Origin of the sequence: Mesosutterella porci (genome assembly GCF_022134585.1) — a bacterium.
Classification (GTDB): Bacteria; Pseudomonadota; Gammaproteobacteria; order Burkholderiales; family Burkholderiaceae_F; genus Mesosutterella; species Mesosutterella porci.
Map to the genome: position 1 here is coordinate 1 of NZ_JAKNCT010000002.1, position 57,671 is coordinate 57,671.

49 protein-coding genes and 1 tRNA gene (1 of these 50 running past the window's edge) are annotated in these 57,671 nt (G+C 57.3%); 35 read left to right on the plus strand and 15 right to left on the minus strand.

All coding sequences use genetic code 11. The features are described 5' to 3' along the window. Nucleotides 1-822: 822 nt before the first annotated feature. The 29 genes from mnmE to MAF45_RS01750 all read left to right on the plus strand — a co-directional run bounded on the left by mnmE (nt 823) and on the right by MAF45_RS01750 (nt 34,260). The gene (gene mnmE / locus MAF45_RS01610) at nt 823-2,181 is read left to right on the plus strand and encodes a tRNA uridine-5-carboxymethylaminomethyl(34) synthesis GTPase MnmE (RefSeq protein ID WP_237978025.1); all 1,359 of its coding nucleotides are present in this window, start codon (nt 823-825) and stop codon (nt 2,179-2,181) included. A gap of 90 nt (nt 2,182-2,271) precedes the next feature. Next, entirely contained in the window at nt 2,272-4,173 is a 1,902-nt protein-coding gene (gene mnmG / locus MAF45_RS01615; RefSeq protein WP_237977811.1) for a tRNA uridine-5-carboxymethylaminomethyl(34) synthesis enzyme MnmG, read from the plus strand. After that, entirely contained in the window at nt 4,170-4,823 is a 654-nt protein-coding gene (gene rsmG / locus MAF45_RS01620) for a 16S rRNA (guanine(527)-N(7))-methyltransferase RsmG (RefSeq protein ID WP_237977812.1), read from the plus strand. The genes mnmG and rsmG overlap by 4 nt, the downstream gene beginning before the upstream one ends. A 44-nt stretch (nt 4,824-4,867) precedes the next feature. Beyond that, on the plus strand, nt 4,868-5,518 hold the full coding sequence (locus tag MAF45_RS01625) for a MarC family protein (protein ID WP_237977813.1): 651 nt from the start codon (nt 4,868-4,870) through the stop codon (nt 5,516-5,518). Between the two features lie 14 nt (nt 5,519-5,532). After that, nucleotides 5,533-6,327 (plus strand): ParA family protein, encoded by a 795-nt coding sequence (locus tag MAF45_RS01630; protein ID WP_237977814.1) that lies wholly within the window; start codon nt 5,533-5,535, stop codon nt 6,325-6,327. 14 nt (nt 6,328-6,341) lie between these two features. Further along, nucleotides 6,342-7,253, plus strand: a complete 912-nt coding sequence (locus tag MAF45_RS01635; RefSeq protein WP_237977815.1) for a ParB/RepB/Spo0J family partition protein — start codon at nt 6,342-6,344, stop codon at nt 7,251-7,253. 500 nt (nt 7,254-7,753) lie between these two features. Beyond that, nucleotides 7,754-8,581, plus strand: a complete 828-nt coding sequence (atpB, locus tag MAF45_RS01640; protein WP_237977816.1) for a F0F1 ATP synthase subunit A — start codon at nt 7,754-7,756, stop codon at nt 8,579-8,581. Nucleotides 8,582-8,643: 62 nt separating this feature from the next. Next, the gene (atpE, locus tag MAF45_RS01645; protein WP_237977817.1) at nt 8,644-8,883 is read left to right on the plus strand and encodes a F0F1 ATP synthase subunit C; all 240 of its coding nucleotides are present in this window, start codon (nt 8,644-8,646) and stop codon (nt 8,881-8,883) included. Nucleotides 8,884-8,963: 80 nt separating this feature from the next. Continuing rightward, nucleotides 8,964-9,434, plus strand: a complete 471-nt coding sequence (locus tag MAF45_RS01650; RefSeq protein ID WP_237977818.1) for a F0F1 ATP synthase subunit B — start codon at nt 8,964-8,966, stop codon at nt 9,432-9,434. 3 nt (nt 9,435-9,437) lie between these two features. Next, on the plus strand, nt 9,438-9,992 hold the full coding sequence (locus MAF45_RS01655; RefSeq protein WP_237977819.1) for a F0F1 ATP synthase subunit delta: 555 nt from the start codon (nt 9,438-9,440) through the stop codon (nt 9,990-9,992). A 16-nt stretch (nt 9,993-10,008) separates the two neighbouring features. Then, nucleotides 10,009-11,550: a F0F1 ATP synthase subunit alpha gene (atpA, locus tag MAF45_RS01660; protein WP_237977820.1), complete on the plus strand. Its 1,542-nt coding sequence runs from the start codon at nt 10,009-10,011 to the stop codon at nt 11,548-11,550. A gap of 27 nt (nt 11,551-11,577) precedes the next feature. Then, complete coding sequence (gene atpG / locus MAF45_RS01665; protein ID WP_237977821.1) at nt 11,578-12,483, plus strand: F0F1 ATP synthase subunit gamma; 906 nt, start codon at nt 11,578-11,580, stop codon at nt 12,481-12,483. Nucleotides 12,484-12,516: 33 nt separating this feature from the next. Next, nucleotides 12,517-13,920 (plus strand): F0F1 ATP synthase subunit beta, encoded by a 1,404-nt coding sequence (gene atpD / locus MAF45_RS01670; protein ID WP_237977822.1) that lies wholly within the window; start codon nt 12,517-12,519, stop codon nt 13,918-13,920. Nucleotides 13,921-13,971: 51 nt separating this feature from the next. Then, complete coding sequence (locus MAF45_RS01675; protein ID WP_237977823.1) at nt 13,972-14,391, plus strand: F0F1 ATP synthase subunit epsilon; 420 nt, start codon at nt 13,972-13,974, stop codon at nt 14,389-14,391. 213 nt (nt 14,392-14,604) lie between these two features. Then, the gene (locus MAF45_RS01680) at nt 14,605-14,919 is read left to right on the plus strand and encodes a hypothetical protein (protein WP_237977824.1); all 315 of its coding nucleotides are present in this window, start codon (nt 14,605-14,607) and stop codon (nt 14,917-14,919) included. A 24-nt stretch (nt 14,920-14,943) separates the two neighbouring features. Beyond that, nucleotides 14,944-15,996, plus strand: a complete 1,053-nt coding sequence (gene hemE / locus MAF45_RS01685; protein WP_237977825.1) for a uroporphyrinogen decarboxylase — start codon at nt 14,944-14,946, stop codon at nt 15,994-15,996. A 15-nt stretch (nt 15,997-16,011) separates the two neighbouring features. Then, entirely contained in the window at nt 16,012-18,027 is a 2,016-nt protein-coding gene (gene priA / locus MAF45_RS01690; RefSeq protein WP_237977826.1) for a replication restart helicase PriA, read from the plus strand. A gap of 47 nt (nt 18,028-18,074) precedes the next feature. Next, nucleotides 18,075-18,149: transfer RNA gene (locus tag MAF45_RS01695), tRNA-Arg, on the plus strand. Between the two features lie 321 nt (nt 18,150-18,470). Continuing rightward, a complete protein-coding gene (ubiE, locus tag MAF45_RS01700) occupies nt 18,471-19,235 on the plus strand; it encodes a bifunctional demethylmenaquinone methyltransferase/2-methoxy-6-polyprenyl-1,4-benzoquinol methylase UbiE (protein ID WP_237977827.1) in 765 nt (254 codons plus the stop codon). Nucleotides 19,236-19,544: 309 nt separating this feature from the next. After that, nucleotides 19,545-20,252 (plus strand): Tim44 domain-containing protein, encoded by a 708-nt coding sequence (locus MAF45_RS01705; RefSeq protein WP_237978026.1) that lies wholly within the window; start codon nt 19,545-19,547, stop codon nt 20,250-20,252. A 624-nt stretch (nt 20,253-20,876) separates the two neighbouring features. Beyond that, nucleotides 20,877-21,755 (plus strand): reverse transcriptase domain-containing protein, encoded by an 879-nt coding sequence (locus MAF45_RS01710; protein ID WP_237977828.1) that lies wholly within the window; start codon nt 20,877-20,879, stop codon nt 21,753-21,755. Then, the gene (locus MAF45_RS11380) at nt 21,658-21,936 is read left to right on the plus strand and encodes a group II intron maturase-specific domain-containing protein (protein ID WP_237977829.1); all 279 of its coding nucleotides are present in this window, start codon (nt 21,658-21,660) and stop codon (nt 21,934-21,936) included. The genes MAF45_RS01710 and MAF45_RS11380 overlap by 98 nt, the downstream gene beginning before the upstream one ends. A 569-nt stretch (nt 21,937-22,505) precedes the next feature. After that, a complete protein-coding gene (locus MAF45_RS01720; RefSeq protein WP_237977830.1) occupies nt 22,506-23,972 on the plus strand; it encodes a high affinity choline transporter 1 in 1,467 nt (488 codons plus the stop codon). A 251-nt stretch (nt 23,973-24,223) separates the two neighbouring features. After that, nucleotides 24,224-25,579, plus strand: a complete 1,356-nt coding sequence (gene glmU, locus MAF45_RS01725; RefSeq protein ID WP_237977831.1) for a bifunctional UDP-N-acetylglucosamine diphosphorylase/glucosamine-1-phosphate N-acetyltransferase GlmU — start codon at nt 24,224-24,226, stop codon at nt 25,577-25,579. A gap of 17 nt (nt 25,580-25,596) precedes the next feature. Beyond that, nucleotides 25,597-27,429 carry a glutamine--fructose-6-phosphate transaminase (isomerizing) gene (gene glmS, locus MAF45_RS01730; protein ID WP_237977832.1) on the plus strand — a complete coding sequence of 611 codons (1,833 nt, stop codon included), beginning with the start codon at nt 25,597-25,599 and terminating at the stop codon, nt 27,427-27,429. Nucleotides 27,430-27,716: 287 nt separating this feature from the next. Further along, entirely contained in the window at nt 27,717-28,946 is a 1,230-nt protein-coding gene (locus tag MAF45_RS01735) for an efflux RND transporter periplasmic adaptor subunit (RefSeq protein ID WP_237977833.1), read from the plus strand. A gap of 18 nt (nt 28,947-28,964) precedes the next feature. Further along, on the plus strand, nt 28,965-32,108 hold the full coding sequence (locus MAF45_RS01740) for an efflux RND transporter permease subunit (protein WP_237977834.1): 3,144 nt from the start codon (nt 28,965-28,967) through the stop codon (nt 32,106-32,108). A gap of 14 nt (nt 32,109-32,122) precedes the next feature. Beyond that, nucleotides 32,123-33,592 carry an efflux transporter outer membrane subunit gene (locus tag MAF45_RS01745; protein WP_237977835.1) on the plus strand — a complete coding sequence of 490 codons (1,470 nt, stop codon included), beginning with the start codon at nt 32,123-32,125 and terminating at the stop codon, nt 33,590-33,592. Beyond that, nucleotides 33,589-34,260 carry a TetR/AcrR family transcriptional regulator gene (locus MAF45_RS01750; protein ID WP_283206966.1) on the plus strand — a complete coding sequence of 224 codons (672 nt, stop codon included), beginning with the start codon at nt 33,589-33,591 and terminating at the stop codon, nt 34,258-34,260. Before MAF45_RS01745 ends, MAF45_RS01750 begins: the two co-directional genes overlap by 4 nt. Before the next feature lie 52 nt (nt 34,261-34,312). Here MAF45_RS01750 and MAF45_RS01755 read toward each other — a convergent pair whose 3' ends face one another. The 4 genes from MAF45_RS01755 to MAF45_RS01770 form a co-directional block, all read right to left on the minus strand. Beyond that, nucleotides 34,313-35,788 (minus strand): Do family serine endopeptidase, encoded by a 1,476-nt coding sequence (locus MAF45_RS01755; RefSeq protein WP_237977837.1) that lies wholly within the window; start codon nt 35,786-35,788, stop codon nt 34,313-34,315. A 92-nt stretch (nt 35,789-35,880) separates the two neighbouring features. Continuing rightward, the gene (locus MAF45_RS01760) at nt 35,881-37,251 is read right to left on the minus strand and encodes an ATP-binding protein (protein ID WP_237977838.1); all 1,371 of its coding nucleotides are present in this window, start codon (nt 37,249-37,251) and stop codon (nt 35,881-35,883) included. Nucleotides 37,252-37,257: 6 nt separating this feature from the next. Continuing rightward, complete coding sequence (locus tag MAF45_RS01765; RefSeq protein WP_237977839.1) at nt 37,258-37,914, minus strand: response regulator; 657 nt, start codon at nt 37,912-37,914, stop codon at nt 37,258-37,260. A gap of 4 nt (nt 37,915-37,918) precedes the next feature. Next, nucleotides 37,919-38,497: a hypothetical protein gene (locus MAF45_RS01770; protein WP_237977840.1), complete on the minus strand. Its 579-nt coding sequence runs from the start codon at nt 38,495-38,497 to the stop codon at nt 37,919-37,921. Between the two features lie 222 nt (nt 38,498-38,719). Between MAF45_RS01770 and MAF45_RS01775 the strand changes: the two genes are divergently transcribed. Continuing rightward, nucleotides 38,720-39,274 (plus strand): YaeQ family protein, encoded by a 555-nt coding sequence (locus tag MAF45_RS01775; RefSeq protein ID WP_237977841.1) that lies wholly within the window; start codon nt 38,720-38,722, stop codon nt 39,272-39,274. Nucleotides 39,275-39,280: 6 nt separating this feature from the next. On the opposite strand, the gene MAF45_RS01780 is transcribed toward MAF45_RS01775, so the two are convergent. Genes MAF45_RS01780 through MAF45_RS01790 form a run of 3 tightly spaced genes read right to left on the minus strand, consistent with a single transcriptional unit; the run spans nt 39,281 to nt 44,380 of the window. Then, nucleotides 39,281-40,603 (minus strand): coproporphyrinogen III oxidase family protein, encoded by a 1,323-nt coding sequence (locus MAF45_RS01780; RefSeq protein WP_237977842.1) that lies wholly within the window; start codon nt 40,601-40,603, stop codon nt 39,281-39,283. 55 nt (nt 40,604-40,658) lie between these two features. Then, nucleotides 40,659-42,494, minus strand: a complete 1,836-nt coding sequence (locus MAF45_RS01785) for an AMP-dependent synthetase/ligase (protein WP_237977843.1) — start codon at nt 42,492-42,494, stop codon at nt 40,659-40,661. A 53-nt stretch (nt 42,495-42,547) separates the two neighbouring features. Continuing rightward, nucleotides 42,548-44,380, minus strand: coding sequence for an ATP-binding cassette domain-containing protein (locus MAF45_RS01790; RefSeq protein WP_237977844.1), 1,833 nt, complete (start codon nt 44,378-44,380; stop codon nt 42,548-42,550). A 113-nt stretch (nt 44,381-44,493) separates the two neighbouring features. On the opposite strand from MAF45_RS01790, the gene rsmI reads away from it, so the two are divergent. Next, on the plus strand, nt 44,494-45,402 hold the full coding sequence (gene rsmI / locus MAF45_RS01795) for a 16S rRNA (cytidine(1402)-2'-O)-methyltransferase (RefSeq protein WP_237977845.1): 909 nt from the start codon (nt 44,494-44,496) through the stop codon (nt 45,400-45,402). 54 nt (nt 45,403-45,456) lie between these two features. Here the strand turns inward: rsmI and MAF45_RS01800 are convergent, their stop codons facing one another. The 5 genes from MAF45_RS01800 to MAF45_RS01820 form a co-directional block, all read right to left on the minus strand. Further along, a complete protein-coding gene (locus tag MAF45_RS01800; protein ID WP_237977846.1) occupies nt 45,457-45,912 on the minus strand; it encodes a CBS domain-containing protein in 456 nt (151 codons plus the stop codon). Between the two features lie 87 nt (nt 45,913-45,999). After that, nucleotides 46,000-46,932, minus strand: coding sequence for a tRNA 2-thiocytidine(32) synthetase TtcA (gene ttcA, locus MAF45_RS01805; protein ID WP_237977847.1), 933 nt, complete (start codon nt 46,930-46,932; stop codon nt 46,000-46,002). 3 nt (nt 46,933-46,935) lie between these two features. Next, nucleotides 46,936-47,313, minus strand: a complete 378-nt coding sequence (locus MAF45_RS01810; RefSeq protein WP_237977848.1) for a dihydroneopterin aldolase — start codon at nt 47,311-47,313, stop codon at nt 46,936-46,938. After that, nucleotides 47,310-48,410, minus strand: coding sequence for a tRNA nucleotidyltransferase/poly(A) polymerase-related protein (locus tag MAF45_RS01815; RefSeq protein ID WP_237977849.1), 1,101 nt, complete (start codon nt 48,408-48,410; stop codon nt 47,310-47,312). The genes MAF45_RS01810 and MAF45_RS01815 overlap by 4 nt, the downstream gene beginning before the upstream one ends. Then, nucleotides 48,407-50,464, minus strand: coding sequence for a lytic transglycosylase domain-containing protein (locus MAF45_RS01820; protein WP_237977850.1), 2,058 nt, complete (start codon nt 50,462-50,464; stop codon nt 48,407-48,409). Before MAF45_RS01820 ends, MAF45_RS01815 begins: the two co-directional genes overlap by 4 nt. Nucleotides 50,465-50,553: 89 nt before the next feature. Between MAF45_RS01820 and MAF45_RS01825 the strand changes: the two genes are divergently transcribed. Continuing rightward, entirely contained in the window at nt 50,554-51,156 is a 603-nt protein-coding gene (locus MAF45_RS01825; protein ID WP_237977851.1) for a 5-formyltetrahydrofolate cyclo-ligase, read from the plus strand. Here the strand turns inward: MAF45_RS01825 and ahcY are convergent. The 3 genes from ahcY to metK all read right to left on the minus strand — a co-directional run bounded on the left by ahcY (nt 51,144) and on the right by metK (nt 55,190). Further along, a complete protein-coding gene (ahcY, locus tag MAF45_RS01830; protein WP_237977852.1) occupies nt 51,144-52,550 on the minus strand; it encodes an adenosylhomocysteinase in 1,407 nt (468 codons plus the stop codon). The two genes, MAF45_RS01825 and ahcY, sit on opposite strands and share 13 nt — an antisense overlap. A gap of 37 nt (nt 52,551-52,587) precedes the next feature. After that, nucleotides 52,588-53,898, minus strand: coding sequence for a tryptophan--tRNA ligase (locus tag MAF45_RS01835; protein ID WP_237977853.1), 1,311 nt, complete (start codon nt 53,896-53,898; stop codon nt 52,588-52,590). A gap of 110 nt (nt 53,899-54,008) precedes the next feature. Then, nucleotides 54,009-55,190, minus strand: coding sequence for a methionine adenosyltransferase (gene metK / locus MAF45_RS01840; protein WP_237977854.1), 1,182 nt, complete (start codon nt 55,188-55,190; stop codon nt 54,009-54,011). A 252-nt stretch (nt 55,191-55,442) separates the two neighbouring features. Here metK and MAF45_RS01845 point away from each other — a divergent pair, with 252 nt between their 5' ends. The 3 genes in view from MAF45_RS01845 to dapF are tightly spaced (at most 2 nt apart) and all read left to right on the plus strand, a layout consistent with a single transcriptional unit that may run on beyond the window. Beyond that, complete coding sequence (locus MAF45_RS01845; protein ID WP_237977855.1) at nt 55,443-56,327, plus strand: lysophospholipid acyltransferase family protein; 885 nt, start codon at nt 55,443-55,445, stop codon at nt 56,325-56,327. Then, nucleotides 56,320-57,204 (plus strand): lysophospholipid acyltransferase family protein, encoded by an 885-nt coding sequence (locus MAF45_RS01850; protein WP_237977856.1) that lies wholly within the window; start codon nt 56,320-56,322, stop codon nt 57,202-57,204. Before MAF45_RS01845 ends, MAF45_RS01850 begins: the two co-directional genes overlap by 8 nt. 2 nt (nt 57,205-57,206) lie before the next feature. After that, nucleotides 57,207-57,671, plus strand: the 5' portion of a protein-coding gene (gene dapF / locus MAF45_RS01855) for a diaminopimelate epimerase (RefSeq protein ID WP_237977857.1). The gene runs 435 nt beyond the window's last position; 465 of the gene's 900 nt are visible here — the first part of the coding sequence; the start codon lies at nt 57,207-57,209; its stop codon lies beyond the right edge, outside the window.

Consider the following 57,671-nt stretch of genomic DNA (forward strand, 5'->3'; position numbering starts at 1 on the left):
ATGCGGCAAGCGTTCGACAACAGCTTCTTCAAGCGGATGGGGCTTTTCAGCGTCATCAAGATGCAGTAAGCCCGCCTCTTACGTTTGAAAACCGCCGGATGCCGAACGGCATGTCCGCAGCCCTCACCGGGGCAATGCGGTGTAGGAGGGAGTAACCGTGAGGTCACTCTCTACCCGATCGTTTGGTTTGGGCCTGTCCTGCAGAGGAGAGTCTGGAATGTGAAGTGGATCCCGACGCCATCCAATATGCGTTTCCCCGCAAAGGAGGTAAAAGGAGCCTAATTAAAAGCACTGTGGCTGCTGAATGCAAATGCCACAATGCTGCAGGTGGGGAAGGATGCAGCAAGCATCGTTTATTGCTGCGGTTGGATTCGTTCAGAAGCCATTTGCGATTAAACTTCCCGCATTTCAGCGAGATGCCCGGAGCCTAGAACAATACAGGCGGGGCGGTTAGGCTGGTGGAGCTTTGCCTGGCAGAGTTCTCTTCGCTGGCTTCAAAAGCCGAATCTGAACTTCATGCGGGCAACCTGGCTGAAAGAACGCTTAAAAAACTCAGCCGGATGCGTGGAGCTCTGCCATGTGGTGGCAAGGCCTTATGAGCATCTTCACTTTCACAGGTGAAGCTGATGGCGCAGACAGAGGCTTTCTTGTGAAAAGCCACAGAAAAAAAACGTGAAGTCCTGCAGCCGGCATATTCGGTTTTATGGTGTTAAAACGGCAATAGCCTCCCATGCCGGAAGACTCTGTATGGGAGGCGGCGGGAGCAGGCTCGGGAAGTTACTGAGGCTCCTGCCTGATTCAAAGACAGGTGACGTAATCATGATGAGACAAGCAGAAGGAATCGTAGCAGTAGCGACCGCTCCTGGCAGAAGCGGAATTGGCGTTATCCGCTTTTCCGGCGCAGAGTCAGCCTCCCTTGGATTGATAAAGGGGATGACTGGCATCTCTTCGCCGCAGCCCAGGCATGCTTATTTCACCTCTGTTTTAGATATGGCGGGCAAAGTCCTTGATAAAGGGATTGTGATTTGGTTCAAGGCTCCTCATTCTTATACTGGTGAGGATGTGGTTGAATTTCAGGTTCATGGCAATCCAGTGCTTCTGAATCTGATCATCAAAAATATTCTTGCCTTCGATAATTCCGTGCGCTTGGCTGAACCAGGGGAATTTACAAAAAGAGCGTTTCTTAATGGGAGGCTGGATTTGGCTCAGGCGGAAGCGGTCATGGATTTCGTGAATGCGAGTTCCGAGAGTGCGTTGCGCGCCGCCAACCGTTCTCTCAGCGGCGGTTTTTCCAAAGAATGCGAACAGATTGAAGAGGAGCTGATTGAATTAAGGACTCAGGTTGAAGCGATTCTTGATTTTCCTGAGGAAGAGATTGATGCTCTTCAGGAGGGAAAGATTAACGAAAAAATAGGCGGGATCAGTGCTCATCTTCAAACAGTCATCCGAACAGCTGATCAAGGGCAGTTGCTGCAGGAAGGAGCTGTTGTCGTTCTGGTTGGAAGTCCTAATGTCGGGAAATCGAGCCTGCTGAATCGCCTTTCTGAAAAAGATGTGGCCATCGTGACAGAGGTTCCGGGAACTACCCGGGATTTGCTAGGGAACGCCATTTTGATTAATGGAGTTCGGGTTCAGCTGGTGGATACCGCTGGTCTGCGGCAGACCGACGATGTGGTTGAGTCCGCTGGAATCAGCAGGACATTGAAGCAGATAGAAAAGGCTGATATGGTTTTGCACCTCGAGGCATGCAATGTTTCCCAGTCTCCTTCTACGCTTGAGCTTATTCATGAGCACTTGCCCGAGGGTACGCCTGTGCTTCATGTGGTAAACAAAATTGATTTGCTTGAGGAGCCTTTTAAATCTTCGGCTGACAGAATCGGTATATCAGCTAAATTTGGGACTGGAATAGAAGATCTTAAGCGCGCGATTCTGAAAATTGTGGGTTTTGACGGTACCGTGCAATCTGTTTATATGGCCCGCAGAAGGCATCTCGAGGAACTTCGGAAGGCACAGAATCATGTCAGTCAGGCTAAGGACATATTGAATTCCTCTGCTAGGCAGCTGGACTTGGTGGCAGAGGAGCTCAGGCTTGCCGGTACTGCGATGGGACGGATCCTTGGAGAGTTTTCTTCTGACGATTTGCTTGGGAAAATTTTCAGTACATTCTGCATCGGCAAATAACTTTAGCTCTGTCTTTGCTGTATTGTTTCGGTGATGCACGCGAAGCAATGTTCCACGTGAAACAAGGCTATTGTCTTCTCTGAGGAAAAAATGGATTTTCCAATCGTGTTTGATGTCGTGGTAGTGGGTGGCGGCCATGCAGGAATAGAAGCGGCTCTGGTCTCAGCCAGAGCGGGCTGCAGAACTTTGCTACTGACGCACAATATGGACACCTTGGGGCAGATGTCCTGCAATCCATCGATTGGAGGCATTGGCAAGGGGCAGCTTGTTCATGAGATCGACGCTATGGGTGGTGCAATGGGGCGCGCCGCTGACTTGGCCGGAATTCAGATGCGTATTCTCAATGACTCAAAAGGGCCTGCCGTACGGTCTACGCGTGCTCAAATCGACCGTGAACTTTATAAGGCGGCGATGAGGTCATTTCTGGAAAATCAGGAGAATCTCTATATTTTCCAGGAAGCAGCGGATGATTTAATAGTCGTCAATGGACAAGCGGCTGGGGTAGTGTCAAAAACAGGGGTCCGATTTCATTCGGCCTGTGTTGTTATATGCTCGGGCACTTTTCTGCATGGCCTTATTCATGTCGGCCTTCAGCATTATCCAGCCGGCAGGATTGGAGATCCGCCTTCCATCAGACTTGCTGATCGCCTGATTGAACTTGGCATGCCGCAGGGGCGGCTGAAGACGGGAACTCCTCCCCGGATTGACGGAAGATCCATTAACTTCGATGAGTGCGAAAGGCAAGATGTCCCTGCGGAACCTTTGCCTTATTTTTCCTGGAAGGAAAATGTGCCTCACCCTCGCCAGCTGCCTTGCTTTATTACAAGGACTAATCCGAGGGTGCATGAGATTATCCTGGGTTCTCTTGACCGATCTCCCATTTATACGGGCGTAATTACCGGTGTCGGGCCGCGCTATTGCCCTTCTATTGAGACGAAAATCGTGAGATTTAAGGGCAAGGATAGCCATCAGGTTTTCCTCGAGCCCGAAGGGTTGCACAGCAACGTCTTCTATCCCAATGGCGTTTCGACGAGCCTGCCTTTTGATGTTCAACTGGAGATGGTGCACGCCATGAAGGGGCTCGAGAATGCTTATCTCCTGCGTCCTGGATATGCCATTGAATATGATTATTACGATCCGCGGGGGCTGAAGAAATCGCTCGAGACAAAGAAGATGCCGAATTTGTTTTTTGCCGGTCAGATCAACGGAACAACGGGCTATGAAGAGGCTGCAGCGCAGGGGCTTTTAGCAGGCATTAATGCAGCATTGAGAGCGAAGGGAAAGGATTCCTGGGTTCCCCGGCGAGACGAAGCATACCTAGGGGTCATGGTCGACGATTTGACCACCAAGGGTGTGACGGAACCCTACCGCATGTTTACTTCGAGGGCGGAATACCGACTTAATTTGCGAGAAGACAATGCCGACGCACGACTCACTCCTCAGGCGAGGAACCTGGGTGTCGTAACCAATGAGCAATGGGATTTTTTCTGCAGAAAACAGGAAGATGTTTCACGTGAAACACAGCGTCTCAAAACTACATGGGTTCACCCGTCGGAGTTGGAGCCAGGGGAAGCAGCTAGAGTGTTGGGATCAAACGTTGAACATGAATACTCCCTCAAGCAGCTTCTGTCCCGGCCTGAAGTACGCTATCGGGATTTAATGGGGCTTAAGTTGCACGAAGGCAGATCTCTTGCCCCGGATCGGGATCTGACGGACCGTGAGGTACGTGAAATTGAGATTGCTTTCAAATATGAAGGTTACATTGCCAGGCAGAAAGATGAGATCGACAGGGCTCTGAGGAATGAAATGCAGAGAATTCCTGCTGACTTAAATTACGATGATGTCCGGGGGCTTTCCTTTGAAGTAAGGGAGAAGCTGAAGGAAATTAAGCCGGAAACCATTGGGCAGGCCGGAAGGATTTCTGGAGTCACTCCGGCAGCAGTGTCTTTACTTTTGATTTACCTCTCAAAAAGTAAAAGGATGAGGGCATGAATGACGAAGCATTGAAAAAGCTGAGGCTTGGTCTCGATGATCTCGAGCTTTCGCTGTCCTCAGTCCAGCAGTCTGTTTTGCTGGATTACCTTGAGCTGCTCGCCCGATGGAATCGGGTTTTTAATCTGACTTCCATTGAGTCTGTTCAGGAAGGAGTGACGAGGCATCTGCTTGACTGTCTGTCCCTTGTTCCCTATCTCCGAGACAGGGGCGTGGCGGAGGATGCCAAGATTATCGACGTTGGGTCCGGCGGAGGCCTCCCGGCTGTTGTGTTGTCTGTCTGCTTTCCAAAGGCAGAAATTATTTCGATCGATGCTGTTGGGAAAAAAAGCAGGTTTGTCTCACAGGCTGCTGCCCAGCTGAGGTTACCCAATCTTCAGGCCGTTCATGCAAGGATAGAGGATTGCAGAGACCTTTCTGCTGATCTGGCCGTTTGTCGCGCGTTTTCCTCCCTTAGGCTTTTTCTTTCCCTAACAGAGCACTGCGTGCGGCTCGGCGGGACATGGATTGCCATGAAGGGCAAGAGGCCGGACAGCGAAATGAAGGATCTCCCTGAAAATTTCTTTGTAAGCGATGTCAGATACCCGGTCCGGGTGCCCGGGTTACAGGAAGATAGGACATTTGTGGAAATCAAAAGAAAGGGGACTTGAGAGGGGTCTGGGCTGTTCGCGTAGATCCTATGCCGGAGGTTTAAATGTTCGATACTTTTCTGCAGTCATTCCTGTTAGTGTTTGCCACATTCCTGCCTATCATGAACCCTTTCGGGGGAGCCATGTTTTTTTTAACCCTGACTCAGGGGGTCAGGGTCGACATGAGGGCGAGAATCACCAACAGGATGGCTCTCTTCTGCTTCATCGTTCTCATGGTTTCTATTTTTGCCGGTCGCCTCATTCTGTCCTTTTTTGGAATTTCTTTAGCGGTGCTTCAAGTTGGAGGCGGTCTTGTTCTTGTTTCAGCCGGGTGGCAGGCGCTTCATGCGCCTGTTCATACCGGGGATGTTGAAGACAAAGGCTTGTCTGATCGAAGCGACACTGAACTCATGTCCATGGCTTTTTATCCTCTGACCCTTCCTTTGACAACGGGGCCGGGAACAATTGCGGCGGCCGCAGCGATCGGATCTAGCCAGACGGGAAGCATTGCGACTATTTTCGGCTGCATCGCTGCTTCAATAGCCATTACGCTGCTCACATGGGTTTGTTTCCGCTTCAGTGACAAAATTCCTAAAGCTGTGGGTGCGGCTGGTGCGGATGCGTTGGCCAGGCTGTTTGCTTTCATCCTTGTATGCATTGGCATCAGCGTTTTCTGGCAAGGATTTTCTTCTCTTTGGACGACTCTTCCACAATAGGACAAGGCGCGAATATGGCTCGTATATTTTGTGTGGCTAACCAAAAGGGCGGTGTCGGGAAGACGACCACATGTATTAATCTGGCCGCAGCCCTGTCGCTAAAAGGGCAAAGAGTGCTGATGATTGATCTTGATCCCCAAGGCAACGGAACAATGGGAAGCGGGATAGATAAAAGAACACTGAAAAATTCCGTTTATCAGCTTTTAATCGGTTCCTCCAGGTTTGATGATGTCGTGGTGCGCGCTTTGCCGGAATATGCCAAAGGCAGCTATGACCTTCTGCCTTCTAACAGGGATCTGGCTGGAGCTGAAGTCGAGCTGGTAGACATTGCACACCGTGATTTTCGACTGAGAGACGAATTGGCCGAAAAACTGTCTGACTACGACTTCATCCTGATTGACTGTTCTCCCAGCATTTCGCTTTTGACGCTGAACGCACTTTGCTGCGCCCAGGGAGTCATTATTCCCATGCAGTGCGAGTACTTTGCTCTAGAAGGACTGACGGACCTGGTCGAGACAGTAAAATTTGTGCATCTGCAGAAAAACCGTTACCTTGACACCATTGGACTTCTGAGAGTGATGTTCGATTCACGCATTACCCTTCAGGAACAAGTGAGCGATCAGCTCAAAAGTCATTTCGGCGACCGTGTGTTTGATACAGTGATTCCGAGGAATGTCAGACTAGCGGAAGCTCCGAGTTACGGCGTTCCCGGCGTTTTGTATGACCCGTCCTGCAAGGGGGCCAAGGCTTACAAGGCGTTTGCTTCGGAAATCTTGGCTAAAACCAAAAGTCAGTCCACCCCCTCATAGTAAGGAGTTGAAAGATGGCGTTAAAAAGAAAGGCTCTAGGCAGAGGGCTCGGGGCGCTCGGACTCGGTAGCGCCAAGGAAATCTTTGACAATGAAGTTCCGGAAAAAGACAAAGGCGCGAATCCTGTACCTAAGGAAGGAGGCCTTGCTGAATTGCCGATAGATTGCCTGCAGCCCGGAAAGTATCAGCCGCGCACGCATATGGATCCCGAGTCGATTGCTTCATTGTCTGCGTCCATAAAATCCCAGGGGCTGATGTCGCCGCTTCTGGTCCGTTCGGTCGGGCCTCAGCGCTGGGAAATCATTGCCGGGGAAAGACGTTACCGCGCGGCCAAAATGGCTGGTATGAAAACCATACCCGTCATCATTCGGGATGTTCCGGATAAACAGGCTCTGTCTCTCTCGTTAATTGAAAACATACAAAGAGAGGGTCTCAACCCAATAGAAGAAGCTCAAGGGATGATCCGTCTGATGAAAGAGTTCAATATGACCCAGGATCAGATGTCTGAAGCTCTTGGGAAAAGCCGCCCGGCTATCTCCAATACTCTGCGGCTTCTTAAGCTGACTCCGCAGGTGCAGAACCTTCTGATGGCCGATAAGATCGATATGGGGCATGCGCGCGCGTTGATTCCCCTGAAGCCTGACGATCAGATTTTTGTCGCCAATCAGATTGTGATGAAAGGGCTGTCGGTCAGAGAGACGGAAAGGACCGTATCTGCTCTTTTGTCCGAGGGGCGTAAAAAGACAGTCAAAAAAACGGCCAAAAAAACGAGGGATATCCTTCATATAGAGGAGTCACTGTCCGATACATTCGGTGCTGAAGTGAAACTCTCCGCTGAAACTAGAGAAAAGGGTAAAATAACAATTAAATACACTAGCTTAGATCAATTAAACGAGCTGCTTGAACGTCTGGGGTATACCTCTTAAGAGGTGTTGCTGTTAGTCCGTGGTAGTTGTTTTTTGTTTCTTGTACTACTTCATATTGGTAGTTGTTGAAACAAACGCTTACTTTTAAAATTAGCTGGATTTTCTGGATGAAGGGCTCTTTTTGCGGTGTGGAAAGCGACGGATGGCATAATGCGTTGCTTTCCTATGTCTCGTGCGGCGCAGTGCTGGCGATAGCTGGTGGCGTTGCTGCCGGGTGGAACGGTTTTATTTCTTCCCTGCTAGCCTCGGGATCATATATTTTTCCTTCCGCTCTGCTTATGGCGGTGGTTGCTGCGGTAACCCCACGTCAGCCGCATATAGGGGCGGTTCTTCTCCAGATAGGGATTTTTGTTAGGACATTGACAGCGATAGGCCTCATGTGCCTTGCGGCTTGGTCTTACCAGAATCTCTGTTGGCCAGTGTTTCTAATTTCACTGTTCATAGTAGCTAGCGCTCCTATGGCAGGACAGCTTCTACTGAAGAAATAAGGAAAGGCTTTTATGTCCTCTCTTCCAACTGCCACTGAATATATTCGACATCACCTGGCGAACCTTGCCTCAAGCAAGCAGGCGTCTATTGTCGATTTTTCAGTTATTAACTACGATACGCTGTTCTTTTCCATCCTCATCATGGCCATTGCTCTGTGGCTCCTCTACAAGGCCGCCAACAAGGCAACGGATGGTGTTCCTGGAAAATGGCAGTGCGCTGTTGAGATGATGGTGGAGTTTGTGAATACGCAGGCCCGCACTCTCATTCACGGGGACAGGACCTTCATTGCTCCGCTCGGACTGACGGTTTTCGTCTGGGTGACCTTGATGAACTGCATCGACCTGCTTCCGGTCGATCTCCTTCCCAAGATTGCTTCTCTGCTCGGCTTTGAGCATCTCAGGCCTTTGCCGACAGCCGATTTGAACGGCACTCTCGGCATTTCCGTCGGCGTGCTGCTGCTCATGATTTATTACGGGTTTAAGGCTCACGGATTCGCCGGGTTCTTCAAGGGGCTGATCACAGCTCCGTTTGGTGCCAATCCGCTTCTTTGGCCTTTTAACCTGGTTCTCAATATCATCGAATATTTGGCCAAATGCGTTTCCCTTGGGATGCGACTGTTTGGCAATATGTATGCAGGCGAACTGCTGTTCTTCCTGCTGGCATTGTTGGGAGGCTACGCCCTCAGCTTCGGTGTTGTCGGCGGAACGCTCAGCACGCTCGGGCAGATTGTGGGAGGTCTTGGCTGGTGGCTTTTCCACGTTCTGATCGTTTTGTTACAGGCCTTCATTATGATGATGCTGACCTTGGTTTACTTGGGTCAGGCGCATGAAAGCCATTGATTTAACATTTTTTTGTTCAACTTCTTTACCTCTAACCAAGAAGATCTTAAGGAGTCTTTTAAATGACTAACGTTGCTCTCGTTGCCCTGGCTTGCGGCATTATCATTGCCCTTGGTGCCTGCGGTGCTTCTATCGGTATTGCCATTATGGGTGCGAAGTTCCTCGAATCTTCCGCGCGTCAGCCTGAGCTGATCGATACTCTCCAGACCAAGATGTTCATTCTGGCCGGCCTGATTGATGCTGCGTACCTGATCGGCGTTGGTATCGCCATGATGTTCGCCTTTGCGAATCCCTTCGTCTAAAAAGTTAAAAACACTTTTTAGTTTGTGTTGAACGCTGTTCCTTTAAGGGAACAGATGTTTAACCTTAATGGGACTCAATAATGAACATTAACGCCTCACTATTCGTGCAAATGGTCGTGTTCTTCCTGGGGGCCTGGGTCACCATGAAGTACATCTGGCCGCCGCTGATTCGCGCCATTGAGAATCGGCAGAAAAAGATCGCGGAAGGGCTGAGGGCTGCTGATCTTGGCCAGAGCGCTCTGGCTGAAGCAACGAAGAAGCAGCAGGCCGTTGAAGCTCAGGCTCGCGCTCAGGCTGTTGCGATTGTGGCTGATGGTGAAAAACGCGGCCAGAATATCGTTGAACAGGCTAAGACCCAGGCTCAGGTCGAGGCTGATCGCATTGTCAAAGCAGCCAATGAAGAAGCTGATCAGGAAATTGCCCGCGCCAAGGACGCCTTAAGAGATCAGGTGGCCCAGCTGGCGGTGCTTGGTGCTAAGCAGATTCTGAAGCGGGAAGTTAATGTGGAAACCCACAAAGCCCTGCTCGAAGAACTCAAAGCGAAGCTTTAAACCATGGCAGAAATTTCGACAATTGCACGGCCTTATGCCAAGGGTTTGTATCAGGCTCTTGAGGATCGCCACGCTTCCGTAGAGGAGCATAAGGCGGCCTTGGAAGCTGTGGAGAAGATCTCCAAGGTCATCGCCATGCCTGAGATTGCTCAGGTTTTCGGCGACCCGAAGCTTTCGTCTGAGCAAATCATTGATCTTATCCACAGCGTACTGCCGGAATCAGAAACTCCGAAAGAGGTCAACAACCTTCTTTCAGTGGTCTTGAAGAATGGCCGTATCGCAGCCTGGTCCAGCATTGCTGATGACTATCGTCAGCTCATTAATAGTGCTGAAGGAATTGCCGAAGCTTATATCGAGTCGGCTTTTGAAATGTCCAGTAGCGAGATTGAAGATCTTCTGAAGGCTCTTGCTCGGCATTTCCCCAACAAGAAGCTCGTCCCCCACGTCACGATCAATCGTGACTTGATTGGCGGGGTGCGCATTCGCGTTGGCGATCAGGTTCTTGATGGTTCGATCAGTGCACGTCTTGAACAAATGAAGACGGCTCTCACCGCATAAATTCCGGAGCTGAATAATGCAACTCAATCCTAGTGAAATCAGTGATTTGCTGAAGAAGCGGATCGAAGACCTCGGGGTCTCGGCCGATCTTCGTACGCAGGGCACCGTGATTTCCGTTACCGACGGCATCGTCCGCATTCACGGTCTTTCCGACGTGATGCAGGGCGAAATGCTTGAATTTCCAGGCAACACCTACGGCCTGGCGCTTAATCTGGAGCGTGATTCAGTCGGCGCGGTGATTCTCGGTGAATATACCCATATTTCCGAAGGCGATACAGTTCGTACGACGGGACGCATTCTGCAGGTTCCCGTTGGACCCGAGCTGATTGGCCGTGTTGTTAACGCGCTGGGTCAGCCTATTGACGGCAAAGGCCCAATCAATGCCAAGCAGTACGACGTCGTTGAAAAAATCGCTCCGGGCGTGATCGAGCGCCAGTCTGTGTCTGAACCTGTTCAGACCGGTCTGAAATCGATTGACTCCATGGTGCCGATCGGACGCGGACAGCGCGAACTGATCATTGGCGACCGCCAGACGGGCAAGACTGCCGTTGCTCTGGACACCATCATTAATCAGAAGGGCAAGCACCTGACCTGCATTTATGTGGCTATTGGTCAGAAGGCTTCCACCGTTGCGAACGTTGTTCGTCAGCTCACCGAACACGGCGCAATGGACTATACGATTGTGGTGGCTGCTACGGCTTCTGAAGCCGCCGCTTTGCAGTACATCGCTCCGTACGCGGGTGCCACCATGGGTGAGTATTTCCGCGACAGAGGCCAGGATTCTCTGATTGTTTATGACGACCTGACCAAGCAGGCTTGGGCCTACCGCCAGATATCTCTGCTTCTGCGTCGTCCGCCGGGACGCGAAGCCTACCCGGGCGATGTGTTCTATCTGCATTCCCGCCTGCTTGAGCGGGCTGCTCGAGTCAATGCGGAATATGTGGAGCGCTTCACCAAGGGTGAGGTCAAGGGTAAGACCGGTTCGATGACTGCGCTGCCGATCATTGAAACCCAGGCCGGTGACGTGACCGCCTTTGTTCCGACGAACGTTATTTCCATTACTGACGGCCAGATCTTCCTTGAAACGGATCTGTTCAATGCAGGTATCCGTCCGGCTATCAACCCGGGCATTTCCGTTTCTCGCGTGGGCGGCGCTGCTCAGACGAAGATCATTAAGAAGCTGGGCGGCGGCGTGCGCTTGGCTCTGGCTCAGTATCGTGAACTGGCTGCTTTTGCTCAGTTTGCATCCGATCTGGACGAGACAACCCGCAAGGAACTGGAACGCGGCCGCGTTGTTACGGAACTGATGAAGCAGCCTCAGTATCATCCGCTTCAGGTTTGGGAAGAAGCTCTGGTGCTGTTCTCCGTCAACATCGGGTTCTATGACAACGTCAAGGTGAAGGACGCTCTCCGCGTTCAGGACGCCATGCGCGACTATATGCAGGAGCACTACAAGGAGCTTGTTGACCGCATCGAGGAAAAGAAGGTTCTTGACAAGGAAGATGCCTCTGCTCTCGAAGCTGCGATTAACGAGTTCAAGAAGAACGGTGCTTTTTAAAAGCGACAAGCGATCTTAGAGGACCCAATGCCAAGCACAAAAGAAATACGCTTAAAGATCAAGAGCGTAAACAATACGCGCAAGATCACTAACGCGATGCAGATGGTGGCGGCCTCGAAAATGCGCAAGGCGCAGGATCGTATGTTTGCGGCGCGTCCGTATGGAGAGGATATTCGCAGGATTATTTCTCATCTTGCCTCCTCTCATACGGATTACCGCCATCCGTTCCTCGCTTCGCATAATGACGCCAAAAAAATTGGCCTTATCCTCATTACGACGGATAAGGGCTTGGCCGGTGCGTTGAACACAAACATTCTGCGCGACACCCTGACCCACATCAAGCAGTGGAATGCCGATGGCAATGAGATTTTCGCCACTGCGATCGGCAACAAAGGCCTGGGTTTCCTGCAGAGGTTGGGAATGCCGGTGCAAAGTCAGGTGATCGCGCTGGGTGACAAGCCCAACCTTGACCGACTGATTGGTGCCATTCGAGTCCAGTTTGAAGCCTATGCAAAGGGCGAGGTGTCTGCTGTGTACCTTGCCTACACGCGTTTTATCAATGCGATGAAGCAGGAGCCGGTTTTTGAGCAGCTTTTGCCTCTGCCGACAAGCGAGATGCTGGCAGGAGAGCCTCAAAAGCAGGGCGCTGCTGATTCTCAGGGACCGCACTACACCCGAGACTATGAATATGAACCTAGCGCTCAGGCCGTGCTGGATCTATTGCTGAACCGATACGTTGAAGCGCTTATTTATCAGGCTGTTGCTGAAAATATGGCCTCTGAGCAGAGTGCCCGCATGGTGGCCATGAAGGCCGCTACGGACAATGCGAAGAAACTGGCCGATGAGCTCCAGCTTGTCTTCAATAAGACGCGTCAGGCCGCCATCACGAAGGAAATTACCGAAATCGTGGGCGGCGCTGCTGCTGTGTCTTGACGCTAAGGATTTGAAACTGAGGATTATCCAATAATGAATATCGGACAAATCATTCAGGTTATCGGCGCTGTGGTGGACGTTCAGTTCCCGCGCGACCAGATGCCGAAAGTTTATGAAGCCCTCGTTTTGGAGCACGACGAGAGCAACAAGCTTGCTGAAGAGGGGCTGACCTTCGAGGTGGAGCAGCAGCTTGGCGACGGAGTGGCCCGCTGCATTGCCATGGGCTCTTCCGATGGCCTTCAGCGCGGCATGAAGGTGCGCGCTACGGGTCACGAAATCTCCGTGCCTGTGGGCGAGGGCACCCTCGGCCGCATTATGAATGTGCTGGGCAAGCCGATTGATGAACAGGGCGAAATCAAGGCTGATCGCCGTATGCCTATTCATCGTCTGGCCCCGAAGTTCGATGAACTGAGTCCTTCCGTTGAGCTGCTGGAAACTGGCATCAAGGTGATTGACCTGATCTGCCCGTTTGCCAAGGGCGGCAAGGTCGGCCTGTTCGGCGGTGCCGGCGTGGGCAAGACCGTCAACATGATGGAGTTCATCAACAACATCGCCAAGGCCTATGGCGGTTACTCGGTTTTCGCTGGCGTGGGCGAACGTACCCGTGAAGGCAACGACTTCTATCATGAAATGGAAGGCGCGAAGGTTCTGGACAAGGTGGCCATGGTGTTCGGCCAGATGAACGAACCTCCGGGAAACCGTCTCCGTGTGGCTCTGACCGGTCTGACGATGGCAGAAGCGTTCCGCGACGAAGGCAAGGACATTCTGCTCTTCATCGATAACATTTACCGCTACACCCTGGCTGGCACGGAAGTGTCTGCTCTGCTCGGGCGCATGCCGTCTGCCGTGGGCTATCAGCCGACTCTGGCTGAGGAAATGGGCCGCCTGCAGGAGCGCATTGCTTCGACTAAGGTTGGATCGATTACCTCCGTTCAGGCTGTGTATGTGCCTGCTGACGACTTGACCGATCCGTCACCTGCCACCACCTTCCTGCACTTGGACGCCACGATCGTTCTGTCGCGTGAAATCGCCTCTCTGGGTATTTACCCGGCAGTCGATCCGCTGGACTCTACTTCCCGCCAGGTAGACCCCAACATCATCGGCGAAGAGCATTACAACACGACTCGTCGTGTTCAGGAAACCCTGCAGCGCTACAAGGAACTGCGCGACATCATCGCCATTCTCGGTATGGATGAACTCGCTCCTGAGGATAAGCTGACGGTTTCCCGCGCTCGTAAGATCCAGAGGTTTATGTCTCAGCCTTTCCATGTGGCCGAAGTGTTCACTGGAAATCCGGGGAAGTATGTTCCTCTGAAGGAAACCATTCGCGGCTTCAAGATGATTGTTGACGGCGAATGCGATGAGCTGCCGGAGCAGGCTTTCTACATGGTCGGCACCATCGATGAGGCTTTTGAAAAAGCCAAGACCTTGAAATAATGGCAAGGCCGGGCTTGAACACCCGGCCGGACTCGACAGCGGGGCTACTTGATGAAAACGATAAGAGTAGATGTCGTCAATGCGGAGAAGCATATTTTCTCCGGTGACGCTAAATTTGTTGCGCTGCCCGGTGTTGAAGGCGAATTAGGCGTTCTGCCAGGACATGTTCCGTTTATTACCAGGATCAAGCCCGGTTTTGTCAGAGTGACAATGCCGGATGATCCTGAAGTGAAGAGGATTTTTGTCGCCGGCGGAATTCTGGAGGTTCAGCCTGACATTGTCACGGTTTTGGCCGACACTGCCGTTCGCAGTGAAGACTTGGACGAGGCTAAGGCGAAGAAAGCCCTTGAGGAAACCAAGGAGCTACGCAAGAATGCCAAGGGTGACCTTGAGATCGCGCGCCTTGAAGCAGAGATGCTAGCCTTGTCTGCCGAGCTTAAGATTATTCAGAAGCTGTCGGCGAAGCGTTGACAGAGGCAAAAGCATCAGCAAATACTAAATTCCCTGTGTCCTGATATTTCAGGAGTTCGGGGGGTGAAGGGCAAGAGGGCATCGTGAATTATTCACGATGCTTTTTTGCTATCGGGGCTCGGTCCTGTGAGTCTAGGAGCGGGCGTTCTCCCTCTTCGTAGTCCGCGAGACGGAGGCTTCGCCTCCGGAACTATGTTGCGCAGGCTCTCTGTTATGTTGAAATTTGTTTTCAACTCGCGGAAGGCTCTGTTCATCATGCAGGGTTCTTTTTCCTGCCCTCCACAAGGACCGAAGGCCCGCCAATCTCTCATTCTCGCGGTTGCCAAATCCGCCGCGTTCGTCTTTCACTTCCGGCGGTCGGGATTGGTCAGCCGGTTTCCTTTCTCGGGCTGGCACGCCTTTTTCCTGTTCGCCCTGAGGCTGACCGTCATCTACAGCCGGACCCAGTCTGATAAAGTTACCGTTGCTGGCTTTGTTTTTTTAAGGCTATTTCCCTGGTTGCGGGGGGGTGCCGTTATTGCTCGATAATGTCTCGTGACTATGAAACCTTTAATGAATGATGTTCTTCTTAGAGCTTTGCTGAGGCAGCCTGTCCCCTATACGCCTGTGTGGTTGATGAGGCAGGCGGGAAGGTTCTTGCCTGAATATAGGGCGCTTCGTGCGAAAAGCGGCAGCTTTCTAGCTATGGCCCATTCGCCTGACTTGGCAACGGAGGTCACGCTCCAGCCAGTCGAACGCTTTAATCTGGATGCTGCGATTTTGTTTTCGGATATTCTGACTATTCCAGAAGCAATGGGGCTGGGTTTGAGGTTCGAAAACGGCGTCGGGCCTGTTTTTGAAAAGCCCCTCCAGGATGAAAAGACTGTGCGCATGCTCCAGCCGGTGGACTTGGAAAAGCTCTCCTATGTTATGGACGCCGTATCTAGCATACGCAGGGCTCTGTCATCCAGGGTGCCGCTGCTTGGATTCTCAGGGAGCCCTTTTACGCTTGCCTGCTACATGATTGAAGGCAGGGGGAGCCGGAACTGGCTGACTGTGAAACGCATGATGTATGCCAGGCCAGATTTGTTTGAGCACATCATCAACGTCAATGTGGACTCAGTAGCAGCCTATCTTGCGGCGCAAATCTCTGCTGGCGCCCAAGCCGTTCAGATTTTTGACACCTGGGGAGGATGCCTGTCTGCGGAGATGTTTAGAAGGTACTCTCTGGAAAGTATGCGCCGCGTGATAGAGAGGCTGCCCAAAGAGCACGAAGGACGGCGGGTTCCTGTCATTGTGTTTACCAAGGGAGGCGGGCTTTGGGTTCGGGATCTCGCAGGCATCGGAGCAGACGCTGTCGGACTGGACTGGTGCGTGAGTTTGTCTGAGGTGCGCAAAGCTGTTTCGGATAAGGTTGCCCTTCAAGGCAATCTTGACCCCGCAGTCCTGCTGGCGGGCGAGACCGTCGTTCGGCAGGAGGCCCGGAAGGTGCTGGAATCCTATGGCCCTGTGGATGGCGGCGGACATGTGTTTAATTTGGGACATGGAGTAGATATTCAAACTCCGGTAGAGGCAGTAGCAGCGCTGGTTGATGAAGTGCATTCGTACAGCCGCCGCTTCCATTAAGAGAGGTCAGGACATATGGCTGCTGACCAGTACGCCCAGGTGATCGTCGATGTCGCGGGCCTGCCGCCTCTGGATTACTTGGTGCCGCAGGAAATGCTGGTGGCCGTCGGTGATCTTGTCCTTGTGCCGGTAGGCAGACGAAAAACAGCCGGCCTGGTTGTTGGTCTGAAGCCATGGACGGACATTGAGCGGAGGAAGCTCAGGGCAGTGAGCTGCGTCCTCAACGATTTCTCGCCCCTGCCTGCAGAGTGGCTGTCATGGACGCATTTTGCGGCCGAATACTACTGCAGGACATGGGGAGAAGTGGCTCTCCCAGGCATCCCTGCCTTTTTCAGGAAAAAAGGGGGGGGCCGGCATGAGCTGTCCATGCAGCGGCTGAGGAGCCTGCCGGCTCTGCCGGAAAAGGAGTGCCCGCCGGAGCCTTCATTAAATGCAGAGCAACTGCGCGCCGTGCAGTCCGTCACCGGCAGCAAGGGATTTGTCCCCTGGCTGTTGTACGGCGTGACCGGTTCCGGAAAGACAGAGGTTTATCTTCAGATTATGAAGAGAATTCTGAGTCAGACCGGCGGGGCGCAGGCTCTGCTGCTGGTTCCAGAAATCAACCTGACGCCGCAGCTGTTTTCTCGAGTGAGAAGCCATTTTCCTCATGACCAGATAGTTACCTTGAATTCTGAACTAGCTCCGGGAGAGCGGGCCCGGTCGTGGCTTGCCATCCATGAAGGGCGGGCGAGGATCCTTGTCGGAACGCGTTTGGCTGTTTTTGCTAGTTTCCATGATCTACGACTGATCGTCGTTGACGAAGAGCATGACTTGTCCTACAAGGCTTCCGACGGAGCGAGGTTCTCTGCCAGAGACTTGGCGGTCAAAAGGGCGCAGGATCTTCAGATACCGATAGTCTTAGGTTCCGCTACGCCGTCCTTGGAAAGCTGGGAGCTTGCAAAAAAGGGAAAGTACAAGCTACTTGAGCTGAAGCAGAGGGCAGTCCCCAAAGCCTCTTTCCCGGACCTGCGTCTAATTGAGCTGAACAAAAAGACCTCTGAAGGATTGACTGAGGAGGTGCAGCGCGAAATTTCTCAGGCCCTGCTCAGAAAAGAGCAGGTTTTGGTGTTTCTCAATCGCAGAGGATATTCCCCCAGCCTCTGTTGCCCTTCCTGCGGCTGGATTTCGGCTTGTCCGCACTGTTCAGCCTACATGGTGTTCCATAAGGATATCCGCAGGCTAGTCTGTCACCACTGCGGCTATTCGCGCCCTGTTCCTGAACGCTGTCCCAGTTGCGGAGCGGCGGATATTATCCCGGTGGGATCCGGAACGCAGAGAATTGAAGAGGTTCTGTCAAAGCTGTGGCCGCAGGCCAGAGTGCTGCGCATTGACCGGGACAGTTTGAAAACCAAGAGGGAGACGGACAAAGCTTTTCATGAGGTTCATGCCGGCAGAGTGGACATTTTGGTTGGCACACAGATGATTTCCAAGGGACATGATTTCAAGAACGTTTCCCTTGTTGTAGTGCTGAACTCAGACGCCCAGCTTGTTTCGACGGACATTCGGGCTAAGGAAAGGCTGTTTTCAACACTAATGCAGGTCTCGGGCCGTGCGGGCCGGGCCGGCGGCAGAAGTCTGGTGCTGGTGGAAACCCGTTTTCCCAAGGATATAGTGTTCTCGTTTCTCAAAAAATACGACTATCCTGGATTTGCAGATGCTCTGCTTAAAGAACGCAGGGAAGCCGGGGGTCCTCCTTTTACCTATCAGGCCATGTTCACAGCGGATCATGAGGATTTGGACCAGGCAATGGCTTGTCTCCAGAAAATTACGGAAGAAGGGTTGCAGATTTTGAAAAGAGATTTTCAGGACTCAGACATCGTTCTGTATGATCCGGTGCCGATGCCGCTGGTCAAGGTAGCCAACAGAAATCGTGCTCAGCTGTTGGTGGAAAGTAGTTCGAGAAGGCGGCTCCATGCGTTTCTGAAAGCTTTGCCTGTTCCTGATTTCCATAATGGAAACATTGTGTTGGAAATAGATCCTGTTAGATTTTGATCCTCACATTAGCATTAAGACAAATATTTATTTATAATTACACGCCTGCCTCCGTAGTGAAACGGATCTCACGCAGCCCTCCGAAGGCTGAATTGAAGGTTCGACTCCTTCCGGAGGCACCACATTTTCAATGATGTCAGGGGTTCCAATGCGGCTGCAGCCTCTCACAGGCCGCGCATGCTTTCCGCTGCGGCCCTGACTTTTCGCCGGAAGCTTCCGGCATGCATGAATCGCAGCCTGGTATTCTCAATCCAGTTGCTTACGCCCATCCTGTCTGGACGGGTATTTTTTACTCTTCTCTCGAACGCTTGCCGTCCTCACTTTCAGAAAAAAATGCCCGTTGGCCGGCGGGGAAGCCACCGCGACGGCGTGGGTGCTGTCTTGAAGCCTGAAGGGCGGGTAAAGTTCGGAGTTGGCGGCATTTCGATGGGACCGGAAGGCTTATGGCGGCAAACGATCATTCGCAAGAGCAAAATCAAGAGCAGACGGACTTTGGCTTTGCTGAGGTACGTGAGTCGGAAAAGGAAGGTCGGGTAAAGGAAGTTTTCGATTCCGTTGCGCCAAAATACGACCTGATGAATGACGTCCTGTCTTTCGGGATGCACCGGCTCTGGAAAAAATATGCCGTGATGAAGGCGGCGGCAAGGCCGGGTATGAAGGTTCTGGACATTGCTTCGGGTACGGCGGATCTGGCCCTGCAGTTTGCCGGGAAGTGCGCCCCGGGAGGCGAGGTCTGGGCGACCGATATCAATCGGGAAATGCTGACAATAGGCGCCCACAGGCTCGCCGCACACGGTAGCCACTGTCAGGTGGTGCTTTGCGACAGCGAGCAGCTGCCCTTTCCGGACGATTATTTTGATGTTGTCATGGTTTCCTTCGGCCTTCGCAACATGACGCACAAAGGCCGTGCGCTCGAGGAGATGTGCCGTGTGACAAAGCCCGGCGGCCGGACGCTTGTGCTGGAATTTTCGAAGTGCGCCCGCTGGTTTGCACCTTTTTACGATTTTTACTCTTTTAAATTTATGCCTTGGTTAGGATCTAAGATAGCCGGCGACAGGGACAGTTACGAATATCTGGTGGAATCCATCCGACGGCATCCCCCTCAGGCAGAGCTCGCCAGGATGATGAGCGAAGCAGGTTTTGGGCGCGTGACCTGGAAAAATCTTACATTTGGTGTATGTGCCCTGCATACAGGGGAAAAATTCTAATAATTCATAAGGCAGTTCTGTTTTAGTTTTATTCAACCGTAAGAGGAAAAGATGATGAAAAAGTGGTTTCCCCTTTTAGCGGCCGGCCTCATGGCTTTCGCTTTGGCTACGAACGCTGATGCGGCCAAGCGCTTTGGCGGCGGGATGAGCTTTGGCAGACCGGCCCCGGCTCAGATGGCCCCCGCGAACAGGGGAAGCGGCATTCAGCCGGCTCCGGCTCAAAGGCCCCAGGCTGCTCCTCAGCAGCAAAAGGCGGCCCCTGCCGGAGCGGCTCCTGCAGCGGCCAAACCGGCCAGCCCTTTGCGAGGCATGCTGATGGGGGCGGCTGCGGCCCTGGGTATCGCAGCCCTTGCTCATTATTTGGGCATCGGCTCGGAACTAGGAACTATTTTGTTGATGGCCTTGTTGTTTTTTGCAGGGCTTGCATTGCTGAAGGTTTTGTTTGGACGCAAGCAGCTGCGTCCTGCTGCGCAGCGCGCCTCAGTCCAGAACGCCTCTGTGCTTCGGCAGGAACCCAGCGTTCCTGAGCGCGGTCCGGAATCTGATCGGTCCGGCGCAGCTTATTTCCAAGGCAACAGGGCTCAGGCCGGCTCCGTGCTTGATGAGTTTTCCAAGGGGGCTACTCAGCCCCTTTCCTCGCTTCCCGAAGGTTTCGACAAAACCGCTTTTCTGGACGAGTGCAAGAAAAATTTCACCAGGCTTCAGCAGGCCTGGAGCACCGGAAACGTTCTTCAGCTGAGTGAGTTTTGCACGGACGAGGTATTTACTGTTCTTACCCATCAGTTGCGCGACAGGCACGGGGAAAAGCTCGATATTTCCGTTCTGTCGCTGAATGCAGAGCTGTCGGGCCTGACAACCGAGGGCGACACTTATTTGGCAGCGGTTCATTTTACCGGCAGGGTGAATGTTTCCTGTGAAGTGGAGGAGGTCAATGAAATCTGGTCTCTGGAGCGCCCTGTGGCGGACCAGAATCAGGGCTGGCTGCTGGCCGGCATACAGCAGGTGGCAGAGTCCTGATCTTTTCCGTTGCGTAAAATCGTTCGTCTGACACGAAGGCCCGCGCCATTCTGCATGGCGCGGGCCTTTTGAGTGGTGCGCCCAGCAGCGCACGTGTGACCAGTGGTGAAAGTCCACCGTCCGCCCGATCGAGGGAAGGACTAGCGACTCGGCAGAGTCAGGGAGGTAACAAACTGATGAAGGAAGCCGATAGCAAAACGTCAGCCTGACGAACAGGAACTGGATATGAGGCGACGACTCCGGGAGAGCAGGCCACATTCTGTTAACCCCATATCGATACGGAAGGAGCCGGCGTAGATCCAGCAGGCAGGACGCAAAGCGCACGTGTGAGACCTGGGGAGATCCTTGGCGGTGCCGCAGGGCTGCCGCGGTCGAGAGGCCAAGGCATATCGACAAGGAAGTCAGCAGAGGCCGTAGTAGGCGGAAGCGCCGAAGGGCCGAATTCGAACTTGCAAGTAGAGCGTACAGCTCTCCCGAACCCGGCGACAGCAGCTGTAAAAGTCGAACGATAGGAAGTAGATCGCCTCCGGCGGCAATGGACGGAATCCGAAACCGAACGAGAGCGGCCAGATGGGTCGAAAGGGCGACGGGGCCTGTGCACTGGACGAACACAGGAGGTAACCAGTGATAACGCTGGAAGAAGTCCTATCACCCGAAAACATGCGCGAAGCATGCCGCAGGGTGATGGCAAACAAGGGAGCCGCGGGGGTTGACGGCATGACCGTCAGACAACTGCCGGCTCACTTTGAAAGACATGGAGCAGGCATCCGCGCGCACATCCGCGAGGGCAGGTATATACCTGCCGCGGTCAGGCGCGTCGACAATCCGAAACCGAACGGGGGCACGCGAATGCTCGGCATCCCGACGGCGCAGGATAGAGTGATCCAACAAGCCATCGCTCAGGTGCTGACTGAGCATTTCGACCCGACGTTTTCGGAATTCAGTTATGGATTCCGCCCCGGGAGGAGTGCCCATCAGGCCGTCGAACAGGCCCAAAGGTACATAGCCGAAGGGTACAGCTGCGTGGTGGAAATGGACCTCGCGAAATTCTTCGATACCGTCAACCATGATCGCCTGATGTCGAAACTGGAAAAGCACATCGAAGACAAGATGCTCCTGAGGCTCATCCGCCGATACCTTCGCACGGGCATCATGACGGAAGGCATGGTACAGGCGAGGGATGAAGGAACTCCGCAGGGGTCGCCGCTCAGCCTGGTTTTGTCCCTGGCCGTTCTGGACGAACTGGACAAATACCTCGAAAAGCGGGGCCTGCGATTTACCCGGTATGCTGACGATAACAATGTTTACGTCAGATCGAGGAGAGCGGGGGAACGAGTGCTCGAGAACTTAATCGCTTTTTATAGAGGGGACGCTCAAGCTGCGAGTCAATCGCGGCAAGAGCGGCGTGTTTCGCCCCAACGGAGCGAAATTTCTCGGCTGCACCTTCGTCGGCACAACAGGTGCGCCCCGCGCGCACCCGAAAAGCTTCGGACGGCTCCGTGACAAACTGAAGGACATCTTCTACTGTGCGCGAGGAACTTCCCTGCACGTAGCCATCGCGCGACTAAACCCAGTCCTGCGAGGATGGAGACAGTACTTCAGACTGAACGAACGCAGGGGCGTCTTCGAGGAACTCGACATTCACATCAGACGACATCTGCGCAAGCTCATAGGGATTGCGTGAGAGAACCCGCGGACGAGAGAGCGAAATCTGATCAGAAGGGGCATAGCCCCCGAAAGAGCATGGAAGAGCTCGGTCAACGGCTGCGGGGCGTGGTGGAATTCGAAAGCCCTCCACATGCGGCAAGCGTTCGACAACAGCTTCTTCAAGCGGATGGGGCTTTTCAGCGTCCTCGAGATGCAGTAAGCCCGCCTCTTAAGTTTGAAAACCGCCCCGGATGCCGAACGGCATGTCCGTAGCCCTCACTGGGGCAATGCGGTGTAGGAGGGAGTGACCGTGAGGTCACTCTCTACCCGATTCCGGGACCATGGAAGACCTGCTTCAGCGAACGAAACGAGGGTGAGCTCCTGTTGCAAATCGGCAACAGAACGCCGCAGGGAGCCGCCTTGAAAAGAGGCGCATCAGTTGCATTGAGCCGACAGATGTCCCATTGTTTGATCTATGTGAAACAAAAGAAGATTTTCCAAGTCCATAGAGCCGTTTCCGAGTCTCATTTTTTGGTGTGATTCTTACAATTCAGCCCGCTTTCAAAAAAATAATTTTTCCCGGCTGCTTTTGGGAGGACACGGGTCATGTCTCTCGTCGGTTTTTTGCTGCTTTACATGGCAGTTTCCATTGGGATTGGTCTTTATGCGGCAACCCGCGTAAAAACGACGGCGGATTATGCGCTGGCCGGCCGGTCGCTGCCGCTTGCAATGGTCATTACAGCTACTTTTGCGACATGGTTCGGTTCGGAAACGGTGCTGGGGCTTCCCGGTCGCTTTATTAAAGAGGGGCTGGCCGGAGTTGTGGAGGAGCCCTACGGTTCCGGTATGGCTCTGATCCTCGTTGGAGCTTTTTTTGCCGGCAAGCTCTATAAGATGAACCTTCTGACCATTGGCAGCTTCTACAGGCATCGCTATGGCCGCGGCATCGAGCTCGCCTGCTCCATATTCATCATTATTTCGTATCTTGGCTGGGTGGCTGCGCAGGTGTCTGCCCTGGGACTGGTCCTGAATCTGGTCACAGAAGGAGCGGTTTCCGTTACCCTGGGGATGATCATCGGCACGTGTGTGGTGCTTTTCTACACCATGTACGGCGGCATGTGGTCTGTGGCCATGACGGATTTTTTCCAGATGATCCTGATCATCGTCGGTCTGGCTGTGATTGCTGTTTTTGCAGGTGATCTTGCCGGCGGGGCGGGCAAAGTGTTTTCGTACGCCGAACAACGAGGGCTGTTCCAAGCTCTGCCTGAACCGACGGCCAGCGGGTGGCTGTTCTGGATTTCTTCCGCGATGACCATGATGATCGGCTCTATCCCCCAGCAGGACGTCTTCCAGAGGGTGATGTCGGCGAAGAACGGCCGGGTCGCTGTGGCCGGCCCCATTATCGGCGGCGTGGTTTACATCCTGTTTGCGTCAGTCCCCATGTTTATCGTTGTGGCGGCCTCCATGATCATGCCCGATGCCGCCGGGCGGATGCTTGACAATGATCCTCAGCATCTGCTTCCCACCCTGGTGCGCGACTATATGCCCATGTGGCTGCGCGTGCTGTTTTTCGGCGCCGTGCTTTCAGCCGTCATGTCAACGGCTTCGGCAACGATCCTGGCCCCTTCGACGACTTTTGTGGAGAACGTCCTGAAAAACTTCACCCACGTCAACGAGAAGCATGAGGTCCGCACCATGAGGCTGACAGTGCTTGCCTTTACGCTTCTGGTGCTGATTTATGCGTTGTCGGTGGAAGGAACGGCGATTTACGACATGGTGGCGATGGCGTATCAGTTCCCGGTTGTCGGCGCGTTCTGGCCCTTGGTGCTGGGCCTTTACTGGAAAAAGGCGACTCGTCTGGGTTGCGCCATATCCATTATCCTGGGAGGGCTGTCGTGGGCAATCCTCACTCTCACCCCCTTGGGGGAAGTCCTGCCAAGCGTCTTGGTGGGCTTCGTTGTGGCGGGAATTGGAATGGTGGTCGGCTCCCTGCTTCCTGTTAGGCAGAATCGGGCTGATGTGGCTGAATGGGAAGCTGAGAGCAAGAGGGTCGAATACCGCCCGGCAGTTTAAAGAAAGAGGTCTGAGGAAGGTCCGGGGCGGCAGGCCCTCGCCGCCCGGGGCTTCAAAGAAACAGCCCGGCGCCGGACCTGCGGGCGTTTTCGCTTCCCGCGGGCCTGCCCCAGTGCGCTTTCTGCGGCTGTGCGCGGCTGACCCGGCTGGGACGACTGCCGGCTCCTTCCTGCCCTGAGAGTTCAAAAACAGGAATCTCTTCCGGGTTTCCCTTTAAAATGCTTGAATTCATTATTTCGCAGGTGCAAAGGATGAACATAGTTATTCTGGCTGCCGGGCAGGGCAAACGAATGCGCTCAGACCTTCCCAAGGTGCTGCAGCCCGTTGCGGGCCAGCCTATGGTCGAGCGGGTGGTCCGAGTGGCGGAAAAGGCTGGCGGGAATCCTGTCGTTGTAGTCATAGGACATGGGGGAGAGCTCGTCCGGCAGCGCCTGTCGGAGCATGCCGGCCTTCGCTTCGCCGTCCAGCCCTGCCAGCAGGGGACGGGCGACGCAGTTCGATGTGCTCTTCCATATCTTGATCCGGCCTGCGGGCAGACCCTGGTGCTGCTTGGCGACGTTCCTCTTATTCGGGAATCGACGATTGAGGGACTCTGCCGTAGGACGGGTGACGGAGTTGGCATTTTGACGGCAGTTCTGGACGACCCTGCCGGATATGGAAGAATCGTTTCCCGGCAGGGGAAGGTGCAGAAAATCGTTGAACAGAAGGACGCCACCGCCGAAGAGCAGAAAATTCAGGAGGTCAATTCCGGGATCATGGTGTTTCCGACCCGGCTCCTCGGGCACTGGCTCTCCGCCCTGAACAATTCGAACGCCCAGGGAGAGTTTTATCTGACCGACGTCATTGGGATGGCTGTAAAGGAAGGGATTCCCGTGGTGTCTTACGCAGTGGATGACTCCCGGGAGGTTCTTGGCGTCAATGACAAGAGGCAGCTTGCTGCGGCTGAGCGCGCCTGGCAGGCCGCGGAGGCCCGCCGGCTGCTTGAGGCCGGCGTAACGCTGGCTGATCCCGGGCGCCTGGATGTCCGAGGCAGCCTGATTTGCGGCAGAGACGTGAGCATTGACGTGGGTTGCGTTTTTGAGGGCGAGGTGAGTCTGGGGGACCGCGTGTCTGTCGGCCCTTACTGCGTTCTGAAGGACACTGTCGTTGCTTCAGATACGACGCTGCAGGCCTTTACGCATGCGGACGGGGCCGGCATCGGCCGCGAAGCCCGGATCGGTCCCTTCACGAGGCTGCGTCCCGGGGCCCGGCTGGCGGATCAGACGCATATAGGGAATTTCTGCGAAATCAAGAAATCGACCATCGGACAGGGCAGCAAGGTCAATCATCTGTCTTATATCGGAGACACGACCATGGGCGCCCGTGTGAATATCGGCGCGGGAACCATCACCTGCAACTATGACGGCGTCAATAAATTTCGGACTGAGATTGGAGACGATGCCTTCATTGGCTCCGACACTCAGCTGATTGCGCCTGTGAAGGTTGGCCGCGGTGCCACTCTTGGCGCGGGAACGACGCTGGCGCATGACGCGCCGGCTGAAAAGCTCACACTCTCTCGCGCGCGGCAGGTCACCATCGATGGCTGGAAACGCCCTGTGAAGAAATAAAGAAAAGGTGAACGAATATGTGCGGAATTATGGCGGCAGCCAGCTGCCGGGACGTCACCCCGATTCTTCTGGAAGGTCTAAGGAGACTGGAATACAGAGGCTATGATTCCTGCGGAATCGCTCTCATTGGCCCCGGTCAGGAGCTGGAGCGCGCACGCACGGTTCGGCGCGTGGCCGACCTCACCAGGCAGGTGCAGGAGGAAGGGCTTGCAGGGAGGACGGGCATCGCCCACACGCGCTGGGCGACGCACGGGGCCCCGGAGGTTCGCAACGCCCATCCTATTGTTTCAAACGGCATGATAGCGGTCGTCCACAACGGGATCATTGAAAACTACTCCGAGCTGAAGCGCGAGCTGGAATCGCGCGGCTATCAGTTTGCAAGCCAGACGGATACCGAAGTCATAGCCCATCTCATTCATTTCTACTATGAGGGGGACCTTCTCAGTGCGGTTTCTCGGGCAGTGTCGCGCCTTCGCGGCAGTTTCGGCATAGCGGTCTGCTGCACGAAGGAGCCTCATGTCGTTGTCGGAGCCCGCCGCGGCTCGCCTCTTGTGATGGGGCTCGGGGAGAAGGAAAATTTCCTTGCTTCGGACGTGATGGCCCTGAGCGGCGTCACGGAGCGCTTTGTGTTTCTTGAGGAGGGCGATATTGCCCGCATCACTCCGGAGTCCGCGGAAATATTCAGGGCGGCCGGAGACGGAAAGCCCGAGCCGGTCTCGCGCCGCATCAAGGTCGTGACGGCCCACGACAACAATGTTGCGCTGGGGCCCTACCGCCACTACATGCAGAAGGAGATTTTCGAGCAGCCGCGCGCGATAGCCGACACTCTGGAAGGGGTGGCAGGCATAGTCCCCAGCATCTTCGGCCCAGAGGCGGAGGGAGTGTTCCGCCGGATACGGAGGATTCTGATACTGGCCTGCGGAACCAGCTACTATGCGGGCCTGACGGCCAAATACTGGATTGAGGCGATTGCGGGCATCCCGTGCGAGGTTGAGATCGCAAGCGAGTACCGCTATCGGATCTCTATTCCGCATGAAGATTCGCTGGTTGTCTGCGTTTCCCAGTCCGGCGAGACCTCGGACACCCTGTCGGCGCTTGCCCACGCCCAGTCGCTGGGGATGAAGCATACCCTTGCAATCTGCAATGTGGCCACTTCCGCGCTCGTCCATAACTGCGAACTCCACTACATTACAAGGGCCGGGGTTGAAATCGGCGTGGCCTCCACGAAGGCCTTCACGACTCAGCTGGCTGCTCTGTATCTGCTCACCCTGGTGCTGGCCAAGCTCCACGGCCGGCTTTCTCTGGCGGAGGAAGAGCAGAGGATGAAGGCCCTCAGGCACATTCCCAGCGCACTTCAGGCAGTTCTCGCCTTGGAGCCCCAGATCATGGCGACGGCGGATATTTTCGCCACCAAGCAGGACGCACTTTTTCTCGGCCGCGGGATGCACTATCCCATTGCTCTGGAAGGAGCTCTGAAGCTCAAGGAAATCAGCTACATCCATGCGGAGGCTTATCCTGCCGGGGAACTCAAGCACGGCCCGCTCGCGCTGGTGGATTCATCCATGCCGGTTGTGGTCGTGGCCCCCAATGACAGCCTTTTGGAAAAGCTGAAGGGAAACATGGCGGAGGTGAGTGCCCGCGGCGGTGAGCTTTACGTCTTTGCCGATGGGGACTCAGCCATCGTGGGCGGGGAGAAAGTGCATGTGCTTAGGCTGCCGGAACATTACGGCGACCTGTCCCCTATCCTTCACGTGGTGGCCCTGCAGTTGCTCGCTTACCACACCGCCCTCATTCGCGGCACGGATGTGGACAAGCCGAGAAACCTTGCTAAATCAGTGACCGTCGAATAACGGTGAGTCCGTATTTCAGCTTCTCCTGTTTTTTACGCGGAGGGCTTCATCGCTTTCTCCCGAGCGAGGCGTTTTCGTCCGAGGCAGAAGCAAGGAAAGCTCGTGCCGTCCAAACGTAAATAAACATAAAGGCAGGCAGGAAGAGGGGGCGGCACGCAAGGTTCTGTGGTATAAATGAACATTCGTTCAGTTTTGTAACAGAAGCTTCTGCGGGCTTTTCCGTGAAAATTTTCTGACATTAATCAAAATAATTGTAGCTAAGCTATTGAAATTCGGAGATTTATATAATGAGCGTTCGACAAGTCTCCCGTCGTACAGCACTCACTTTGTCCGTGATTGCCGTTGCGGTTCTGGCGGCAGGATGCGGGAAGCAGCAGGCCGCCACCCAGACGAAGACACCTCCTGTGGAGGTGACTGTGGTCACGGTGTCGGCCAGGCCCATCCAGGTCGATGAGGAGATCTCGGGGCGCACCGTTGCTTATCGCGTGGCGGAGGTTCGTCCTCAAGTGAGCGGCGTTCTTCAGAAGCGTCTGTTTACTGAAGGTCAAATGGTGAAGGCGGGGCAGCCCCTTTACCAGATTGATGCATCTACTTACCGCGCAAATGAAGCGAGCGCAAAGGCCTCTCTGGCCCAGGCCGAAGCGGAACTGGCTCTGGCTAAAGCCGATGCCGCACGTTCTTCTGCCCTGGTGAAGGTCAATGCCGTTTCCAAGCAGTCTGATGACACCGCCCAGGCCAGAGTGCAGACGGCGGAGGCCTCTGTGAAGTCCGCACGCGCCGCCGTGACCAATGCCCAGATTAATGTTCGTTATACCTCGGTGCTCGCCCCAATCAGCGGAAGAGTCTCAATTTCCGAGGTGACGCCCGGCGCGCTGATGACAGCCTACCAGTCGCAGCGCATGACGGTTATTCATCAGCTCGATCCGATTTACGTCGATGTCCAGCAGACCAACAAGCAGCTTCTGCAGCTGCGCAGGGACATTGCCTCGGGCAAGCTGAAGTCCAACGCTGACGGAACCACTCCCGTCAAAATCATTTTGGAAGACGGAACGGTCTACCCGATCATGGGCCGTCTCACCTTTAGGGGCGTGTCAGTCGGTGAAGATTCCGGAACGGTGACCCTGAGAGCGGTCGTCAGCAATCCCAAGGGCGAGCTGCTGCCGGGCATGTTTGTCCGTGCCTCGCTGCCTGCGGGAAACATGCCCTCCGCCATTACAGTGAGCGCCCGCTCCGTCATGAGGGACATGCGTGGTGACCCGTACGTTTTTGTCGTCACACCGGACAATAAAATCGAGCAGAGAAGCATCAAGACTGGGGCGCTCGTCGGAGGAACCGACTGGGTTGTAGAGTCGGGGCTCAAGGTGGGCGAGAAAGTGGTTTATGCCGGTCTGGATAAAGTCCGCGCCGGGGCCTCTGTCACGGCTGTGGACAAGGACAGCGCACAGGCCGCAGCTCAGAAGCCGTCTGAGGCTTCGCCTGCGGCATCCTCTGCGGCCTCCAGCACGGCGGCCAAGTAAGTCCTCGGGGGAGACGCCATGTCAAGATTTTTTATTGACCGCCCAATTTTTGCCTGGGTGATCGCGCTAGTCCTCATGCTGATGGGGACGCTGTCCATCTTTACCATGCCTGTGTCGCAGTATCCGCAGATTGCGCCCCCGCAGGTGACTGTGGTTGCCAACTACCCGGGCGCTTCTGCTGAGACGCTGCAGAATACGGTCACCCAGGTGATCGAGCAGCAGATGGTCGGCCTCGACGGCCTGATCTACATGAGCAATGAGTCTAACGGAACCGGCAGCATGCAGATGACCCTGACATTTGCGCCGGGAACCAATGCGGATATCGCTCAGGTTCAGGTGAACAACAAGCTCTCAATGGCTGAAGCCATGCTGCCAGAGGATGTGACCAGGCTGGGCATTCAGGTTCAGAAGTCAACGGCGAGCTTCCTGATGGTCGTGTCCTTTACGACCGATGACGGAAGTCTTTCGGTGGCCGATCTGGGCGACTTTCTGGTCAACACGGTGCAGGATCCGCTGTCCCGAATTACCGGCGTCGGACAGACGACGGTTTTCGGCGCTTCCTACGCTATGCGCGTCTGGCTGGATCCCCACAAGCTCTACGCTTATAACCTGACAGCCTCTGACATCACCTCTGCCATTGCAGCTCAGAACGCTCAGGTCACGGCCGGTCAGCTGGGAGGGTTGCCTCACCCGAGCGATCAGCCTGTGGAGCTTAACGCGACAATTACAGCGCAGTCTCTGCTTAAATCGGTGGATGACTTTAAAAAGCTGATTGTCAAAACGACGGAATCCGGCGCGACCGTGCGCCTGGCGGATGTGGCAAACATCGAGCTGGGGCGGCAGTCTTACGACGTGCAGGGCACCTACAACGGCATCCCGTCTTCGGGTATTGCCATTTATCTGTCTGCGGGCGCCAACGCCATCGAAACGGCGGATCTGGTGAAAAAGAAGGTGGCGGAGCTGCAGCCCTACTTCCCGGCCGGCATGAAGGTGGTGTATCCCTATGAGACAACGCCCTTTGTGAAGGCGGCCATGAAGGAAGTGGTGAAGACCTTGATCGAGGCCATCATCCTGGTCGTGGTCGTGATGTATCTCTTCCTTCAGAACTGGAGGGCGACGTTGATCCCGGCAGTTGCCGTGCCGGTGGTGCTGCTGGGCACGTTTGCGGTTCTCAAGTTAACGGGATTCACGCTCAACATGCTGACCATGTTCGGTTTGGTGCTGGCGATCGGCCTGCTGGTCGATGACGCCATCGTCGTGGTCGAGAATGTGGAGCGAGTGATGCGAGAAGACGGAACAGACGCCCGCACCGCCACCATCAAGTCGATGTCCCAGATCACGGGGGCTCTGGTTGGCGTGGCGCTGGTTCTGTCCGCCGTGTTCATCCCGATGGCTTTCTTCGGTGGCTCCACCGGCGTGATTTACCGGCAGTTCTCTATCACCATCGTGACGGCCATGCTCCTGTCGGTTACTGTGGCCTTGTCTCTGTCGCCGGCTCTCTGCGCGTCAATTCTGAAGCCGGTCTCGGACACCCACCATTTTGGGAAGAAAGGGTTCTTCGGGGCCTTTAACCGCGGCTTTGAAAAGGTGTCCAACGACTGCCGGCGCCTTGTTCTGTGGACGCACAATCATCTTTGGATGACTCTCGGCGTCTACGCCCTGATCTGGATTGGGGTTGTGGTCGGCTTTATGAAGTTGCCCGGCTCTTTTGTTCCGGAAGAGGACCAGGGGACGATGATGTTTACCGTCCAGACGCCTGCGGGAAGCGCTCAGGAGCGCGTACAGGAAGCTGAAAAGCAGATCCGCAACTACTTCTTCTCCAAAGAAAAGCAGTATACGGATTCGATTTTCGATGTGGCCGGCTTCTCTCTGGCCGGCGGCGGCCAGAACATGGGACTGGGCTTCGTGAAGCTCAAGGACTGGTCCGAGAGAACGGGCAAAGGGTCTGATCCCCAGTCCATCGCTCTGCGGGCCAATATCGCCATGTCCAAGTACAAAGACGCCCGCATTGTGTTTTTCCCGCCGCCCGCCATTCCAGAGCTGGGCATTGCGGACGGGTTCGATATGTATATCGAAGACCGGTCGGGTCAGGGACATGAAAAGCTGATGCAGGTTCGCAACCAGTTCCTCGCGATGGCGAATAAGGATCCGCGCCTGAGCCTGGTTCGTCCGAATGGCATGGAGGACACGCCGCAGTACAAGCTGGAGATGGATCGTGAAAAACTCCAGTCCTACGGCATCACGCTGAGCAACGCCAACTCGGACCTCAGCACGATCTGGGGTGGAACGTACGTCAACCTGTTTATTGACCGCGAGCGCGTGAAGCGCGTTTACGTTCAGGCCGATCCCCATTTCCGCATGACTCCGGATGACCTGAAGCAGTGGTATGTCCGCAACTCTTCCGGCGAACTCGTGCCCTTCTCCGGTTTCTCCACCGGCAGCTGGTCATTCGGTTCCCCGAGATTGGAGAGGTTTAACGCCAACGCTGCTGTCAACATCCAGGGCAATGCGGCTCCGGGAGTCTCCTCCGGTACGGCTATGGACGCCGTGGAGGAGATCGCCAAGAAGCTGCCCGCCGGGTATTCCATCGAATGGAACGGCGTGTCTTATCAGGAACGCATGGCCAGCCAGGCTGCGGCGCCCCTGTACGCGCTGTCCCTGCTGGTGGTGTTCCTCTGCCTGGCGGCTCTGTACGAGTCCTGGACGATTCCGATCTCCATCCTGCTGGTCGTGCCGACAGGCGTGCTGGGCGCACTGGCGATGACGGGGCTGCTGGGAGGCCACAACGACGTGTACTTCCAGGTCGGCATGCTCACGACGATCGGTCTCGTTTCCAAAAACGCTATTCTGATTGTCGAGTTTGCGAAGATGCTCTATGACGCCGGGGAAGATCTGATTACCGCTTCCCTTGATGCGGTAAAACTCCGCTTCCGCCCGATCGTCATGACTTCGCTTGCCTTCGGGCTGGGCGTTGTTCCGCTGGTCCTGGCGCATGGAGCTGGAGCCGGCGCGCAGAACGCGATCGGCATGGCCGTTTTTGGCGGCATCATTACGGGCACTATCCTGTGCGTGTGCCTGGTGCCCATGTTCTATGTGCAGGTGAACCGCATCTTCAGGACTAAGCGCCGCCAGCTGCCCGACGATAAGGGCGCTGCGGTCTGAGTGGGATGTTGAAAATGAAAAAGAAAACTGTATACGTCTCCCGCCGTGCCTTTTTGGGCCTTGGCGCAGTGTCCTCGGCATTGCTGCTTTCAGGGTGCGTCAACCTGGCGCCGGCTTATAAACAGCCCGCTGCGCCGGCTGAGACCACTGGGCGCTGGGCCGTGGATTCTGCGGCGGCCGGTGTCAAGCAGGCAGAGCTCGTGGTTTGGGAGCAGTTTTTCCTGGACGAAAGGCTGAAGAAGGTCATACGCATGGCCCTGGACAACAACAGGGACCTGCGCAGGGCCATGCTCGAGGTCGAGAGGCTGCGGGCGCTCTATCGCGTGTCGCGGGCGGATCTATTTCCGTCCGTGTCCGCGACGGCTTCAGGCAGTCACGCCAGGTCCTCCGTGGATACGCTCACTCCCGGAGCCTCGCGGATTTCCCATGTCTATGCTGCGGATCTCGCGATGTCCTCTTACGAGATCGACTTTTTCGGACGCATACGCAATTTGAATGAACAGGCGCTGCAGGCTTATCTGGCAGGTGAGGACGCGCATCGGAGTGCCCAGAACACCCTCATCGCGGAAGTGGCCACGATGTGGCTGTCGATTGGGGCGGATCATGCCGCGCTTGATCTGGCCAATACAACGCTTCGCAGTCAGCAGCAGACTTACGCCTTGATGGAAAAGAGCTATCAGTCCGGAACGGCCAACAAGCTTGAACTGTCCCAGTCCCAGCAGACGGTGGCGTCTGCCAAGGCCTCGGTACAGGTTGCTCAGAACAGCCTGACCCAGGACGAAAACGCGCTGCGCCTGCTTGTGGGAGCGGAGGTGCCTCAGGAGCTTCTGCCGCGGCAGATTTCCCTGAAGGCTACGCTTCCTGCTTCGCTTCCGGCGGGGCTGCCCTCCGAGGTGTTGCTGCGCAGGCCCGACATAGCTGAGGCCGAGCGCAACCTCCGTTCAGCCAATGCGAGCATCGGGGTGGCGCGGGCCGCCTTCTTCCCGAGAGTCGCTCTGACGGGATCCATAGGAACTGCCTCTACGGACCTTTCCGATCTCTTCAGCGGCGGCCGGGGCACATGGTCTTTTGCGCCGACGGTTTCCCTGCCGATTTTCCAGGGCGGGGCTAACGTGGCCAATCTTGAGGCTGCGAAGGTTTACCAGAAGGAAATGGTGGCGGCCTATGAAAAGGCGATTCAGTCAGCCTTCCGGGAAGTAAATGACGCCCTGTCTACGGAAAGCACGGTGACCAAGCGGCTGGAGGCTCAGGATGAGCTCGTCAAAGCCTCAGAAACGGCCTACGACCTTGCCATGACCAGATACAAGCGTGGCGTCGACGATTTCCTTTCGGTTCTGGACGCCCAGAGGACGATGGTGGCTGCTCAGCAGACTCAGATTCAGACACAGCTGTCCCGGGCGGCCAGCCTGGTGACGCTCTACAAGGTGCTGGGCGGAGGGCAGGAGATAGAGGTTCCGGTCCGTGGGGACAACAAGGCATCATGAAGGAAGGAGTCAAACGCAGAGGCTCCAAAGCGGCGCAGAGAAGGGGGGAAATTCTGGATGCCGCCCTTCTCTGTTTCCGCGAAAAAGGATTCCACGCGGCCAGCATGAGCTACATTGCCAAGGCCTTTGGAATGAGCGCCGGGCACATTTACAACTACTTCAACAGCAAGGAAGATATCATCGGGGCCTTGGTGGCCCGATGGCTGAAGCAGTACATCAGCGAGACCCTGATAGTTGTAGAGAAAGACCCTGAGATCCAGAAGGAAAGGCTCTACAAAATCGTCTACAGGGAGCTTGATAAAAGAATCAACAGCGGCGACAAGGCTCTGCTGTTTGAAATAGCCGCCGAGAGCCTGCGCAATGAAAAGATCGCCCGGATTATCAGGAGCGCAGAGCAGGAAGCCGCCAACTATCTGACGCAGCAGGTGCTAGAGCGCTACCAGGCCCTGAACCGCAAGCCGCCCAAGGATCTGGTTTACAGGCTTGCCGTTGGAAACGCCATTTTCAACGGCCTTTGCTTTTTGTCCATTTCTAGATCGGACCTTTCCCTTGAGGCCCTGACGCCGATTGTCGTCCAGCTGCTGATGAATTTAGACGGTTTCCCCATCGCAGCCGCTGATGGTTCGGGCTCGAGGCATTCCCCTTCGCCGTCCGGCCAGGGGGAATGAAGGCGCCGCGGCGGGAAAAGGATTTCCCGCCGGGAGCGCGCCGGCTTCTCCCTTACTGGGCCTGCAGCTCAACCGGGACGAAGATCCTGCTCTTGTTTCTCTGGATGAGAAGCGCAATCTGCTTGCGTCCCTTGAGAGCCTTGGAAAGATCCCCGTTGGTCTTGACCGGAGTTCCGTTTACGGACACGATGATGTCCCCCGGACGAATCCCGGCTTTCGCAGCCGCGCCTTCAGCCTGTGCGATCAGAAGACCGGAGGTGCCGGCCCTCTTTGCTTCCTTAGCCGTCAGCGGGCGGACGGTAACGCCGAGTCTGCCCTGGGATTCCTGCTTCACCGCTCCCTGAGAGTCATCGCTGTCCGAGCCTTTGGCCGCATGCGCGCTTTCCGTCGAGCTCCCAATGGTGACAGGAATGCGGATCTCTTTCTTGTCGCGCAGAACAGTCAGTTCGATGCGGGTGCCAGGCTTCGTAAACGAGATCAGCCTCGGCACGTCGCTGAAGCTCTTGATTTTTTCTCCGTTGACGGCAGTGATGATGTCCCCGGGCTTCAGGCCGGAGTTCGCGGCAGGGCCGTTGGCCTCAATCTGAGCAATGACGGCCCCTTTGGTTTCCTCAGGAAGTCCGAAGCTCTTTGCCAGTTCCGGCGACAGCTGCTGCACCATGACCCCGAGGCGGCCGCGGGTCACTTTCCCGTTCTTGATGATCTGGTCCTTGACCTGGCTCGCAATATTGATCGGGATCGCGAAGGAAAGGCCCATTGATCCGCCGGAAGTCGAGAAAATCTGCGAGTTGATGCCGATCACCTCGCCGTTCATGTTGAACAGCGGACCGCCGGAGTTGCCCGGGTTGATGGCGACGTCTGTCTGTATGAACGGGACGATGTTTTCCTCAATGTTGCGGGATTTGGCGGAAACGATGCCCGCCGTGACAGAGTTGGTAAGGCCGAACGGACTGCCGATGGCCGCCACCCATTCGCCGACCTTGACATTGTCGCTGTTGCCGAGACGGACGACGGGAAGCCCCTTCGCGTCAATTTTCACGACAGCAATATCCGTCTGTTCGTCGTAGCCGAGGACCTTGCCCTTGAACTCCCGGTCGTCGGTCAGCCGGACGATGATCTCGTCGGCATCGCTCACCACATGCGCATTGGTGAGGATCAGGCCGTCAGAGCTGATGATGAAGCCCGAGCCAGTGCCCCGCTGCTCAGGGACGGTGCGCTCTCCCCCGCCGAAGAAGGGGAAACCGAAGCGTCTGAAGATTTCTGCTTGGTCATCAGGGATGTTGTTGAACAGGCCGTTGATTTTCTCCTTGTGCTCCTTCTTGACCATGGAAATGTTCACAACAGCCTTGCCGTAGTGATCCACCAGGACCGTAAAATCCGGCAGCTTCTGCTGATTGATGATGGGGCCGGGGGCGGCAGTCGAAGGCGAGGCGGCGTTTTTTGCATTGGCCGTGAAGACTCCGCCTGCGAACGCGGCCACAATGGCTGCCGTAACCAGGGCGGGTTTCATGAATTTAGAAGAAAACAACGTGAATCTCCTCGAAAAATGAGCGCGCAGGCCCTCTGGGCAGCGCCTGCAGATAGGCATAAAGATAATGGAAAACGATATATCTGCGTTTATCAGTTTGTGTTCGAGTTGTGACTGTCCCCCCGGCTTTGTAACAAAAATTTGTCATCAGCGGGGGTGCCCGGCAGAGGAAGCCGGATTTCCATGGTCGTGCCGCGGCCGTCCAGCCCGTCGAGCACCCGAATGCTGCCGTGATGGATCTCGACGATGCGTCTGACGATGGCAAGGCCCAGCCCAGTGCCGGACGTATGGGTGCCAAGAGCCCTGTAGAAGCGCTCAAACACGCGGCTGCGGTCTTTTTCCGGGATTCCCGGGCCATTGTCTGAAACACGGATCAGCACGCCGTTTGTATCCGAAGATGCGGAGAGTTCAATCCGCCCGTTTTCCGGCGTGTACTTGATGGCATTGTCGGTGAGGTTGGTCACCATGAGATGCAGGGCGTCGGGCATCCCCAGAACCGTGAGGCTCGGAGAGGAGGACGAGACAGTGATGTTTTTCTGCCTTGCGATGGGCTGCATCTCACCGGCGATCGCGCCGAGCATTTCATCCACTCGAACGGAAGACTGCGGGTGCTGCACGGAATCTGGGTCAAGGCGCGCGATTGTGAGCAGTTGCTCGATCAAATGGGTCGCCCGGGCAATGCCCTCGTCAAGCCGCAGAAAGTACTTCATGCGCTTCTCGTCCGAATCGGCTTTCCGGGCGAGCTGCGCCTGCAGCTTGATCGCAGTGAGCGGTGTCCGCAGCTCATGGGCGGCATCGGCGGCGAAGCGCTTTTGCGCATCAAGACTCACAGAGAGGCGCTTCAGCAGGCGGTTGAGCTCTTCCACCAGGGAACGAAGCTCCTCGGGCAAACCGCTGGTCGGGAGGGGCGTGAGCGAAGAGGGGGATCGCTGGGCTACGGAGCGGGCGGTTCTGTCCAGCGGGGCGAGCCCTTGGCCCACAATGAGCCAGATCAGAATGGCGGAGATGGGGATGGCGAAAAGGAAAGGCTGAAGGATGTGCAGCGATGACATAGCTGCCAGGCTGGTGCGGACCCGCACGGGCTGGCCTGCCTCGATGATTTCAGTGCCCGACGGCATGGTGTAGACGCGCCAGTCGCTTCCTGCGAGATTCAGGGTGGAGAATCCTTCCTTTTCAAGAATCGGAAAAGGTTCTGTTTTGTCCGACAGAAAAAGCCTGTTGCTGGCTGAGTCGTAGATCTGCAGGCGGACCTGGTGCTCCGGGTTGCTTCCGACCAGCGTGACTTGCGAGGGGGCAAGACTTCCCCTTGTGGCCATGGCGCTGGCGGTCTGCTGCAGCTCTCGGTCGAGCAGGCGGTCAAACTCCTCCTCCGCAGAGTGCAGAGCCGCCCATCCAGCAATGAATCCTCCGACCAGCTGGACAAAAATCAACGTGAAAAGGAGCCGTGTTCTGATGGAGCCCATGGCAGGTTATGTTTCGAGCAGATAGCCGACGCCCCGCACCGTCTTGATGGCATCCTCAGAAAGTTTCTTCCTCAGGTGGTGGATGTGGACTTCTATGGCATTGGAGCCGACAGTGGAGTCCCAGTTGTACAGGTTTTCCTCAAGCTTCGAGCGGGGCTGCACGACGCCCGGACGCTCTGCCAAGGCCTCAAGAAGCGCATACTCCTTGGCGGAGAGGATAACCGGTCTGCCGTCATAGAAGACCTCGCGCGTCGCCGGCCGGATCTGAAGCTTACCTCGCGTTATGACGGGTTCAGCCCGGCCGCTTGCCCTGCGCGACAGGGCGCGGATCCTTGCGGACAGCTCCTCGAGGTCAAAGGGCTTAATCAGATAGTCATCCGCCCCGGAGTCCAGCCCCTTTATTTTGTCGTCCAGCGTATCCCGGGCTGTCGTCACGAGTACAGGAAGATCGTTTTTCAGGCGGCGAATCTCCTTGAGCAGATCAAGTCCGTCCATCCCTGGCAGGCCCAGATCCAGAATAGCCATGGCAAAACCCGTGGTTTTAAGGGCGAGCAGGGCGGAGTCGCCATCCTGCAGCCAGTCAACGGCATAGCCCTCGCCCTGCAGCCAGTCGGAAACACTCTCACCGATCATTGGATCGTCTTCGACCAGTAAAATTCGCATGCAGTCAGCCCCCGGAAAAAAATTTTTCCCATTCATGCCAAAGGATATAGCGAAGACAGGGAAAAAGCACGGCCAGCAGCAGAAGAAAACCCGGCAGACGGTTCCAGACGGAAATCCTGCTCGCGGTCCAGTATTCCGCAGCCGCGCAGAAAGCCGCGCCCGCCGCACAGACAAAGGCCGTCCAAAGCAGGCACCCGAATAGGCACAGGGCTGCGAAACGGCCTGCAGAGAGCCGCTTAGCGAAGCCGGCGCGTATTGGAAAACTCGATTTCGGCAGCGGAAGCACGCGATAGAAAAGCAGCCCCGGCAGCCTCTTGGGAAGCCCGATGCGATGCGTGCGCAGCAGGGGTGAAACCCGGCCAGGCCAAGGCAGAGGCCAGCCGGGGTGCCTTCTGCCCGCGAAAAACCAGAACAGGTCCGAGAGAACCGCGGCGGCAAAGATCACGCAGGCGGTCTGGACGGGAGGAAGGATGCCCGAGGCCGCCAGAAAGGCGGCGAGTACGGCCAGGGTTTCTCCGCCGAGCAAAACGGCCAGGCCTGCGGCCGGCAGGCCCCAGGCCGCGGCGGCGCTCAGAACGGGCATGGCAGGCAACAGTTGGGAAAATGAAAGCATATGCTCGGAAACGTTTGCAGGATCGATCCTTGCCGGAGCAGGCCCGCTGGGCGGCAGGCGGTTTTCCTGCCAGGCAGAAGCGGCCCGATGCCGGGATTTTATCAGCTGGGCGAGTACGCTCTGACCGCAACGAGCTTCTGGGGCGGCCCGGTTGGTGATAATCTTAAAAACTTGTACTCCGGGTGGCTGGTTATGGCTTTAGGTTCAACAATTTATAAAGTGGAGCTGGACATCTCTGATCTGGATCGCAGTTATTATGCGAGCCATTCTCTCACTGTGGCCCGGCATCCCTCAGAGACGGAGAGCCGTCTGATGCTGCGTCTTCTCGCCTTCAGTCTGTGGGGGAGCCCGACGCTGCGCTTCATCGACGGGCTGTCGAGGGACGGCGAGCCCGCGCTCATGGACGTCGACGACACGGGATGGACCAGCCGCTGGATCGAGTTGGGCGTGCCCGCTGTGAAGCTTGTCAGAAAGGCGGCCGGCAGAAGCTCAAAGGTCATCGTTCTGTCCTATGGAGAGAGCCGGATCAGCCAGTGGTGGCAGTCCGGCCGTGCGGATTTTGAAAAAGTGGGCCGTCTGGGCGTCTACTGGATTTCCGATGACGAGCTCGCGGCCCTTGCCGGGCTGTGCGGGCGGCATATGAGGCTGGCTGTGACAGTCCAGGATAAGATCGCATACGTCGCCGATGCGCTCGGACACAACATCGAAATCGATGTGAAAACCCTGAAGACCCCTCGGGCCGACTGAGGGCCGCTACATGTCGCAGGCCTTCAGGGGCGCCCTGAGCTGTGCGCGGACATTGTCCATTCCCGAATAGAAGGCCTTCAGCATCACGAGGCCGAGGAATTTGCCTCTCTTGGTTACGATCAGCCGGTCAGGATCCTGCGGATCCTGCCTGATCGCGCCGATCAGGCGCAGGCCGGTTATTTCCTTAAAAAGCGAGGTATCCAGGTTGACGCCATGGACTTCGCGGAAATATTTTCTGCTCAGTCTTCCTGCGAACACGCTCAGCATGAGCCTGTACTGGAGGATCTGATGCTTGGTGAAGATCCTGCGGCGCTCCGTGCCCATCAGACCGGACTGGATGCGCTGGGCGTACCTGCTCAGACTGAATGTGTTGACGTAAAGGGCATTGCCGAGGAATGAGAATGCCCCGGAGCCGATTCCGAGGTATTCGTCATGGTCAATGACGTACTCATCGATGCCCTCGTCGTTGGTCCTGCCGAAAGTCCATGATGTGAGCTGGCGGTAATGCTTCCCCAGAGTGTTCAAAATGGTGTCGTACTGCTGTGACAGCTCCTGGCCCTTGGCCGCAATGATTCCTTTGACGCTGCGGCGGGTCTGGCTGGTGACCATGAGGGGATAGGTTGTAACCTGGCGGGGGTTGAGCTGGCGGATAAGCTCCATGTCGCGGGCGATCATGTCGAGGGACTGGCCCCGGAAGCCGAACATCATGTCGACGTTGCAGGTGGGGAACAGGTCCTGGCAGGCGGCGATTCGGTCGTAGATTTCAGCACCTGTTCCGAACTTGTCGCGTTCAGTAAGGCGCAGAATGCTGTCGTCGAAGCTCTGCACGCCGATGGACATGCGGTTGACCAGCCCCTTGAGGTTTTTAAAGCTGGGGCTGGCGATTTCCTTGGGGTCTGTTTCGCAGGAAACCTCCTTGATGCCCGGGAACAGTTTCCTCGCCAGTTCGAGCGTCCTGATCAGTTCGTCTTCCAGTATGGTGGTCGTGCCGCCCCCCACGTACACGGACTGAAAATCGTAGCCCAGGTCCTTGGCCATCTGCATCTCGGTCCGGAGGTTTTTGAAATATTCCCGAGCCTTGTATTCCTTGAACAGGAATCGGTGGAAGGTGCAGTAGGTGCACAGCGTGTGGCAGAAAGGCACGTGCATGTAAAGCAAGTACCGGTGCCCTTCCTGAGGAGCGGGCGGCGTCTTGAGCACCACCGGGTCCACAGAAAGTCCCCTGTCGATATAAAACTGCATGATCCGGTCTGTCAGATGGACCTGCCAGTCCGGCATGATGTGCTGGCCGTGAGTGAACGAATGAGGCTGCTCGATGTCAATAGGCATGGGTATCAGAAAAAACAGGCGTGTCCGGGACGTGTGATCGGAAAATAAGGTATTTTTAATACATCTTTTTGATCGCTTCCGCAAATTTTGTGCTCAGCGGGCCGCGCTTAAGCTTCAGCGTGGGGGTGAGCAGCCCGTTGTCGATGGTCCACGGCTCAAGGCTGAGGGTGACGGCGCGGGGAAGAGAGTAGTGCGGGAAGTTTGCGGCTGCTGCCTTGGCGCGCTTCAGGGCGGCCTGCCTCGCCGGCGCCGCGGAGAGGCTTTCAGGATCGCGTGGGTCGAGCTTCAGGCTGCGTGCGAGCTTCTCCCATTCCTCGGGGTTCAGGACGGCGATAAGCGAAATGTAGGGCTTGTTTTCGCCGACGACGAAGGTCTGAGAGAAAAGGGGATCGGTTTCAATGGCGGACTCAAGGTCGACGGGAGGAACCTTCTCGCCCGTCGAGGTGACGATGATTTCCTTGATTCGGCCCTTGATGTACAGGTGGCCGTCCTCCGAGATCGTTCCTACGTCTCCGGTCTTCAGCCAACCGTCGGCGGTGAAGGCGTCCTTGGTGGCGTCGGGCCGGTTCCAGTATCCCCGCATGACGCTTGGTCCCTTGACCTGTATTTCATCGCCCTCGCCCAGGCGCACCTGCACGGAAGTGTATGGATGGCCCACGGTCCGGGGTTGGTTGTCCTGCAGGTTGTTGCCGGCGATCACCGGTGAGGTCTCCGTCATGCCGTAGCCCTGAATGACGGACATCCCCAGCCCGCAGAAAACCTTGGCAACCTTCTGGCTGATGGCAGCCCCGCCGGAGATGGCCACGCGGAGCCGGCCGCCGAACTGATCCAGCAGCATTTGGGAAACGCGCCTTGTAAGCGTTCTTCTCACTATCGGATCGAGGAATTCGCGCGGGCTGTGCTCAACCGGCAGGCGGTTTTTGCGGCAGAACTTTCTCCAGCCGACCTCAACGGCCCAGTCGAAAAGCTTCTGCGCAAAGGGCCCTTTCTTGCCCAGGACGGCCTGAATTTTCGCGTAGGTCCGTTCGTAAATGCGGGGAACGGAGATGATGACAGTGGGCTTCACAACCTTGAAGTCCTCGGCCAGCAGCATGATGGAGCGGTTGTAGACCACCGTACAGCCCATGCCGAGGGGCAGATAGTATCCCAGGGTCCTTTCAAACGTGTGGGAAAGGGGCAGGAAGGACAAGAACACATCGCCTGCGACGGGGGTGAGGCAGTCGGTAGTGTCAACCACGTTGGTCAGGAAGTTTTTGTGGGTAAGCATGACCCCCTTGGGCCTTCCCGTAGTGCCTGATGTGTAGACGATGGCGCCGAGATCTTCCGGTTCGGGCGACTCCGCCAGGGCTGAGTCGGGAACGCCGGCCCCGTCCTTGAGCCACTGCTCGAGGGTGTGCAGGCGCACGCCGGAGCCGGACCCGGCGGGCAGCTGCGTTTCTTCCGTGAAGACGACGTGCTTGAGGTCCGGCATCGGGATCTGCTTGGCGGCTATCGCCTGCCAGCGGCTCAGCTTGTTGGTGATGAGAACCGAGGACTGGGAGTCTATCAGGATGAAGGCGCAGGCTCCCGGAGTGTCGATGGCGTGCAGCGGCACCGGAGTGAGGGCGTTGGAGAGAGCGCCTTGGTCAGCGCAGACTGCGTCAATTCCATTCGGCAGCAGGATGGCGACCCTGGCGTACCTCGCAAGTCCGAGCGTTGCGTAGGCCCGGCGCCACCCGAGGATTCGGTCGGCGAGCTGTCGGTAGCTGTAGCTGTTCCATTTGCCGGCCGTGCGGTCGTACTGCCGCAGTGCCTCGTCATCGGGTGCGACTTTAAGCCGGTTGTTGATCAGGTCAGGTAAAACCCTTGCGGTTTTCAGCAGCGCAATTCGATCCGCAGTCGTGTTGCTCACTTTTTTCGTCCTTCAAAAAGCAGGAAAAATTCGCCCGAAAGCACCGGACGAGGCTAGGAGTTTTCCTCTGCCGCCTTCTTTTTGCCCTCAAGCTCTTCCCAGCGCGCATATTTGCGTTCCAAGATTTTCGGCAGTTCATCGAGCCTGAGGCGGTCCGCCTTGATCTGCTCCACGGGGCTGCGGTGATAGCCCGGGTCAGCCATGGCTGCTATGAGTTTTTCCTGTTCCTGCTCTAGGGCTTCTATATCCCCTGGCAGCGACTCCAGCTCCTTGCCTTCCCTGTAGGTGAGGCGGAGGGCTTTTTTCCGCGCGGGACGTGCCGGGAGGACGGGAGCTTTTTTCTCAGCCGGCTCTGGATTTGCAGGAGCCGGCCGACGGTATTTTAACCAATCGGTGTAGCCGCCGACGTATTCATGCCACTCGCCGCCGCTCTCAGCGGCCAGGACCTGGGTGACAGTGTTGTCGAGGAAGCGGCGGTCATGCGAGACGAGGATCAGGGTGCCGGAGAAGTCGGCAAGCGTCTGCTCCAGAATCTCCAGCGAGTCTATGTCCAGGTCGTTTGTGGGCTCGTCGAGTACTAGCAGGTTAGCGGGCAGCGCGAAAAGTCGGGCCAGCAGGAGGCGGTTCCTCTCCCCGCCTGACAGGGCGGACACGGGGGAGTCTGCTCTCCTCGGGGAGAAAAGAAAATCGGCCAGGTAGCTTTTGACGTGCTTCCTGACTCCTCCGATCTCAACCCATTCGCTGCCGGGAGCGATGGTGTCGGCCACAGTTTTGTTCAGGTCAAGCTGGGCGCGCAGCTGGTCGAAATAGGCAATATGCAGGTTGGTTCCCAGCCTGACCGTTCCCTGATCGGGCGGAAGCTGCCCGAGAAGAATCTTGATGAGGGTGCTTTTTCCGGCCCCGTTCGGTCCTACGAGTCCGAGCCGGTCCCCCCTCATTAGCCGGAAATTCAGTCCTTTGATTATCTGCCTGCCGCCAAAGGACTTTGAAATCCCCCGCAGCTCGGCCACCAGCCGTCCGCTCTTCTCCCCAGAGTCGATCGACATGCTCACCCGCCCCATGCGCTCGCGCCGGGCCTCGCGCTCTCTGCGGAGCCGCTCGAGGCGCCTCACCCGCCCTTCGTTTCTCGTCCTTCGGGCTTCGATGCCCCGGCGAATCCAGACCTCTTCCTGTCTCCAGAATTTGTCGAACTTCCGGTTGGACGTCTCTTCGATGCTGAGCTCGTAGCTTTTATGCTGCTCGTAAGCCGCGAAATTGCCGGGATAGGATCTCAGGATCCCTCGGTCGAGCTCCACGATCCTCGTGGAGACATCGTCGAGGAATGCCCGGTCATGGGTGATCACGACGAGGGCCCTGTTATTTCTGCAGGTTTCCTTGATGAGGTTTTCCAGCATGAGAATGCCGTCGATGTCGAGGTGGTTGGTCGGCTCGTCGAGTAGCAGCAGATCCGGGGACTGAGCGAAGGCAAGGGCGATGGCGGCTTTTTTCCTCTCCCCGCCGGATGCCCTGGCCGGATCGATGTCCGGGTTCACCTTAAGCTTTTGCAGGAAGGCATCCAGCGAGGCGACCTGCTGCCAGTAGGCTCGGGAGTCTTCCTCATCAAAATGGGCGCGCAGAATCAGGCTTTCCTTGAGCGTGGGGGCCGCGGGGAGGTCGGGTTCCTGGGGCAGCCGGACGATTCTCAGACCGTCCTTGGTCTGCTTTTCTCCGTCGTCGAGCCTGATTTCCCCGGCCAGGGCTTGAAGCAGGGAGCTTTTCCCCGTTCCATTGCGCCCGATCAGCCCGATCCTTTCTCCTTCGGCGATGGAAAGCTCCGCATTGTCGAGAAGAGGGACGTCACCATAGGCCAGAGAGGCTTTTCTTAGCGTAAGCAGTGTGTTCAGCATCTAAGACAAAGAGATGGAATTGACGACAGGGACCATTGTAGGGGCAAAATCCAAATGGCTTAAGATCTTGCCCTGAGCGCAGGCAGTCTTTCTGCACAAGGAGGGGATTTTCGATGGCACAACCGCTGGAATCATGGAAGGGCAGGGATCTTTTTGACATCTCCGGAGTGGGCGGGCAGGCCTTCCCTGAAGGCGCCCTCTACATCGTGGGGCTGCCTATTGGGAACTCGGCTGATATCACGATCCGGGCGCTCTGGGTGCTCGCGCTGGCCGACTTTATCGCGGCCGAGGACACTCGCCAGACCCAGAAAATTCTGATGAAGTACGGCATCACCACCCCGGAAATTTCAGTGCGCGAGTTCAATGAGGTGACGGGGGCGCAGCGCATCATCGACAGCCTCAGGGAGGGGCGCAGGGTCGCGTTGGTCACGGATGCGGGGACTCCTGCGGTTTCGGACCCGGGGGCTCTGGTCGCCCGTATTGTGCTCGACGCGGGCTTTCGCGTCATTCCGATTCCCGGGGCGAGCGCAGTGATCACGGCGCTTTCGGGCTCCGGGCTTCAGGCGAAAACCTTCACTTTCGTCGGTTTCGTTCCCCCGCAGGCCAAGGCGCGCAAGGAGGCTTTGCAGCACTACGCCCGCAGAGGGGACGCCTTTGTGCTGTACGAGGCGCCTCACCGTATCACGGATCTGCTGAAGGATCTGGCGGAGTGCCTCGAGCCGCAGCGCAGGGTCGTTGTGGCCCGGGAGATTACGAAGAAATTCGAGTCTTTTGCGACAGTTCCAGCTTCAGGGCTGGCGGCTTGGGCGCAGGAGCACGAGCCGCGCGGCGAGTATGTTGTCCTCGTCGATCAGGCTGAGAAAAAGCCCGAAGGTCTGGATGAGCGCTCGGTCGCGTGGGCCGCGGCAATCGCCGAGGCTCTTCCCTTGTCGAAGGCCGCCGCCATCGTCTCGAAAGTGACTGGCGTGGCGCGCGAGCAGGCCTATAAGACACTCTGCGAGCTCAAACAGAAGCGAGACTGAAGCGCCTGTGGGGCGGCAGGGACGAGATAGGACGGCAGCTTCGGATCGGGCGGCTCAGGGCCTTTCTGCGATTTCGCGGGTTTTGGAGGACTTGATGTCTCTCACGATGCTGTCGAGCATCATGGAAAGTTCCTCGAGCATGTTGGAATTGGTCACCACGCCGACGAGCTTTCCTTCACCGTCCACAACGGGGAGCCGGCGGATGCCGAATTCACGCATGCGGGCCAGAGCGTCGATGATGTTCTCCTCTCCCTTCGTGACCACTGCCGGGGAAGACATGACTTCTCCCACGCTTGTCGCATCGGCATCCCTGCCGGTCGCGACGACCTCGATGGCGACGTCGCGGTCCGTGATCATTCCTGTGGGCTCGTTTTTCTCGTTGACGACAACAAGGCTGCCGACATGATGCGAGCGCATGGCCTTGGCGCATTCGCGGATGGAAACCTGAGCGGTGATGGTTTCCACGTGATGAACCGCGAGATCAATCACTTTCATGGAACGTGCGCGCATGTTCTCTGCCTCTCCATCAGAAAGATAAGCAAGCTGGTCAACCGCCGCGGCGGGGTAAGGAGATCCCTGGCGGCATGGACGATTATTTTAACGCGATTGGGATTTCTCTCCGCCCCTGGAGCGCCGGGGCTTGAGCGGCGGAGTGTCCGGCGCCAGGGCCTTGAAGTTGCTGAAGTCCCATAAGGTGCGATCCATCAGGTGCGAGGGGGTGACGCGCGTCATGCTCATGAAAATGTTGTACAGCCTGTCACCGTCCTCCCGGTTCCAGCGCTTCATCATTTCCTTGATCTCATGCCGCTTTTTGTTTTCCGCCAGCCCGCAGAGATTTTTGGGGATGAGCGGATAGCCCTGAAGCCTGGCCCATCGGGCGGTCTCCGATTCACGGACATAGGCGAGCGGCCTGATCACGATGTGCCGACCGTCGTCGCTGCGCAGCACGGGAGGCATGCCCTTGAGCCTGCCGCTGTAAAACATGTTGAGCAGCAGCGTGCTCACGATGTCGTCCATCTGGTGGCCCAGCGCAATTTTTGTGATTCCGAGGCGGTCGGCCGCAGAGTAGAGGATGCCCCTCCTGAGCCGTGAGCAGAGCGAACAGATGTGCTGCCCGGTGGGGATGAGCTTCAAAATGGTTTTGTATGTGTCCTGCCGCTCAATGTGATAAGCAACGCCGATTTTTCGAAAGTACTCCGGCAGCAACTCGTGGGGGAAGCCCGGCATGTTCATGTCAACGTTGATCGCCATGATGTCGAAGTGGATCGGCGCCCGCTTTTGCAACTTGAGCAGCGTCTCAAGCAGCACGTAGCTGTCCTTGCCGCCGGACATTGCGACTCCGACCTTGTCGCCCTCTGCGATCATCCCGAAGTCGCAGATCGCCTGCCCGGTGAGCCGGACGATCCTTTTTTCCAGCTTTTTGGCCTCAACCGATTTCTTGACCTTCGGGGCGGCCTGTGCAACAGTCCCTTTGGAACCAGGCTCTTCCTCCTGGTTCAGCGGGCGGATGGGAATCATTGTGTCCGTCATGGATCACTCCTTTATGTAAAGAGCTTCGACGCCGGCCGCGCGGGCCCCGCGCACGGCGTGCGGCTTGCGGCAGCAGACTCGCGCCGCCTTTACTCCCGGCATGGCTGCGAGCCGGGCGAGCATTTTTTCAACGGCGCTCTCTACCAGATTGAGGTGGCCGCTCTGAAGGACTTGCCGGGCGATGTCGCAGAGATCGTCATAATTGACGGTATTCTCGATCGCATCGTCCAGGCGGGCTCTTGGAATCCAGACTTCGAGGGTGACCAGGATGGTCTGCGGGCTGTTGATTTCCCTCGGATAAATGCCTAGCCGGGCCTCGACCCGGAGGTCTTCGATGAAAATGCGGATGCATCCCGCGGCGATTTCCGGCAGTGTTGTCATTGCGGTTCTCCGGACAGAACGGTTTCGACGGCCCGCTCGCGCGCGGCGCGGATGGCCTGCGGAATGGCGGACGGATCGGCGGTTTGGGCGACGACACTCCTGGGGACAATGGACTTTGCTGCGGCCGAGGCGGTCTCCCACCTGTCGCCCCAGGGGCTGCCTAAGAATCGGGCCGCCGCCAACAGGTTTCGAAACCGTTCCGGGCGTCTGAAAAAGTCTGAATTTTCAAATATGTGAACAGCTTGCTGCGCAGTCGGAGGGTTCAGCACGCCGGGCAGGCATCTGGAGATCAGGTCGGCCATGCCCTGAAGTTCGCCGTTTGTCCTGAGCCCGCGGGCTATGCTGCCGGCGCGCTGGCCGCTGCGGCTGAGCAGGACAGTGAAGCGAACGGGCAGGGCCGCGCCGGCTTGGGCGGATTCGTCAAGGCAGCGCAGGGTTTCTTCGTCGCATTCCAGCCCTGGAATGACGCGCTCGAGCGCTCCGCAGCGGGAGAGGACGCGGATCATGCGCGAGGGTTTTTGTTCCATCAGTCCCCTGGACAGTTCGCGCATGACCCTTTCAGGAACCAGCGCGTCGGCCTCTCCGCAGCGGACCATGTCCGTGAGCAGTCTCCATGTGTCCTCCGCGATGCTGAAGTCCGGCAGCCTGGCGCTGAACCGGGCGAGCCGCAGGATGCGCACGGGGTCTTCGCGGAAGGCAGAGCTGACATGCCGGAAGATCCTGTCCCGGATGTCTTTTCTGCCGCCCCATGGATCGATGAAGCGCCCGAGACTGTCCATTGCGATGGCGTTGATGGTCAGGTCCCGCCTCTCCAGATCTTCCTCGAGGGTGACCTCGGGAGAGGCGTGGAAGGTGAAGCCATGGTAGCCGGGGCCTGTTTTTCTCTCGGTCCGCGCCAGGGCGTACTCCTCGTGGGTTTTGGGATGAAGGAAGACGGGAAAATCAGCTCCCACGGGCAGGAAGCCCTTTTGGACCATGTACTGCGGCGTGGCTCCCACCACTACGAAATCCCGGTCCTGCGGGATCACGTCATAGCCCTCCTCTTTAAGGAGCAGGTCCCTCACGTATCCGCCGACGATGAAAATCTGAGGTTTCACGGCTGCTCTGCTCCTGCGGGGGAAATGGTCCCGAGGAGCCCGCTCAGGGTTCCGCGGGATTGGGAGGGCTCGAGAATGCGCTGGTACTCGGCCGTGTTGCCCAGGACTTTCTTGACATAGTCCCTGGTTTCTCTGAAGGGAATAAGTTCCGCGAAAACGGTTCCTTCCATGGGAGCGGAAAGCCTCGCGCGCCATGTGACGGAGCGGCCGGGGCCCGCGTTGTAGCCGGCGGTGGCCAGCACCTTTTGTCCGCTGAATTTATCGTTCAGGAATTTCAGATAGTAGCTGCCGAGCGTGATGTTGGTGGCCGGATCGTCCAGATTGGCGGGGTCTGATGAAACGCCATACTGTTTCGCCGTCCATTTGGCAGTGGCCGGCAGCAGCTGCATCAGGCCGCGGGCGCCTGCCCCGGAGGACACGGCGGGCATGAACCTGGACTCCTGCCGGATGACGCCGTAGACCCAGGCGGCGGGAACTTGGGCTTCGGAGGCAATGCGCGAAACCATGGCGAGCGACGGCGTAGGGAAGGAAAGCTGCGACAGGAACGTCTCGTCGGAGAGTTTTCCCACAGTGTTAATCATGCGATCCGCCAGTCCAATGCGCCTTGCATATTCGGCCGCTGCGGCGAGCTGCCTCTGGTTCGCCCCCCGCAGCGCCCAGTTCCACTCTCTCGAGGCCATGGAATACAGCCGCAGGCGCCGCAGCATGATGGCCCTGATGATGCTGGGGTTCTGCATCCACTGCCCGACGTCTGCCTCGCTGATTCCGGGCTTCGGGAGGCTCTCTCCCGGATAGTCCTGGTTCAGCAGGTCGCAGGCGAGCTTTCCGTAATAGCTATGCTTTTTCATAAGCGGGGTGAGAATGTTCGCGGCTTCGGCCTTCCGGCCAGTCTCCCAACGAGCTCTTCCAAGCCAGTACTGCCAGCCCTCGTCCCTTTGCCTGGACGAGCTCATGAGGGAAACGGCTCTTTCCACCCCGCCCCAGTCCTTCAGTGCGAGGCTTGAGCGGACGCGCCACTCGGCCACGGCGTCGGGCTGGTACAGAGCGCTGTTCGGCTTCATGGAAGCGGCCTTTGAGAAGCTGAGGCGGGCGCTGTCGAAATCTCCGTTCAGGGCCTGGCGGTAGCCCAGGAAATTCCACAGCAGGTCCAGATCCTGCGCGGAAAGAGACGTCCCTGACGGCATGGCGGACAGCGACTCGGCCGCGGCGTCCGGATCCTTGAGCCCTTCCAGAAGGACGGCTGCGATGAAGCTGTCTTTGTCCGGGGCGGGGGTGCCTTCGAGGAACCCCGAGGGATTGGAAAACAGCGAAGACACCGCCCCCGGGCTCAGCTGCGAGTAGGAAGAGGCGATCTGGCGGGCCTTGGTCAGGTTCCGCCCCTGAATCAGGAGAAAAGCGACGGGCCAGGCCTGGTCGGGGCTGCGCTGCAGCACGGCATCGGCCAGCGCAGAGCTGTAGTCGGAGCGCAGGCTCGGGGCGGCGGCGAGCAGTTCGCAGGCTTCGCCCGCGCTGCCCTCGCCCTGCTCCAGGCGGAAGACCTCGCTCCAGGCCTTGAGGTCGGGTTCTTCCTTGTTCCACTGCAGTGGCGCGTAAAGCTTCTGAAAGACTTCAAAGCGTCCCTTGGGCGCGTAAATGCGGGCGAGGTCGGTGCCCAGTCTTTCTGTGACGTATTCGCCCCGGTGGTCCTGGATGAAGGCAAGGGCCTGCTCGAGGGTGATTTCGTCGGCTGGATCGGCCTTCACGGCGTCGTAGAAATTCCAGGCAACGATGTAGTCTGACAGCGGGTAATTCTGAAGCTGAGCGGCGTATGAGGCCTTGTCTTCGGGGGCAAGCGCTCCCGCGCGGCGGCCCGCCATGAAGGCGGCGAAGGCGTCGTCCTGGGTTGTTCTGGGATAGGCCTGGAACAGGAAGTCAGCGGAGGGAAAGCCCGAGGCGGGCGAGGCTGGCGCCGTCTGCGGAAACCGGACGGCTTCAGACGGCGCGCTCTGGGCGGACGGGCTCGAGGCTGCCAGCAGGCAGGCGGAAAAAAGCAGCCCGATATCTTTAAAATTCATTCTTTATTCAGCAAATATCGAATGCGCGGCGAACGAGACGGCGGCCGGGACTCCCAGAGCCGCGCCGCCAGCGCGAGCAGGGGATGTTAATGATAAACAAACTGAACAGAAGGAAAGAACTGCGGGCGGAGCTGCTGGAAAGAAGGCGGCAGCTCGCCCTCCAGCACCCGGAGCTCGGGGCGAGACTGGCGGAGCACGTCAGGGCGTGGCTTGAGACGCAGGAGGATGTTTTTCTGGTGGGGTTCTACACCCCGATCCACTGTGAGCCGGATCTGCTGCCAGCCTTGTCCGCCTGGGTCTCCCGGAAATCAGCCCGAGGCCTCGCGTTGCCGGTCGTCGGCAGGGGCAAAAGCATGACCTACTGCCTCTGGCGGCCGGGAGAGGAACTGGTGGAGGACGTGTTCCACACGAAGGTGCCTAGGGTGAAGCGCCAGGCCTTCCCCGACCTGGTCATCGCTCCCTGCGTCGGATTTACGTCGCAGGGCTTCCGCCTGGGCTACGGGGCCGGCTGCTTCGACCGAATGCTGGAAAATCCCGCCAGCCGGCCGAAGACGCTGGCCGTCGCCTATGAGGCGTGCAGAGCGGACGGCCTGTTCGAGCCGGCCGCGCACGACATCCCGTTTGACTGGGTCGCCACCGAGCTTGGGGTCCGCCCGGTTTCTGGACGCTCCGGCCCGGATCAATACCGGTAGGAGTCGCTCTTGAAGGGGCCGTTCACCGGCACGCCGATGTAGTCAGCCTGCTCCTGGGTGAGTGTGGACAGCTGAGCGTTGAAACGGGTGAGCTGCAACCGGGCAACTTTTTCGTCTAGGATTTTCGGAAGCGTGTAGACCGCGACCGGATACTGGTCCTTTTTGGTGTAGAGCTCGATCTGTGCGAGAACCTGGTTGGCGAAGGAGCTGGACATCACATAGCTCGGGTGACCGGTGGCGCATCCCAGGTTCACGAGACGCCCTTCAGCGAGGAGGATGATCCGGTTGCCTGACGGCAGCTCGATTTCGTCGACCTGCGGCTTGACGTTGTGCCAGGGGTACTGCCGCATGGACGCGACATCGATTTCCGCGTCAAAATGACCGATGTTGCAGACGATGGCCTCGTTTTTCATCCTGAGCATATGCTCGTGGGTGATGACCTTGCAGTTGCCGGTCGCAGTCACAAAAATGTCGGCCTTGTCCGCCGCCCAATCCATGGTCACGACACGGTAGCCTTCCATAGCCGCCTGCAGCGCGCAGATGGGGTCGACCTCCACGACCCAGACCTGCGCGGCAAGGGCGCGGAGAGCCTGCGCGCAGCCTTTGCCGACGTCTCCGTAGCCCACCACCACTGCGATTTTGCCGGCGATCATGACGTCGGTCGCACGCTTGATGCCGTCGACCAGAGACTCGCGGCAGCCGTAGATGTTGTCGAACTTGCTCTTGGTGACCGAATCGTTGACGTTCATTGCGGGGAACAGCAGCTGCCGGTTCTTTTCAAGCTGGTAGAGCCGGTGGGCGCCTGTGGTGGTTTCCTCGGTCACGCCCCTGATGCGCGACGCCCTTTCCGAATACCAGCGGGGATCGGCCTCGAGGTGTCTGCGGATCGAGGCAAAGAGGACTTTTTCCTCGTCGTTCGAGGGGTGGTCGAGCACGGAGCGGTCCTTTTCGGCAGCGCTGCCCAGGTGCATGAGCAGGGTGGCGTCTCCGCCGTCGTCAAGGATCATGTTGGAAAAGCCCCCGTCGGGCCACTCGAAGATCTTGTGGGCGTATTCCCAGTATTCCTCCACTGTCTCGCCTTTTTTGGCGAAAACCGATACGCCGTCGTCGGCTATGGCTGCGGCCGCGTGGTCCTGAGTTGAGAAAATGTTGCAGGAAGTCCACCGGACCTCCGCTCCGAGGTCCAGGAGGGTCTCGATCAGGACCGCCGTCTGGATGGTCATGTGCAGGGAGCCGGAGATGCGCGCGCCCGCCAGGGGTTTGCGGCCCTCGTACTCCTTGCGGATCGCCATGAGGCCGGGCATTTCGGTTTCAGCGATGCGGATTTCGCTGCGGCCCCATTCGACAAGCCCCATATCCGCCACTGAGAATTCGTGGCTGTACTGTTTGGTCATTTTTCGTCCTCTGTTCAGAATCTTCGGAAAAGGCCGCTCAGGCAAGTGAACTGAAGGCGGCAGCGAGCTGTTCGCGGGTGACTCCCTGCGGAATCTTCACCGCCGCAAGAGCGTCCAGGGCCTGAAGGCCGGATTTCTTAAGCTGCGAGACGGCCCTGCCGGCCTCCGCACCGCTCTTCCAGCCCGCGCTTTCCAGCAGCACGGTCCCGTCGGCGGCCACAAGCTTGAAGCCGAAGGTTCCGTCCTGCTCGCGGTACTGCTTGAAGCCGGCGGACCGGCTCTTGGCGGGTTCCTTGCGGACGCCCAGGGAATGCGCGCTTCCCTTGAACTGAGTGAAGGAACGTAGTCCTGTGGCCTTGACGAGCTCTGCCACGAACGGGGCCGCAAGCTTCCTCGCTTTGGCGGCGCCGGCCTGAAGGATGTCTTCCATCACGGAAGGCTCGTTGATGAACTTCTCGTAGCGGGGGCGCATCGGACCGATTTCCCCCTCGATCTGATTGAAAAGCCGGTTTTTTGCCTCTCCCCATCCCAGGCCGTCCTTCAGCTCTTCGCGGAAAAGTGCGTACTGTTCGGGGGTGGAGAAGGCCTTGAAGAGCTGCGTCAGGGAGGTCGAGTCCGGGTCCTTAGGCTCTCCGGGCTTGCGGTCATCCGTGACGATGCGGCTCACCATTTCCTTGAGAGCTTTCGAGCCGCCTTCGAACAGAGGGATCACGTTGTCGTAGCTCTTGCTCATTTTCCTTCCGTCTGTGCCGGGCAGAAGCTCGAGCGACTCGTCGACAAGCGCATAGGGCATGTGGAAGAAGGGCTTCCCCTGAGGCGCGTAGGTGTTGTTGAAGCGTGTCGCGATGTCCCTGGCCATTTCGAGGTGCTGGATCTGATCCTTTCCCACGGGCACGAGATCAGCGTTGAAGATGAGGATGTCGGCCGCCATCAGGATCGGATAGCAGAAAAGCCCCATCGTTGCCTTGGCGTCAGGATCTTCGCCCGCGGCTTCGCTCGCTTCGACGACTGCCTTGTAGGCGTGGGCGCGGTTCATCAGGCCCTTGGAGCACGAACAGGTCAGCATCCATGCCAGGAGCGTGGTTTCCGGCAGGTCGCTCTGGCGGTAGAAAGTCACTTTTTCGGGATCGAGACCGGCAGCCAGCCATGTAGCGGCAATCTGCAGGCGGGACCTTTCGAGCCGCTCGGGATCCTGGCACTTGATGAGGGCGTGCAGATCCGACAGAAAATAGAAGCAGTCGAGATCCGGATTCCGGCTTTGATTGATGCAGGGCCGCAGGGCTCCAACATAGTTGCCGAGGTGAAGGGTGCCCGAGGGGGTGATTCCAGTTAGAACGCGTTTTTTCATGGAAAGTCCTGAAATGAACGGAACTGACGCAGCCGGCGTCGAAGGATCAGATAAGGCGAAGGCCGGCCTCAAGCGCCGGCCTTCGCCAGAAGCGGCTTAAAGTTTAACGGTTAAAGAGCCGCCTTGGACCGAAGGACATCGACCTTGTCTGTCTTTTCCCAGGTGAATTCCGGCTCTTCGCGCCCAAAGTGGCCGTAGCAGGCCGTCTTGAAGTAGATCGGGCGCCGGAGGTCCAGCATCTTGATAATGCCGGCGGGACGCAGATCGAAGGTTTCGGCCACGATTCTCGAGATTTCCTCGTCCGGGATGCGGCCGGTTCCGAAGGTGCGGACGGTGATGTTCATCGGACGGGCGACGCCAATTGCGTAGGCCACTTGCACCTGGCAGCGCCTGGCAATGCCTGCGGCGACGATGTTTTTGGCGACATAGCGGCAGGCGTACGCCGCCGAGCGGTCCACTTTGGTGGGATCCTTGCCGGAGAAGGCTCCGCCGCCGTGCGGGCAGGCGCCGCCGTAGGTGTCGACAATGATCTTGCGCCCGGTAAGGCCGGTGTCGCCCTGGGGGCCGCCCACGACGAAGCGGCCGGTCGGGTTGATAAGAAACTTCGTTTCGCCGGTGATCCATTCCTTCGGAAGGACGGGCCGGATGATCTCCTCTATGACGGCCTCCGTAAACTCGGGCTTCATCCTATTGCCGTCGCTCATTTCCGGAGAGTGCTGGGTCGAAAGGACGACCGTGTCGATGGAAGAGGGGCGCCCGTCCACGTAGCGGAAGGTCAGCTGGCTCTTCGCATCCGGCCGCAGAAACGGCAGCGTCCCGTTCTTGCGGAGAATGGACTGCTGCTGCATAAGCCGGTGCGCATAATAGATCGGGGCCGGCATAAGCGTGTCGGTTTCGTCGCAGGCGTAGCCGAACATCAGGCCCTGGTCGCCGGCGCCGGTTTCAAGGGGATCGTCGCTTGCGCTGTCCACGCCCTGGCTGATGTCGGCGGACTGCTTGTCGTAGCCGACGAGAACCGAGCAGCCGCGGTGGTCGATTCCGTACTCGGTGTTGTCATACCCGATCGATTTCAGGGTCTGGCGGGTGATGCCAATGTAATCGACGTTGGCTGTCGTGGTGATTTCACCGGCAAGGACGACGAGGCCGGTGGCGCACAGCGTCTCTGCCGCAACGCGGGCCATCGGATCCTGCTCGATGACGGCGTCCAGAACAGCATCTGAGATCTGGTCGGCCACCTTGTCGGGATGGCCTTCGCTCACCGATTCAGATGTGAAAAGAAAATTGCTTCCCATTGCATGCTCCATATGTACGGTTCAGCGGGAAAGCGTCCACGCTTGCAGCCGCACCGGGCATGCGCTGACGCTTTAGCGGTATAGATCGAACATCACTTCGCCCCGCAAGTTGTCTTCTTAACTCGGCGAAGTGGCAGAATTATATTCTTTTCCAATTTTTTTGCTTCGGTCCGGCCTGCGGGCGGCGTTTTTGGCTAAAGTATTAGCTTATTGCTTCCCGCGGTTCCGGCCCGCGGCCGATAAAGTGGCGACATGCGCTTTGTGCTCTGGCTTATCTCCGTCATTCCCTTATGCATTCTCCACCCGATAGGCGGTTTTCTGGGGGAGGTGGTCTGGCGCTGTGCTCCGAGATTTCACCGGAGAATGAGCGAAAACCTCAGGCAGGCGGGGTACCGGCCCGAGGCGATGGCCCGCGAAGTGAGCCGGCAACTGGGCATGCAGGCCATTGAGTCGGGCTGGATATGGAAGCGCCCTCACCGGGAGCTCATGAAGTACGTGAAAGCGACCGAGCAGGCTGACCGTCTCATTGCCGATGCGCTCGCCAGCGGCCGCCCGGTTCTGTTCTTGACGCCGCACATCGGCTGCTTTGAAATCACTCCGGTGTGGCTTGCGCAAAGGCACCTTCAGGCCGAGGGGCGCTATATGGCCATCCTTTACCGCACGCCGCGCAAGGCCATTCTCCGCCCGGCGGTGCAAAAGGGCCGGGAGACTCCGGGCATCGTGCCGGCTCCGGCCGATCTCAAGGGGGTTCGGGAGCTGGTCCGCGCCTTCAGGGATGGACAGATCGTGGGTGTGCTTCCCGACCAGGTCCCTTCAAAGGGAGAAGGCGTGTGGGCGGATTTCTGGGGCAGGAAGGCTTACACGATGACCCTGCCGCTCAAGTTGGCCAGGCAGTTCAATGCCATCCGAATCGTCGCCTGGGGGCGGCGCGTCCCCGGCAAGGGCTGGGTCATCGACGCGCGCCGCTGGGAGGGAGACCTGACGGGCGACCTGAACAAGGACGCCGCGGCGATGAACAAGGCTCTCGAAGGAGTGATTCGCCGGATTCCGGAACAGTACCTGTGGAGCTACAACCGCTACAAATGCCCCTCGGGGGTGCAGAGGCCGCCGCAGGAAAGTGAGGCTCGCCATGGATAAGTTTTATTTTTACACAGCGAAGCTGTGCATCCGGCTGCTGTGCCTGCTGTCGGGCACCTCCGTGAGGACGCGCGCGGCGCTCGGAAAGCTGTTGGGAAATGTGCTGTGGCTTGCAGTCCCGAAGAGAAGACATATCGCGCTCACCAACCTGAAGCTGTGCATGCCCGAGCTCTCCGAGAAGCAAAGGCGGGATCTGGCCCTCAGGACTTATCAGAATGCCGGCCGGGCGGCGCTGGATCACGCAGTCTTATGGAAGGGTTCGCGCGAGGAAGTGCAGCGCTTGGTCCGCTTCGAGGGCCTGGAGCTCGTGACAGACCCGACCAACCGGCCGCTGATTGTTGTCTCGCCGCATTTCCTGGGGCTTGAGGCGGCGGGGATAGCTTTTAATACTTATGTCCGCGGCGTCTCCCTGTATCAGAAGCAGGCCAACGCCGCATGGGACGAGGCCTGCCTGAAGGGCAGGCTTCGCTTCAGCAACCCTGTGCTGATCCCCAAAAGCGGGCATTCGGATCTGAGGCCGGTCATTCGGGCGATGCGCCAGGGGCTTCCCTTTTATTACCTTCCGGACATGGATCACGGCAGGAAGAACTCCGTTTTCGTCCCCTTCTTCGGAGTCCAGGCGGCCACCATTCCCATGGTGTCCCGGCTGGCGAGGCTCACCGGGGCAGCCGTTTTGTGGTGTGTGGCCGAGATGACCGCCGAAGGCTACACGGTGCACCTGAAGAGAATGGAGGAGTTTCCGACGCGCGATTACGTGGCGGACACCGCCAGAATCAACCGCGAGCTGGAAGGTTGGATCCGCAGGTTCCCTGATCAGTACCTCTGGACGCACAGAAGGTTTAAAACGAGACCGGAAGGAGAGCCTTCCGTCTATTAACTATGAAAATCCACTTTACAAAAATGCAGGGTGCGGGCAACGACTTCGTCGTCCTCGACTGCACCCGAAGCGCTTTTCATCTGAATGCGGATCAGATCCGCTTTCTGGGCGACCGGCACATGGGCGTCGGCGCCGACCAGATCCTGGTGGTCGAAAAGGCCTCGAGGCCGGATACGGACTTTCGCTATCGGATCTTCAACCAGGACGGGGGCGAAGTCGAGCAGTGCGGCAACGGAGCGCGCTGTTTCGCGAAGTTTGTCTTTGAAAAGGGTCTGACAGACAAGCGCTCCATCCGCGTGGAGACCATGAAGGGCGTCATCGAGCCCAGGCTCTGCGATGACGGCCGCGTCAGGGTGAACATGGGGCTTCCCCGCTTTGAGCCCGAGGAGCTACCGTTTCTCTGCCAGGGCGTATCTCACCTTTCCCGCGGGACGGATACCTTGTGGGAGGTGCGGGCCGGCGGGCAG

Excerpts from the sequence above, each read along its gene's own strand:
- mnmE (WP_237978025.1), top strand. The coding sequence starts at position 823 with ATGAGACAAGCAGAAGGAATCGTAGCAGTAGCGACCGCTCCTGGCAGA.
- mnmG (WP_237977811.1), top strand. The coding sequence starts at position 2,272 with ATGGATTTTCCAATCGTGTTTGATGTCGTGGTAGTGGGTGGCGGCCAT.
- rsmG (WP_237977812.1), top strand. The coding sequence starts at position 4,170 with ATGAATGACGAAGCATTGAAAAAGCTGAGGCTTGGTCTCGATGATCTC.
- MAF45_RS01625 (WP_237977813.1), top strand. The coding sequence starts at position 4,868 with ATGTTCGATACTTTTCTGCAGTCATTCCTGTTAGTGTTTGCCACATTC.
- MAF45_RS01630 (WP_237977814.1), top strand. The coding sequence starts at position 5,533 with ATGGCTCGTATATTTTGTGTGGCTAACCAAAAGGGCGGTGTCGGGAAG.
- MAF45_RS01635 (WP_237977815.1), top strand. The coding sequence starts at position 6,342 with ATGGCGTTAAAAAGAAAGGCTCTAGGCAGAGGGCTCGGGGCGCTCGGA.
- atpB (WP_237977816.1), top strand. The coding sequence starts at position 7,754 with ATGTCCTCTCTTCCAACTGCCACTGAATATATTCGACATCACCTGGCG.
- atpE (WP_237977817.1), top strand. The coding sequence starts at position 8,644 with ATGACTAACGTTGCTCTCGTTGCCCTGGCTTGCGGCATTATCATTGCC.
- MAF45_RS01650 (WP_237977818.1), top strand. The coding sequence starts at position 8,964 with ATGAACATTAACGCCTCACTATTCGTGCAAATGGTCGTGTTCTTCCTG.
- MAF45_RS01655 (WP_237977819.1), top strand. The coding sequence starts at position 9,438 with ATGGCAGAAATTTCGACAATTGCACGGCCTTATGCCAAGGGTTTGTAT.
- atpA (WP_237977820.1), top strand. The coding sequence starts at position 10,009 with ATGCAACTCAATCCTAGTGAAATCAGTGATTTGCTGAAGAAGCGGATC.
- atpG (WP_237977821.1), top strand. The coding sequence starts at position 11,578 with ATGCCAAGCACAAAAGAAATACGCTTAAAGATCAAGAGCGTAAACAAT.
- atpD (WP_237977822.1), top strand. The coding sequence starts at position 12,517 with ATGAATATCGGACAAATCATTCAGGTTATCGGCGCTGTGGTGGACGTT.
- MAF45_RS01675 (WP_237977823.1), top strand. The coding sequence starts at position 13,972 with ATGAAAACGATAAGAGTAGATGTCGTCAATGCGGAGAAGCATATTTTC.
- MAF45_RS01680 (WP_237977824.1), top strand. The coding sequence starts at position 14,605 with ATGTTGAAATTTGTTTTCAACTCGCGGAAGGCTCTGTTCATCATGCAG.
- hemE (WP_237977825.1), top strand. The coding sequence starts at position 14,944 with ATGAATGATGTTCTTCTTAGAGCTTTGCTGAGGCAGCCTGTCCCCTAT.
- priA (WP_237977826.1), top strand. The coding sequence starts at position 16,012 with ATGGCTGCTGACCAGTACGCCCAGGTGATCGTCGATGTCGCGGGCCTG.
- ubiE (WP_237977827.1), top strand. The coding sequence starts at position 18,471 with ATGGCGGCAAACGATCATTCGCAAGAGCAAAATCAAGAGCAGACGGAC.
- MAF45_RS01705 (WP_237978026.1), top strand. The coding sequence starts at position 19,545 with ATGCTGATGGGGGCGGCTGCGGCCCTGGGTATCGCAGCCCTTGCTCAT.
- MAF45_RS01720 (WP_237977830.1), top strand. The coding sequence starts at position 22,506 with ATGTCTCTCGTCGGTTTTTTGCTGCTTTACATGGCAGTTTCCATTGGG.
- glmU (WP_237977831.1), top strand. The coding sequence starts at position 24,224 with ATGAACATAGTTATTCTGGCTGCCGGGCAGGGCAAACGAATGCGCTCA.
- glmS (WP_237977832.1), top strand. The coding sequence starts at position 25,597 with ATGTGCGGAATTATGGCGGCAGCCAGCTGCCGGGACGTCACCCCGATT.
- MAF45_RS01735 (WP_237977833.1), top strand. The coding sequence starts at position 27,717 with ATGAGCGTTCGACAAGTCTCCCGTCGTACAGCACTCACTTTGTCCGTG.
- MAF45_RS01740 (WP_237977834.1), top strand. The coding sequence starts at position 28,965 with ATGTCAAGATTTTTTATTGACCGCCCAATTTTTGCCTGGGTGATCGCG.
- MAF45_RS01745 (WP_237977835.1), top strand. The coding sequence starts at position 32,123 with ATGAAAAAGAAAACTGTATACGTCTCCCGCCGTGCCTTTTTGGGCCTT.
- MAF45_RS01750 (WP_283206966.1), top strand. The coding sequence starts at position 33,589 with ATGAAGGAAGGAGTCAAACGCAGAGGCTCCAAAGCGGCGCAGAGAAGG.
- MAF45_RS01760 (WP_237977838.1), bottom strand. The coding sequence starts at position 37,251 with ATGGGCTCCATCAGAACACGGCTCCTTTTCACGTTGATTTTTGTCCAG.
- MAF45_RS01765 (WP_237977839.1), bottom strand. The coding sequence starts at position 37,914 with ATGCGAATTTTACTGGTCGAAGACGATCCAATGATCGGTGAGAGTGTT.
- MAF45_RS01770 (WP_237977840.1), bottom strand. The coding sequence starts at position 38,497 with ATGCCCGTTCTGAGCGCCGCCGCGGCCTGGGGCCTGCCGGCCGCAGGC.
- MAF45_RS01775 (WP_237977841.1), top strand. The coding sequence starts at position 38,720 with ATGGCTTTAGGTTCAACAATTTATAAAGTGGAGCTGGACATCTCTGAT.
- MAF45_RS01780 (WP_237977842.1), bottom strand. The coding sequence starts at position 40,603 with ATGCCTATTGACATCGAGCAGCCTCATTCGTTCACTCACGGCCAGCAC.
- MAF45_RS01790 (WP_237977844.1), bottom strand. The coding sequence starts at position 44,380 with ATGCTGAACACACTGCTTACGCTAAGAAAAGCCTCTCTGGCCTATGGT.
- rsmI (WP_237977845.1), top strand. The coding sequence starts at position 44,494 with ATGGCACAACCGCTGGAATCATGGAAGGGCAGGGATCTTTTTGACATC.
- MAF45_RS01800 (WP_237977846.1), bottom strand. The coding sequence starts at position 45,912 with ATGCGCGCACGTTCCATGAAAGTGATTGATCTCGCGGTTCATCACGTG.
- ttcA (WP_237977847.1), bottom strand. The coding sequence starts at position 46,932 with ATGACGGACACAATGATTCCCATCCGCCCGCTGAACCAGGAGGAAGAG.
- MAF45_RS01810 (WP_237977848.1), bottom strand. The coding sequence starts at position 47,313 with ATGACAACACTGCCGGAAATCGCCGCGGGATGCATCCGCATTTTCATC.
- MAF45_RS01820 (WP_237977850.1), bottom strand. The coding sequence starts at position 50,464 with ATGAATTTTAAAGATATCGGGCTGCTTTTTTCCGCCTGCCTGCTGGCA.
- MAF45_RS01825 (WP_237977851.1), top strand. The coding sequence starts at position 50,554 with ATGATAAACAAACTGAACAGAAGGAAAGAACTGCGGGCGGAGCTGCTG.
- ahcY (WP_237977852.1), bottom strand. The coding sequence starts at position 52,550 with ATGACCAAACAGTACAGCCACGAATTCTCAGTGGCGGATATGGGGCTT.
- MAF45_RS01835 (WP_237977853.1), bottom strand. The coding sequence starts at position 53,898 with ATGAAAAAACGCGTTCTAACTGGAATCACCCCCTCGGGCACCCTTCAC.
- metK (WP_237977854.1), bottom strand. The coding sequence starts at position 55,190 with ATGGGAAGCAATTTTCTTTTCACATCTGAATCGGTGAGCGAAGGCCAT.
- MAF45_RS01845 (WP_237977855.1), top strand. The coding sequence starts at position 55,443 with ATGCGCTTTGTGCTCTGGCTTATCTCCGTCATTCCCTTATGCATTCTC.
- MAF45_RS01850 (WP_237977856.1), top strand. The coding sequence starts at position 56,320 with ATGGATAAGTTTTATTTTTACACAGCGAAGCTGTGCATCCGGCTGCTG.